Origin of the sequence: Paenibacillus lentimorbus NRRL B-30488 (genome assembly GCF_000411595.1) — a bacterium.
GTDB classification, from domain to species: Bacteria; Bacillota; Bacilli; order Bacillales; family Bacillaceae; genus Bacillus; species Bacillus velezensis.
In genome coordinates this window covers 1-57,189 of record NZ_ANAT01000024.1, presented here as the reverse complement: position 1 = coordinate 57,189, position 57,189 = coordinate 1, and the positions used below count along the sequence as shown (strand labels likewise).

General features: G+C 45.2%; 56 protein-coding genes and 19 pseudogenes (1 of these 75 only partly in view). 23 read left to right on the top strand and 52 right to left on the bottom strand.

Annotated elements, in window-relative coordinates; genetic code table 11:
- Window positions 1–1,404, bottom strand: partial view of a 6-phospho-beta-glucosidase BglA gene (gene bglA, locus D368_RS13765; RefSeq protein WP_003153708.1) — the 5' portion only. It extends 39 nt beyond the left edge of the window; 1,404 of the gene's 1,443 nt are visible here — the first part of the coding sequence; it begins with the start codon at window positions 1,402–1,404; its stop codon lies off the left edge, out of view.
- Between the two features lie 248 nt (window positions 1,405–1,652).
- Between bglA and D368_RS13760 the strand changes: the two are divergent.
- Window positions 1,653–2,377 (top strand): annotated as a pseudogene (locus D368_RS13760) (GntR family transcriptional regulator).
- 59 nt (window positions 2,378–2,436) lie between these two features.
- Here the strand turns inward: D368_RS13760 and ctpA are convergent.
- Window positions 2,437–3,838 (bottom strand): annotated as a pseudogene (ctpA, locus tag D368_RS13755) (carboxy-terminal processing protease CtpA).
- 146 nt (window positions 3,839–3,984) lie between these two features.
- On the opposite strand from ctpA, the gene D368_RS13750 reads away from it, so the two are divergent.
- Window positions 3,985–4,686, top strand: a complete 702-nt coding sequence (locus tag D368_RS13750) for a class I SAM-dependent methyltransferase (protein ID WP_007407947.1) — start codon at window positions 3,985–3,987, stop codon at window positions 4,684–4,686.
- Between the two features lie 92 nt (window positions 4,687–4,778).
- The gene (locus D368_RS13745; protein ID WP_003153704.1) at window positions 4,779–5,033 is read left to right on the top strand and encodes a hypothetical protein; all 255 of its coding nucleotides are present in this window, start codon (window positions 4,779–4,781) and stop codon (window positions 5,031–5,033) included.
- Window positions 5,034–5,076: 43 nt separating this feature from the next.
- Here the strand turns inward: D368_RS13745 and D368_RS13740 are convergent.
- Both D368_RS13740 and deoD read right to left on the bottom strand, forming a co-directional pair.
- Window positions 5,077–5,894 (bottom strand): annotated as a pseudogene (locus D368_RS13740) (M15 family metallopeptidase).
- An 83-nt stretch (window positions 5,895–5,977) separates the two neighbouring features.
- A pseudogene (deoD, locus tag D368_RS13735) lies at window positions 5,978–6,677 on the bottom strand (purine-nucleoside phosphorylase).
- Between the two features lie 135 nt (window positions 6,678–6,812).
- On the opposite strand from deoD, the gene D368_RS13730 reads away from it, so the two are divergent.
- Window positions 6,813–6,938, top strand: coding sequence for a hypothetical protein (locus D368_RS13730; protein WP_003153701.1), 126 nt, complete (start codon window positions 6,813–6,815; stop codon window positions 6,936–6,938).
- Between the two features lie 54 nt (window positions 6,939–6,992).
- Here D368_RS13730 and D368_RS13725 read toward each other — a convergent pair whose 3' ends face one another.
- From D368_RS13725 to D368_RS13715, 3 genes and pseudogenes are all read right to left on the bottom strand, one after another.
- Window positions 6,993–7,265, bottom strand: a complete 273-nt coding sequence (locus D368_RS13725) for a YodL domain-containing protein (RefSeq protein ID WP_015240027.1) — start codon at window positions 7,263–7,265, stop codon at window positions 6,993–6,995.
- A gap of 106 nt (window positions 7,266–7,371) precedes the next feature.
- Window positions 7,372–7,980 (bottom strand): annotated as a pseudogene (locus D368_RS13720) (phosphatase PAP2 family protein).
- 73 nt (window positions 7,981–8,053) lie between these two features.
- Entirely contained in the window at window positions 8,054–8,227 is a 174-nt protein-coding gene (locus tag D368_RS13715; protein WP_003153696.1) for a YozD family protein, read from the bottom strand.
- A gap of 117 nt (window positions 8,228–8,344) precedes the next feature.
- On the opposite strand from D368_RS13715, the gene D368_RS20220 reads away from it, so the two are divergent.
- On the top strand, window positions 8,345–8,488 hold the full coding sequence (locus D368_RS20220; RefSeq protein ID WP_012117771.1) for a hypothetical protein: 144 nt from the start codon (window positions 8,345–8,347) through the stop codon (window positions 8,486–8,488).
- Here the strand turns inward: D368_RS20220 and D368_RS13710 are convergent.
- From D368_RS13710 to cgeC, 15 genes and pseudogenes are all read right to left on the bottom strand, one after another.
- On the bottom strand, window positions 8,485–9,165 hold the full coding sequence (locus tag D368_RS13710) for a hypothetical protein (protein WP_003153690.1): 681 nt from the start codon (window positions 9,163–9,165) through the stop codon (window positions 8,485–8,487). The genes D368_RS20220 and D368_RS13710 overlap by 4 nt on opposite strands.
- A 141-nt stretch (window positions 9,166–9,306) precedes the next feature.
- Complete coding sequence (locus D368_RS13705) at window positions 9,307–9,594, bottom strand: VOC family protein (protein WP_486129261.1); 288 nt, start codon at window positions 9,592–9,594, stop codon at window positions 9,307–9,309.
- A 326-nt stretch (window positions 9,595–9,920) separates the two neighbouring features.
- Complete coding sequence (locus tag D368_RS13700; protein ID WP_003153684.1) at window positions 9,921–10,145, bottom strand: YozE family protein; 225 nt, start codon at window positions 10,143–10,145, stop codon at window positions 9,921–9,923.
- Window positions 10,146–10,219: 74 nt separating this feature from the next.
- Entirely contained in the window at window positions 10,220–10,498 is a 279-nt protein-coding gene (locus D368_RS13695) for a YokU family protein (protein WP_053573288.1), read from the bottom strand.
- Window positions 10,495–11,916, bottom strand: a complete 1,422-nt coding sequence (gene kamA / locus D368_RS13690) for a lysine 2,3-aminomutase (RefSeq protein ID WP_031379013.1) — start codon at window positions 11,914–11,916, stop codon at window positions 10,495–10,497. The genes D368_RS13695 and kamA overlap by 4 nt, the downstream gene beginning before the upstream one ends.
- Window positions 11,913–12,784, bottom strand: a pseudogene (gene ablB, locus D368_RS13685) (putative beta-lysine N-acetyltransferase). Before ablB ends, kamA begins: the two are co-directional and overlap by 4 nt.
- Window positions 12,747–14,048: a peptidase gene (locus tag D368_RS13680; RefSeq protein ID WP_003153675.1), complete on the bottom strand. Its 1,302-nt coding sequence runs from the start codon at window positions 14,046–14,048 to the stop codon at window positions 12,747–12,749. Before D368_RS13680 ends, ablB begins: the two are co-directional and overlap by 38 nt.
- Complete coding sequence (locus D368_RS13675) at window positions 14,020–14,715, bottom strand: 3-oxoacid CoA-transferase subunit B (protein WP_025852465.1); 696 nt, start codon at window positions 14,713–14,715, stop codon at window positions 14,020–14,022. The genes D368_RS13680 and D368_RS13675 overlap by 29 nt, the downstream gene beginning before the upstream one ends.
- A complete protein-coding gene (locus D368_RS13670) occupies window positions 14,700–15,389 on the bottom strand; it encodes a CoA transferase subunit A (protein WP_003153673.1) in 690 nt (229 codons plus the stop codon). Before D368_RS13670 ends, D368_RS13675 begins: the two co-directional genes overlap by 16 nt.
- 6 nt (window positions 15,390–15,395) lie before the next feature.
- Window positions 15,396–16,727, bottom strand: a complete 1,332-nt coding sequence (locus D368_RS13665; RefSeq protein WP_128574888.1) for an aspartate aminotransferase family protein — start codon at window positions 16,725–16,727, stop codon at window positions 15,396–15,398.
- A gap of 267 nt (window positions 16,728–16,994) precedes the next feature.
- A complete protein-coding gene (locus tag D368_RS13655; protein WP_043867216.1) occupies window positions 16,995–17,441 on the bottom strand; it encodes an AraC family transcriptional regulator in 447 nt (148 codons plus the stop codon).
- Window positions 17,442–17,578: 137 nt separating this feature from the next.
- Complete coding sequence (locus D368_RS13650) at window positions 17,579–17,725, bottom strand: YjcZ family sporulation protein (protein WP_014418145.1); 147 nt, start codon at window positions 17,723–17,725, stop codon at window positions 17,579–17,581.
- A gap of 78 nt (window positions 17,726–17,803) precedes the next feature.
- Window positions 17,804–18,583, bottom strand: coding sequence for a GNAT family N-acetyltransferase (locus tag D368_RS13645; protein WP_128574887.1), 780 nt, complete (start codon window positions 18,581–18,583; stop codon window positions 17,804–17,806).
- A 38-nt stretch (window positions 18,584–18,621) separates the two neighbouring features.
- The gene (locus D368_RS13640; protein ID WP_031379007.1) at window positions 18,622–19,893 is read right to left on the bottom strand and encodes a glycosyltransferase family 2 protein; all 1,272 of its coding nucleotides are present in this window, start codon (window positions 19,891–19,893) and stop codon (window positions 18,622–18,624) included.
- Window positions 19,894–19,957: 64 nt separating this feature from the next.
- Window positions 19,958–20,257, bottom strand: a complete 300-nt coding sequence (gene cgeC / locus D368_RS13635) for a spore maturation protein CgeC (protein WP_007407929.1) — start codon at window positions 20,255–20,257, stop codon at window positions 19,958–19,960.
- A 210-nt stretch (window positions 20,258–20,467) separates the two neighbouring features.
- Here cgeC and D368_RS13630 point away from each other — a divergent pair, with 210 nt between their 5' ends.
- Window positions 20,468–20,899 (top strand): hypothetical protein, encoded by a 432-nt coding sequence (locus D368_RS13630; protein ID WP_031379006.1) that lies wholly within the window; start codon window positions 20,468–20,470, stop codon window positions 20,897–20,899.
- Between the two features lie 6 nt (window positions 20,900–20,905).
- Window positions 20,906–21,862: a CgeB family protein gene (locus D368_RS13625; RefSeq protein ID WP_128574886.1), complete on the top strand. Its 957-nt coding sequence runs from the start codon at window positions 20,906–20,908 to the stop codon at window positions 21,860–21,862.
- A gap of 49 nt (window positions 21,863–21,911) precedes the next feature.
- Here D368_RS13625 and phyC read toward each other — a convergent pair whose 3' ends face one another.
- Entirely contained in the window at window positions 21,912–23,063 is a 1,152-nt protein-coding gene (phyC, locus tag D368_RS13620) for a 3-phytase (RefSeq protein WP_128574885.1), read from the bottom strand.
- A 314-nt stretch (window positions 23,064–23,377) separates the two neighbouring features.
- Here phyC and D368_RS13615 point away from each other — a divergent pair, with 314 nt between their 5' ends.
- Window positions 23,378–24,403, top strand: coding sequence for an SDR family NAD(P)-dependent oxidoreductase (locus tag D368_RS13615; RefSeq protein WP_128574884.1), 1,026 nt, complete (start codon window positions 23,378–23,380; stop codon window positions 24,401–24,403).
- A 40-nt stretch (window positions 24,404–24,443) separates the two neighbouring features.
- Here the strand turns inward: D368_RS13615 and msrB are convergent, their stop codons facing one another.
- Together msrB and msrA are read right to left on the bottom strand one after the other, a co-directional pair.
- Window positions 24,444–24,878 carry a peptide-methionine (R)-S-oxide reductase MsrB gene (gene msrB, locus D368_RS13610; RefSeq protein WP_007409536.1) on the bottom strand — a complete coding sequence of 145 codons (435 nt, stop codon included), beginning with the start codon at window positions 24,876–24,878 and terminating at the stop codon, window positions 24,444–24,446.
- 1 nt (window position 24,879) lies between these two features.
- Window positions 24,880–25,434, bottom strand: a complete 555-nt coding sequence (gene msrA, locus D368_RS13605) for a peptide-methionine (S)-S-oxide reductase MsrA (protein WP_128574883.1) — start codon at window positions 25,432–25,434, stop codon at window positions 24,880–24,882.
- 106 nt (window positions 25,435–25,540) lie between these two features.
- Between msrA and D368_RS13600 the strand changes: the two are divergent.
- Window positions 25,541–25,964, top strand: a pseudogene (locus D368_RS13600) (MarR family transcriptional regulator).
- Between the two features lie 49 nt (window positions 25,965–26,013).
- Here D368_RS13600 and D368_RS13595 read toward each other — a convergent pair.
- The 5 genes and pseudogenes from D368_RS13595 to ilvA all read right to left on the bottom strand — a co-directional run bounded on the left by D368_RS13595 (window position 26,014) and on the right by ilvA (window position 29,709).
- Entirely contained in the window at window positions 26,014–26,577 is a 564-nt protein-coding gene (locus D368_RS13595; RefSeq protein WP_128574882.1) for a YpmS family protein, read from the bottom strand.
- A 9-nt stretch (window positions 26,578–26,586) separates the two neighbouring features.
- On the bottom strand, window positions 26,587–27,342 hold the full coding sequence (locus D368_RS13590; protein ID WP_128574881.1) for an SGNH/GDSL hydrolase family protein: 756 nt from the start codon (window positions 27,340–27,342) through the stop codon (window positions 26,587–26,589).
- A gap of 77 nt (window positions 27,343–27,419) precedes the next feature.
- Window positions 27,420–28,000, bottom strand: a pseudogene (locus tag D368_RS13585) (SCO family protein).
- 98 nt (window positions 28,001–28,098) lie between these two features.
- The gene (locus tag D368_RS13580; protein ID WP_007409532.1) at window positions 28,099–28,350 is read right to left on the bottom strand and encodes a DUF2535 family protein; all 252 of its coding nucleotides are present in this window, start codon (window positions 28,348–28,350) and stop codon (window positions 28,099–28,101) included.
- Between the two features lie 92 nt (window positions 28,351–28,442).
- Window positions 28,443–29,709 (bottom strand): annotated as a pseudogene (gene ilvA, locus D368_RS13575) (threonine ammonia-lyase IlvA).
- Between the two features lie 184 nt (window positions 29,710–29,893).
- Here ilvA and D368_RS13570 point away from each other — a divergent pair.
- Window positions 29,894–30,885, top strand: a pseudogene (locus tag D368_RS13570) (sigma-54-dependent transcriptional regulator).
- Between the two features lie 16 nt (window positions 30,886–30,901).
- Window positions 30,902–31,539 (top strand): annotated as a pseudogene (trhA, locus tag D368_RS13565) (PAQR family membrane homeostasis protein TrhA).
- A gap of 41 nt (window positions 31,540–31,580) precedes the next feature.
- Here the strand turns inward: trhA and D368_RS13560 are convergent.
- From D368_RS13560 to D368_RS13515, 10 genes and pseudogenes are all read right to left on the bottom strand, one after another.
- Window positions 31,581–32,204 (bottom strand): lysophospholipid acyltransferase family protein, encoded by a 624-nt coding sequence (locus D368_RS13560; protein ID WP_015417675.1) that lies wholly within the window; start codon window positions 32,202–32,204, stop codon window positions 31,581–31,583.
- A 15-nt stretch (window positions 32,205–32,219) separates the two neighbouring features.
- Window positions 32,220–32,706, bottom strand: a pseudogene (locus tag D368_RS13555) (dihydrofolate reductase).
- Window positions 32,703–33,496 (bottom strand): annotated as a pseudogene (locus D368_RS13550) (thymidylate synthase). Before D368_RS13550 ends, D368_RS13555 begins: the two co-directional pseudogenes overlap by 4 nt.
- Window positions 33,497–33,594: 98 nt before the next feature.
- Window positions 33,595–34,203 (bottom strand): YpjP family protein, encoded by a 609-nt coding sequence (locus D368_RS13545; RefSeq protein ID WP_031378998.1) that lies wholly within the window; start codon window positions 34,201–34,203, stop codon window positions 33,595–33,597.
- 262 nt (window positions 34,204–34,465) lie between these two features.
- Window positions 34,466–35,236, bottom strand: a complete 771-nt coding sequence (locus D368_RS13540) for a class I SAM-dependent methyltransferase (protein ID WP_031378997.1) — start codon at window positions 35,234–35,236, stop codon at window positions 34,466–34,468.
- A 39-nt stretch (window positions 35,237–35,275) separates the two neighbouring features.
- On the bottom strand, window positions 35,276–35,710 hold the full coding sequence (locus D368_RS13535) for a BrxA/BrxB family bacilliredoxin (RefSeq protein ID WP_003153619.1): 435 nt from the start codon (window positions 35,708–35,710) through the stop codon (window positions 35,276–35,278).
- 81 nt (window positions 35,711–35,791) lie between these two features.
- The gene (gene ilvD / locus D368_RS13530) at window positions 35,792–37,468 is read right to left on the bottom strand and encodes a dihydroxy-acid dehydratase (RefSeq protein WP_007409524.1); all 1,677 of its coding nucleotides are present in this window, start codon (window positions 37,466–37,468) and stop codon (window positions 35,792–35,794) included.
- 268 nt (window positions 37,469–37,736) lie between these two features.
- Window positions 37,737–38,858 (bottom strand): annotated as a pseudogene (locus tag D368_RS13525) (conserved virulence factor C family protein); the annotation flags it as partial.
- A gap of 68 nt (window positions 38,859–38,926) precedes the next feature.
- Window positions 38,927–39,535, bottom strand: coding sequence for an HD domain-containing protein (locus D368_RS13520; protein WP_071391713.1), 609 nt, complete (start codon window positions 39,533–39,535; stop codon window positions 38,927–38,929).
- A gap of 11 nt (window positions 39,536–39,546) precedes the next feature.
- Window positions 39,547–40,029, bottom strand: coding sequence for a glutathione peroxidase (locus D368_RS13515; protein WP_128574880.1), 483 nt, complete (start codon window positions 40,027–40,029; stop codon window positions 39,547–39,549).
- 283 nt (window positions 40,030–40,312) lie between these two features.
- Between D368_RS13515 and metA the strand changes: the two genes are divergently transcribed.
- From metA to cspD, 4 genes and pseudogenes are all read left to right on the top strand, one after another.
- A complete protein-coding gene (metA, locus tag D368_RS13510; RefSeq protein WP_003153608.1) occupies window positions 40,313–41,218 on the top strand; it encodes a homoserine O-acetyltransferase MetA in 906 nt (301 codons plus the stop codon).
- 224 nt (window positions 41,219–41,442) lie between these two features.
- Window positions 41,443–42,585, top strand: a complete 1,143-nt coding sequence (locus tag D368_RS13505) for a diglucosyl diacylglycerol synthase (RefSeq protein ID WP_007409520.1) — start codon at window positions 41,443–41,445, stop codon at window positions 42,583–42,585.
- A 93-nt stretch (window positions 42,586–42,678) separates the two neighbouring features.
- Window positions 42,679–42,789 (top strand): annotated as a pseudogene (locus D368_RS20215) (hypothetical protein); the annotation flags it as partial.
- 15 nt (window positions 42,790–42,804) lie between these two features.
- Window positions 42,805–43,005: a cold-shock protein CspD gene (gene cspD, locus D368_RS13500; protein WP_003153604.1), complete on the top strand. Its 201-nt coding sequence runs from the start codon at window positions 42,805–42,807 to the stop codon at window positions 43,003–43,005.
- Between the two features lie 51 nt (window positions 43,006–43,056).
- On the opposite strand, the gene D368_RS13495 is transcribed toward cspD, so the two are convergent.
- A complete protein-coding gene (locus tag D368_RS13495) occupies window positions 43,057–43,239 on the bottom strand; it encodes a hypothetical protein (RefSeq protein WP_012117812.1) in 183 nt (60 codons plus the stop codon).
- Window positions 43,240–43,400: 161 nt separating this feature from the next.
- Here D368_RS13495 and D368_RS13490 point away from each other — a divergent pair, with 161 nt between their 5' ends.
- Window positions 43,401–43,658: a DUF2564 family protein gene (locus tag D368_RS13490; protein ID WP_007409519.1), complete on the top strand. Its 258-nt coding sequence runs from the start codon at window positions 43,401–43,403 to the stop codon at window positions 43,656–43,658.
- Window positions 43,659–43,684: 26 nt separating this feature from the next.
- On the opposite strand, the gene D368_RS13485 is transcribed toward D368_RS13490, so the two are convergent.
- Both D368_RS13485 and D368_RS13480 read right to left on the bottom strand, forming a co-directional pair.
- Entirely contained in the window at window positions 43,685–43,852 is a 168-nt protein-coding gene (locus D368_RS13485) for a zinc-finger domain-containing protein (RefSeq protein WP_486129262.1), read from the bottom strand.
- Between the two features lie 16 nt (window positions 43,853–43,868).
- Complete coding sequence (locus D368_RS13480; protein WP_014418166.1) at window positions 43,869–44,540, bottom strand: ribonuclease H family protein; 672 nt, start codon at window positions 44,538–44,540, stop codon at window positions 43,869–43,871.
- Window positions 44,541–44,621: 81 nt separating this feature from the next.
- On the opposite strand from D368_RS13480, the pseudogene D368_RS13475 reads away from it, so the two are divergent.
- The 3 genes and pseudogenes from D368_RS13475 to sspL all read left to right on the top strand — a co-directional run bounded on the left by D368_RS13475 (window position 44,622) and on the right by sspL (window position 45,880).
- A pseudogene (locus D368_RS13475) lies at window positions 44,622–45,301 on the top strand (queuosine precursor transporter).
- A gap of 6 nt (window positions 45,302–45,307) precedes the next feature.
- Entirely contained in the window at window positions 45,308–45,700 is a 393-nt protein-coding gene (locus D368_RS13470) for a reverse transcriptase-like protein (RefSeq protein ID WP_031378992.1), read from the top strand.
- A gap of 51 nt (window positions 45,701–45,751) precedes the next feature.
- Entirely contained in the window at window positions 45,752–45,880 is a 129-nt protein-coding gene (gene sspL, locus D368_RS13465) for a small, acid-soluble spore protein L (RefSeq protein WP_003153575.1), read from the top strand.
- 5 nt (window positions 45,881–45,885) lie between these two features.
- On the opposite strand, the gene D368_RS13460 is transcribed toward sspL, so the two are convergent.
- The 7 genes and pseudogenes from D368_RS13460 to D368_RS13430 all read right to left on the bottom strand — a co-directional run bounded on the left by D368_RS13460 (window position 45,886) and on the right by D368_RS13430 (window position 52,951).
- Window positions 45,886–46,773 carry a 5'-3' exonuclease gene (locus tag D368_RS13460; RefSeq protein WP_031378991.1) on the bottom strand — a complete coding sequence of 296 codons (888 nt, stop codon included), beginning with the start codon at window positions 46,771–46,773 and terminating at the stop codon, window positions 45,886–45,888.
- Window positions 46,774–46,868: 95 nt separating this feature from the next.
- Window positions 46,869–47,011 (bottom strand): annotated as a pseudogene (locus D368_RS13455) (hypothetical protein).
- A gap of 76 nt (window positions 47,012–47,087) precedes the next feature.
- On the bottom strand, window positions 47,088–47,345 hold the full coding sequence (locus D368_RS13450) for a YpbS family protein (RefSeq protein ID WP_102422242.1): 258 nt from the start codon (window positions 47,343–47,345) through the stop codon (window positions 47,088–47,090).
- Between the two features lie 67 nt (window positions 47,346–47,412).
- Window positions 47,413–50,992: pseudogene (dynA, locus tag D368_RS13445) on the bottom strand (dynamin GTPase).
- Between the two features lie 184 nt (window positions 50,993–51,176).
- Window positions 51,177–51,272: a Fur-regulated basic protein FbpC gene (fbpC, locus tag D368_RS13440; protein ID WP_025284905.1), complete on the bottom strand. Its 96-nt coding sequence runs from the start codon at window positions 51,270–51,272 to the stop codon at window positions 51,177–51,179.
- A gap of 72 nt (window positions 51,273–51,344) precedes the next feature.
- Window positions 51,345–51,851: an isoprenylcysteine carboxyl methyltransferase family protein gene (locus tag D368_RS13435; RefSeq protein ID WP_031378989.1), complete on the bottom strand. Its 507-nt coding sequence runs from the start codon at window positions 51,849–51,851 to the stop codon at window positions 51,345–51,347.
- On the bottom strand, window positions 51,851–52,951 hold the full coding sequence (locus D368_RS13430; RefSeq protein WP_101562189.1) for a type III polyketide synthase: 1,101 nt from the start codon (window positions 52,949–52,951) through the stop codon (window positions 51,851–51,853). Before D368_RS13430 ends, D368_RS13435 begins: the two co-directional genes overlap by 1 nt.
- A gap of 165 nt (window positions 52,952–53,116) precedes the next feature.
- Between D368_RS13430 and D368_RS13425 the strand changes: the two genes are divergently transcribed.
- The gene (locus D368_RS13425; RefSeq protein WP_128574879.1) at window positions 53,117–53,725 is read left to right on the top strand and encodes a GNAT family N-acetyltransferase; all 609 of its coding nucleotides are present in this window, start codon (window positions 53,117–53,119) and stop codon (window positions 53,723–53,725) included.
- Window positions 53,726–53,754: 29 nt separating this feature from the next.
- Here the strand turns inward: D368_RS13425 and D368_RS13420 are convergent, their stop codons facing one another.
- Window positions 53,755–54,063, bottom strand: a complete 309-nt coding sequence (locus D368_RS13420; RefSeq protein ID WP_014305272.1) for an MGMT family protein — start codon at window positions 54,061–54,063, stop codon at window positions 53,755–53,757.
- A gap of 222 nt (window positions 54,064–54,285) precedes the next feature.
- Between D368_RS13420 and D368_RS13415 the strand changes: the two genes are divergently transcribed.
- Window positions 54,286–54,549 (top strand): hypothetical protein, encoded by a 264-nt coding sequence (locus tag D368_RS13415; RefSeq protein WP_031378986.1) that lies wholly within the window; start codon window positions 54,286–54,288, stop codon window positions 54,547–54,549.
- Window positions 54,550–54,893: 344 nt separating this feature from the next.
- A pseudogene (locus D368_RS13410) lies at window positions 54,894–55,476 on the top strand (DUF421 domain-containing protein).
- Window positions 55,477–55,680: 204 nt separating this feature from the next.
- Here D368_RS13410 and D368_RS13405 read toward each other — a convergent pair.
- Window positions 55,681–56,247 carry a cysteine hydrolase family protein gene (locus D368_RS13405; protein ID WP_101562191.1) on the bottom strand — a complete coding sequence of 189 codons (567 nt, stop codon included), beginning with the start codon at window positions 56,245–56,247 and terminating at the stop codon, window positions 55,681–55,683.
- 338 nt (window positions 56,248–56,585) lie between these two features.
- Here D368_RS13405 and D368_RS13400 point away from each other — a divergent pair, with 338 nt between their 5' ends.
- On the top strand, window positions 56,586–56,855 hold the full coding sequence (locus D368_RS13400; protein ID WP_128574890.1) for a hypothetical protein: 270 nt from the start codon (window positions 56,586–56,588) through the stop codon (window positions 56,853–56,855).
- Window positions 56,856–57,189: the final 334 nt, after the last annotated feature.

Genomic DNA, 57,189 nt, shown 5'->3' with positions numbered 1-57,189 from the left:
ATACCATTCAAATGAGTCTTTCTTAAGCCGCTTCATTGAACCGTTGCCTTCATTATCCCGATCAACATAAATCATGCCGTAGCGTTTTTTCATTTCTCCGGTTGTAAATGACACGATATCAATAATTCCCCATGGTGTATAGCCCATTACATCCACGCCATCATATGTGACTGCTTTTTCCAAAGCTTTTATATGTGACGATAAATATTCAATTCTTGAAGCGTCATGAATTGAACCGTCCTCTTCTAATGTGTCAATGGCGCCGAATCCGTTTTCCACGATAAATAATGGAATCTGGTAGCGGTCGTATAAGCGGTTTAATGTGTACCGTAAACCGGTCGGGTCAATCGCCCAGCCCCAATCACTCGCTGTAATATAAGGATTTTCCACGCCGTTTGGCAATCCTCCGTTTACGACATCCCCGGTATTATCGTTTATCACGTCACTTTTTACGGTAGTGGACATGTAATAGCTGAATCCGAGGTAGTCCACTCGGCCGTTTTTCAAAATCTCTTCATCACCGTCTTCAAAGTGTATCTGATAGCCTTCTCTTTCAAACTCTTTTAACGCATAGCTTGGATAATATCCGCGAACCTGCACGTCCGGGAAGAAAAAACGCTGTCTCATCGTTTCTTCAGCCAGCATCACATCATCGGGGTGAGATGAGTACGGGTAAATCGGGACATGTGATACCATCGCGCCGATCCTGAACTCGGGATTGATTTCTCTTCCCTTCGAAACTGCCAATGCGCTTGCCAGCAGTTCGTGATGGCCGGCCTGATACATGACTTCTTTTGCGTTTTCGTTTTCTTTAACGGCGACGCCCGAGTTCGTCCATAAAAAGATCGGATTATTCACATCCATCTTATTGTTGATTTCGTTAAACGTCATCCAATATTTCACCTTATGTTTATAACGTTCAAAACACACTTCAGCGAATTTCACAAAAAACCCGACTGTTTTTCTGTTTCTGAAACCGCCGTATTCCCTCGCCAAATGCAGCGGCATCTCAAAATGTGACAAGGTGATTACCGGTTCAATCCCATGTTTCAGCAATTCATCAAACACCCGGTCGTAAAAAGCCAATCCTTCCTCATTGGGCTCGGCTTCATCACCTTTAGGAAAAATTCTGCTCCAGCCGATGGACGTTCTTAAACATTTCAGGCCCAACTCGCTGAATAATGCGATGTCCTCTTTATAACGATGATAAAAATCGATCGCTTCATGATTCGGATAAAATTCCCGCTCTTCAATTGTATCTGTTATTTTCCGGGGCACACCATGCGCGCCTGCCGTCATGACGTCCACTACACTCGGCCCCTTGCCGCCTTTATTCCATCCCCCTTCAAATTGGTGGGCGGCCAGAGCGCCTCCCCATAAAAAATCTTTTGGCAATGTCCCCATCGTTTATATCCTCCTTTATTTGACTGCCGCTTGCATGCCGAATAAATGCACTGCAGCAGCTTCAAGCACCGCTTCGCAAGTGTAGAAGAATTCCTGCCTTCATTTTCATATTATACATTTACATTATAATTGTACCGGTATAATTTATCAATACATAAACAATTATAGTTAATTTACGAAATGGCTTTTAAAAACGATTATGCTATAATTCTGAAAGAAGCGGGACAATAAATGAATGAGGAATGTATATGTTAAAATACCAGCAAATCGCGTTAGATATTGAAAAATACATAGAAGAACATCAGCTGCAGCAAGGGGATAAACTGCCTGTGCTGCAAACCTTAATGACCCGGTTTAACGTGAGCAAAAGCACGATCACCAAGTCCTTAGATTTATTAGAAAAAAGGGGATTGTGTTTCAAGTGAGGGGAAGCGGCATTTTTGTCAGACGGAATAAAAGAAAAGGGTATATCAGCCTGCTTTCTAATCAGGGATTTAAAGAATCACTTGAAGATTTTAATGTCACTTCCAAATTATTAGCGCTGGAAGTGAGAAAACCCACGCCTGAGGCTGCCCAAAATCTGAATATGCCGCCTGACGGCGACGTGTATTATGTCAAGCGAATCCGATATATTGACGGGCTGACATTGTGTATCGAAGAGTCATTTTACAACAAATCGATTATTACGTATTTGAATAAAGAGATCGTGGCAGAATCAATATTTGATTATATTAGAGAAGGTCTCGGGTTAAAGCGCGGTTTTTCAGATTTATATCTGTACGCGGGGATGTTAAATGAGGAAGAAGCGGAGTACTTAGGTCTGTTTACAGGAGCGCCTAAGCTTTGCGTTGAAACGATTTTTCATTTAACCAACGGCCAGCCGTTTGACTTCTCAAAAGTCACCTATCACTATGAGCAATCACAGTTTTTCATTCAGGCGAACAGCCACCTTTTTGAACAGGAAACGACATAAGGCGGGCTTTTCGCAAACAAAAACACCCCATGCGCGAGCGACGCATCGGGTGTTTTTTACTATTTCATATTCTTATTTAATGTTTCAACGGCTTTTTTCATTTGTGTATCGTTGTCCGCAAGCTGTTTTTGCAGATCCGTCATCAATTTTGCCGTTGTGTCTCCTGTTAAAATGCCTGTTTGTTTCAGTTTCTCTTTTGCTTGGAATTGTTTGACTGCTTGTTCAAATGCTTTATCATATGTGCCGTTTACATTCACGCTGTACCCCAGCGCTTTCAGCATTTTTTGGGCATTGGTGACGGTCGTTCCGGAATCCCCGTATTTGTATGTTTTTTCGCATCTAAATACGGCAGGTTCGCATATTCAGGAAGCTTAACCTGATATTGCGGTTTGATTCCTTTTTATGAATCCACTCTCCGTCCGCTGTCAGCCATTTTGCGATTGTCAGTTTAACGGTAGAACCGTCGCTGTAATCTTTTGCCGTCTGCACGGTTCCTTTTCCGAACGTTTTCTCGCCGATCAGCGGAATTCCGGATGATTCATGCAGCGCAGCCGACATGATTTCCGCGGCGCTCGCGGTGCCGTCATTGACGAGGACGACTGTCGGTTTTGTCACTTTGCGCTCTTTCGTCGCTTTCATGACTTCTTTCGTGCCGTCTTTGTATTCGACCTGCATGATATTTTTCCCTTTATCGATAAACATGTTGCTCATTTTGATGGCTTCATCCATCAGGCCGCCCGGGTTGCCCCTTAAATCGAGAATGTATCCTTTCGCTCCTTGTTTTTCGAGGCTGTCAATGGCTGAATTCAGCTCTTTTGCCGTCGATTCGGAGAAGGATGTGATTTGGATTTCGCCGATGTCTCCTTTTTTCATTTCAGAGTACACCGTTTCAACCGGGATGGTGTCACGTTTGATCGACAGGTTCAGATCGCCGACACCCGCTCTGTGCAGCACAAGCTTGACGTTTGTTCCCTTTTTGCCGCGGATTAATGCGACGGCTTCGTTTACATTAAGGCCTTTAACGCTTTTGCCGTTGACCTTCAAGATCTGGTCATTCGGTTTAACCCCCGCTTTTTCCGCGGGTGACCCTTTAATCGGCGATACGATCAGGATGCTGCCGTCCTTTTCTTCCACTTGTGCGCCGATGCCTTCAAACGAAGCGGAAATTGTTTCTTCAAACGACTTTCCTTCCTGAGGATCCATATAAGAAGAATACGGATCATCCAGGGAACTGATCATGCCTTTTATCGCTCCGTCTACTAATTTGCTGTCATCTGTTTTTTGATAGTAATCACTTTTAATCTGCTCATAGGCTTTATTGAATTTCTCAAATTTGCTGTTCGTCAAAGCAGCCGAGCCTTGTCCGAAAATGGTCGTATTGCCCGTGATAAACAGCGTAAGCGCCGAGGCTGCGACCGCAGTGATCAATATAATAAAAAACAGTTTAAATTGCCGCTTCAAGAAAACACCACCTTTTTATTCTTACATTATTATCATAGACGAACGCTCATTCGTCAACTTCAAACGTGAGGCGCCCTTCTTTCCCATTTACCCAAACCTATGCTTTTCTCTCAACATATGCTGAGGAAAAAAGGAGGATTCGGCCTTTGAGCAAATATTTAGAAATGCTGTCCTTATTCGGAGTCGGAGGGGCTCACCCGGGCGGGCTCGCTTTTTCCAAAGCCGTTCTCACAAAAGCGGCTCCTCCTCCTGGCGAACCGATTCTTGACGCCGGCTGCGGAACGGGACAGACGGCTGCTTATCTCGGCCACCTGCTGTATCCCGTCACCTGTGTGGATAAGGATCCCCTTATGCTTGAAAAAGCAGCAAAACGATTTGCCGCTGAAGGCTTAACCATTCCGGGCTATTTGGCGGAGCTTGAGCGGCTTCCGTTTGCTGAAAATCAATTTTCCGCCGTTCTTTCCGAATCAGTTCTCACCTTTTCAAATCTTGATTCATCGCTGTCTGAAATCCTGCGGGTCCTTAAACCCGGGGGCATGCTGATCGGCATTGAAGCTGCTTTACAAAAGCCCATGCCGGAAAACGCCATCACGCAGATAAAAGACTTCTACGGTTTTACCGTATTGCAGGATGAAACGGCATGGAAACAGAGATTGCTTCAGCAAGGCTTTCAGAAAGCGGATTTCATTCCCGCTGTCTATGAAAACAATGCGCAGGAGCCGACTACAGAAATGGATTTATCGCCCGTTATTCAGCCGGTTCACTACGATACGCTGACGGCTCATTACGAGCTTATGCAGACGTACCGTGAATATATGGGACACTGCGCTTTTGTCGCTTACAAGTAAAACGGCAATTGTCCTCCTGTTTTCGTCCAACCTTTTTACCGCACTCTATCATAAGCTGACATAGAAAGATAGGTTGGATAGGAGGAGAAAAGATGCAAAACTATTATCATCTTTGCCGGCAGCACCAAGGAAAAGTAGCAAGAATTACAGAACGAAACGGCAGAGTCCACGTCGGAAGAATCGTACGGGTGACTAACAGCAAAGTGTATATCACCCCTGTCGGCGGCCGTCACAGAGGGTACGGATTCGGTTATTGGGGAGGAGGCTGGGGAGGCTGGGGAGCAGCCTACGGTATCGGCCTTGGTTTCATTACCGGATTTGCGCTTGGAGGTCTGCTCTTCTGGTAATAAAGAAAGCCCGCTTTCTATTTTTCAAGCGGGCTTCTTCTCATTACACTTTCTTTACTTCATTAAAATATTCTTCAAGCGTTAATTGATGGTCATGGATGGCTTTTGCCGCTTTTTTGCCTACATAGCGTAAATGCCATGGTTCATACTCATACTTTGTAACATTTTCTTTGCCTTTAGGATAGCGGATGATAAAGCCGTATTCATACGCATGGTCTTTCACCCATTTGCCGTCCGCCGTGTTTCCGAACGCTTCATTCAGCTCATATCCGTTGCTTTTGCTGGAGATGTCCATGGCAAGCCCCGTCTGGTGTTCGCTTTGCCCCGGATATGCGACGGCTTCTTTCGCCTTTTTTTCACCTTTCAGACTGACTTCATTATCGAAAATAACTTTCTGTCTGTCATAAGAGCGGTATCCTGAAACAGCAACCAGGTCATAACCTTCTTTTTCCCGGCGCTGAATAGTTCCGCCAAAGCATCGGCGGCAGGTTTGCGGATATATCGTTTCTCGATCTTCTCAGTAAAAGAAAATTCGACTTTCGGGATCACGAGATCATTCGGTTTATAATCTCCCGGCAGCGTATATGTCTTATTTACGAGCGCAAGTGTATTTGTCGGGTTTTGAATGGTCTCAAGCCCGTTCACTTCTTTAATATCATTAAAATATTTGCTCTCCAATACAAAATCGCTGTTTTCTGTCTTCGTTGTCTTTTTGCTTGATGTGTCATCTGATTGTTTTGTTTCAGCTGCTGTTTTTGTGTCCTTATGGCTGTCGCCGCCTGAAATGCTGCAGCCGGTGCCCACGATTGCGGTTACGCTGAGAGCGGCAGCGAGCGAGAACCATTTAGTGGATTTCTTCATTTTACCCTTACCTTTCTTTTTTTGAATCAGGGCGATGCATAAAGAAGAGGGCTGCTTTAATCAGCATAACCCTCATCTCAAGTTTACGATACAGTATGCAGCGCCAGTTTAATCATATCATGAAAAGTCGTTTGACGCTCTTCTGCCGTTGTTTCTTCTCCCGTTAATACGTGATCGCTTACAGTCAGGATAGACAGCGCTTTTTTTGCCGTATTTAGCGGCAAGCGTATATAAAGCAGTCGTTTCCATCTCTACGCCGAGGACGCCGTATCTGGCAAGCTTTTCGATTTGGGAGTCTTCATTGTAAAACTGATCGGCGGTGAAGACGCTTCCGACCGCTACGGGAAGATTGTTTTTTTGCGCTTCCTGGTACGCTTTATGAAGCAGTTCGAAGTCTGCGCAAGGAGCATAATCTACACTGCCGAAGGCGACACGGTTCATCTGTGAATCTGTTGAAGACGTCATCGCCAAAATCACGTCACGCACCTTCACGTCATTACGGATGGCTCCGCATGAGCCGACTCTGATTAAGTTTTGAACATCATAGCTTTGAATCAGTTCATTCACATAAATAGAGATAGACGGAACACCCATGCCGGTGCCTTGGACTGATACTTTTTTGCCGTTATATGTACCCGTAAATCCGTACATTCCTCTGACTTCATTATAGCATTCCACATTTTCAAGATACGTTTCCGCAATAAATTTCGCTCGGAGCGGATCTCCCGGCAAAAGCACTGTATCCGCAATTTGGCCTTTTTCTGCGTTTATATGTACACTCATTTCCTTTTCCTCCTGCCTATTCAAACTCCCACCCATTGTACACTGAATAACGGTAAGAGACAATCATCAGCATGATCAGGGCGATCTTGGGCAGAATATGCGGGATGACAGCCTAAAGAAAAAGGAGTGAACATAATGGGCAAAAAACAGCGCAACCGGGTGACCGGCCAGAAAAAGAACAATCACGTGCCCGTTTCAGACGTCATTGCAGCTGATGAAGCGCATGGAAAAGAGCATTCCGCCGCTAAACGGAAGCCTTAACACTGTCTTTCCCAGACAATACGGAAGCCGGCTGAAGATTCAGCCGGCCCCGTCTTACCTCGGCTGGACGAGCAGCCGGTTAATTTTGCTCCATCCCGCAGGGTTAAGCCTGTAATAGGTCTTTCCTTTTCTTCCTTCGTCTATGAGTATGACGTCTCCGGTCGCTATGAATCTGGCTTGATAGTCGTTTGGGACCGTATCAGGCACATTAAAAACAGAAAATGCCCTTTCCAGTGCGTCTTGATGATTGTCAGCGGCCAGCTCTGTCCGATAGACGACCCTGTATCCCTTTTTCTCGCCGTAGCGGGGTGTTTGAAAAATCGTCACATCATAGGCACAAGTCTTTTTTTAAACACGGGCAGCGATAACAGCATCAAGATCCCTCCCTCTTATTTCTTAATAGTATTAGCGTTTTTTCTCAATTTTCCTGTCTCTATTTTTGTCGAAACGGATGATACTTTTCGTCAAAGAGCGCAAAAAGCGAAACGAGACAAAGTCCGAGACTGAATCCGGCAAGGACATCCGTCGGAAAATGCGCGCCCAAATAAATTCTGCTGAATCCGATCAGAATGACGAGAACTCCGGTAAAGACGGTGACGGCCCTCTTTCTTTTCGTGAAAAACGGAACATGCTTGATCAAAAAGTAAGCGATGACGGGATACATCACTGCCGAATTCATGGAGTGGCCGCTCGGAAAACTGTATGAGGTTTCATGGACGAGCGGTTCAAAAGCGGGTCTGGCTCTTTCAATCAATTCTTTTATTTTATGTTTACAATCCGTTCAATGAGAAAGAGAAACGGCAAAAAACAACATCCGGCGTTTTTTGTACATATACAGAGCTGCGCCTGTCAAAAGAAGAAGCGGCAAAAGCACCGCGGTCGTGCCGAGCTCCGTTATCCATAACATCAATTCATTCAGCCAGACAGACCTGATCCTGACAGCCGCTTCTATCACACGCTCATCAAAAGCCCGGACGGCTTCTATCCGGATTGCTGCTGCGAGCAGAATAAACAATGCGAAAAGACTTGCTGGCTTGTACAACGTTTTCCCCCCATGTTTCATTCTCCCGAGCTGATTGAAAAAACCGAAGCTTTTTCACTTCGGTTCCGCAGTTTCAGTCTTCATCAAGCTCTTCGTCTATCATACATTTTTCTAATAAATAATCAAAGGTGATGTCGGCTATTTCGAAGATTTCCTCTTCACTCGGTATGTACCCGCGCATAGCAAGCTGACTGTAAAAATAATCAGCTATTTCTTCTGTGTCAATCACAAGATCTATTTCTTTCATGCAAACACCGCCTCCTTTTTTATGTTTTATGAAAAAACCGTTCAAATTATACCCGAAAGTTCTAAACGTTTTGTCCGCTCATATACTTTTAAAAAACAAGCCCCGGAGGGAGAAAAGATGATGACGAAAATGATGGCTTTATTGGACGGAGATGGATTTGATATCGTATTGGAAAAAGTGCTGAAAGGAATGTCGTTTGTCATCTTTGCCGGCTGTCTGCCCTGGTTTTTATATGTCACCGTCCGTTTTTTTGCCGGCTAGCTGAAATGCTCCCGCAGGCTTTCCAGCACAAAATTCATCATATCTTTATATTCTTCGTCACCGAACAAATGATAAAGAATCTTATAATCGTTATAAATATCAAGCAGCTCATCTACAATCGATACCGCCAGCACATGCAGGGCATCGGGATCATCAGCATCGCCTTCAAACTGAAGAAGAGCAGACGCGACGGTATCCTCGCCGATCTCATGAGATGCTTCCCCAACATAGTGGACAAACAGCAGCTGATGCACAAACTGATCCATTTCATATTTTCTCAGAACCAGCGTGAGATCCTCTTCCTCCGTTTCAAGCCACTCTCCGTCTTTCAGCCGAGTCAGCTCATAAATAATATCCTCCCAGCCATCCTCTAAATATCTCCAAATTTCAGTTCTGTGACCGATAACTCGGAATAATTCCTTTCCGTAGTCCTTTACATATACGACATCGCCGATCAAAAATTCATATTCAATATCCAATTTTTCCATATCGACGATCACGCCCTCATAATCTTTATAAAGCTGGATGGACGATTCAAAATAAAGCACTTCATTATGATTGACTTCATAAAGATAATGTTTATCAATTTGATGAACCTTCGTAATGGTGCCGACGGTTCCGTACATCACGACGACCACGATGTCTCCCACTTGAAATTTCGGTTTATCTGGCTTCATGCTGTCTCCCCCTTGCCGCGGACTGTCATACGCTATCGTATGCCGGCCGCCATCATTTCGCATGGGCATGAAAACCACAGGAAATATCTATTTCTGCACCTGTTCAAAATGTCAAAAACCGCAACATGCTTGTGCGTTTTTTCACTTACCGTAACAGAAGCGTCTGATGGCATTGCGCTCTCGATCGAATGAGCAGTAACAATGACGAGACAAAAAGCGCCTATTTTGAATGAGTTTTTGTTTATTTCTCCATGACGCAAAGGTAAATACCCGGCCCGAAGGCATGTTGACAATATCACCGCCGTGATGTTCAAAATTTGCCGTGAAACACATCATTGAAGGTGTATGGAGATCCAATTCCGGCTGCATATTCGTAATGGCTTGTTTATCATGAAGAACCAAACTCGTTTCGGCTTTCAATGAAGCCACAACTTCAACCCGCTTCAACCTTGTCACATAAAATCCCCTTTTCCGTCCAAACGTCAGTGCTTCACCATAGATCATTTGATTCCTCTCACTTCATTTAAATGTTTGATGATTTCTCCGTGAAAAGAGCTCCTTACCCGGGCCCCCTCCGGCAGCAGGCCTGCTCCGGTGAACTCTGCAGCTATACATTCTATTGCCTTATGATCCGTGCCGTCAGGAAGATTTGTTTACGTGCTGATCAAAACGGACGGCATTGCGGGATTTGATCATACGGCACCTCATAAGCGAGTGATTTCAACAGAAAAAACCGCACAATGTGCGGTTTTTCGTCAGGCGTGATGCACCTCGGTCTCATATTTTTCCCAAGCTTCATCAAATGTCGCCATCGTTTCTAAATAGTCGGCGCTCAGTTCTAAATAAGAACTGAGCTCGTGATAATCGCTTGACGTTTTCGGAAAGCCGTGATCTTCGTATGCCTGATTCGCAAACCGGCTGATTGCGTCCTGCGGTTTGGGATGCCTGTATTTCATCAAATAGTGATAAAAGGATTTCATGGGTTTCCCCTCCTGATGACTGTCTTTTGTTGTACTATTATACAATTCAAGTGTGAAATTACAACAAAAGAAGACTAGGAGAAGTCAAAATAATTCCGTTTTAAGATCCGTTCTGTCCCCATCAGCTCTTGATATGTGAGTGTTTCCGGTAATTTTTTTGCATTGACTAAAAAAAGCTGATTTTCGATTTCCGCTATGACCGCTTCCTCCTGATACGTCATGCCGCAGGAGGAACAGGCGAATGCGGGTGTTTCTGTAATTTCTATGGCTCTCGTACCGTCAGGAAGCTCCCAGTACACAGCCGCCTGACAAGCTGACGCCTTCTGATTGCCGCACCACTCGCATGGCTTCACGGCGACTCACCTCCGACTTCCGATCCTGCTTTTTGCTCTTTCTTTTGCTGTGCAATAAATTTCTTTTCTTTCAATTCATCTCTCTTTTCCCTGCGGTCTTTCAGCGTTTCATGATCAGGGTTTGATGTAAACGTTTTCCTTCTGTCAATCCTCGATACATTTTCCGGTGTGAACGAAACCTCTTTGTCCGCGAAAATGGCGCTCAGTCCGACCGGCTCGCGTTTGGCCATTGTTCCCGGAAAAACAGATTCAAAATAGTCGTCGGCTTGATTCGGGATATAGTTTTCCGGCTCGGGATAAGATGTAATCACCCCTTCGAAGTTTCTGATCACTACTTTCTCCGGACTTTGGGAGAGCAAGTAGTTCGGCTGCAGGGCGATTTTACCGCCTCCGCCCGGGGCGTCGACGACAAAGGTCGGCACGGCAAAGCCTGTTGTGTGGCCTCTCAGCCCTTCAATGATTTCCAATCCTTTTGAAACAGGCGCTCTGAAATGGCCGATTCCCTCTGACAAATCACATTGATAAATATAGTACGGACGCACGCGGATTTTCACTAAATCATGCATGAGTTTTTTCATAATCGGCACCGAATCGTTAATACCTGCTAAAATAACGGCCTGGTTACCGACCGGAACACCTGCGTTAACGAGCTTTTCACACGCCGCAACCGATTCTTCCGTCAGTTCGATGCTCGTATTAAAATGAGTGTTCAGCCAGACCGGATGATATTTTTTCAAAATCTGACAAAGGTTATCCGTTATCCGCTGCGGAAATACGACGGGCGCTCTCGTTCCGATCCTGATAATTTCAAGGTGGGGGATGTCACGCAGGTTTTTCAAAATATATTCCAGAATCTGATCGTTGATTAAAAGCCCGTCTCCGCCGGAAATCAGGCAGTCACGGATTTCCGGCGTTTCCCGGATGTAAGCGATTGCCGCATCGAGCTGTTTTTTCGGCACTCCCATTCCGATCTGTCCGGAAAAACGCCTTCTGGTGCAGTATCGGCAATACATCGAGCATTGATTTGTCACCAGAAAAAGAACGCGGTCGGGATAGCGGTGCGTAAGACCGGGAACCGGTGAATCTTCATCTTCAAACAGCGGATCTTCAAGGTCATATTTCGTTTTATGCATCTCTTCTGACAGCGGCACGGACTGCATGCGGATCGGACATCTCGGGTTATCGGGATCCATTAAAGAAGCATAATAAGGCGTAATGTTCAGGGGAATGGTTTTTACAGACATCCTGACGCCTTCTTCTTCCTCTTCGGTCAAATGAATGACTTTTTTCAGGTCATCGACGGTTCTTACAGTATGGGTGAGCTGCCACAGCCAATCATTCCACTTGTCTTCCGGCACATCTTTCCACAATTCAATCTCCTTCCAATGACGCTTCGGCTGAAACCATTTGTTTGTCAAACGAATTCCTCCTTATGAATGGCCAAACGTAAAGTCTTGCACCATATATTCATATTTTCGAGCCCTTCTGAAATGCGGCAGTTGTTCACAAGCCTGCCTCTGTAGCCGTATCCCGCATGATACAAAACGGCATTCATCCCGTAAGACGCTGCACGGGCCAAGGAAAAAGATGAATGATTCCCCGGCCAGCGAGTTCCTGCTCCAACGCTTTAAACAAGTGTGCCGTTACGGAGTTCCCCCTGTAATCTGACAGAACCGCGCAATCGGTCATTTCAGCGTGCCCCAAAACCGGATTGATATCTGCGCTTGCCGCCCCAATGAGACGATCCTGATCGAATGCGGCATAATAGATGGTGTTTTCTTTCATTGTTTTTTTAATATAAAGGGGATTAAAGACAGGAGTCGGATAGGTAAGAAAAACATGTTTATATAAGTGCGATAAGCAGTCTGCATCATCTTCGTCCGCTTTTCTGAACATCAGCGTGCTTTCTGTTTGAGTCAGTCCCCGCCGCGGTGTCTCATATAAACAGTCAACAGTCGAATCTTCTGATACATATGGATCTGACCGTCTCCGTTCCTCTGATAAATAGCGCACCATCACAACAGCCTCATGCCCGTTGTAATACCCGTCTATGACACCCTCAACAATAAAAAGATGCTTGACAAATTCCGGCTCATCGCCGCGCTTGGCAAAGAAAATCACCTTTTGGGCTCCTTCTTGCTTTGCTTCTGCCAAAACGGCCGGTATAAGCGCCGTGATCTGTCCGTCATAACGAATGACTCTGAGCCGCTCATTGAAACGGTCTGCATCAATCTCGGCCGCTCCGCTTTCAGCCCTCAGTTCCTTTATCAGCTCCGTCACCCCCATCTGCCACCCCGCACCATTCCATGATAAAAAGAGAAATGATTTTGACGGCATCGATTAATGCCCGGACTTCAATGTATTCATTCGCCTGATGCGCCGCCTTGACTTCCCCCGGACCGAAGACGATGACCGGCGTCTGTCCCGCGTGCTGCAAAAGCCCTCCGTCCGTTCCCCACGGGGACGCTTCACGAACCGGTTTTGCCCCTTTCATTTTCTCAAAAGAAGATTCCAGAGCGGAAATCAGCGGATGCTCATCCGGGAGATCATTCGGAAGCCACTGAGCCCCAAACCATTCTATTTCCGCGGGGTGGTGTTTAAACCATTCATCCCGGTACTCCAAATCTTTCAGCCAGCTTGCCAGCTCTTCTTTTACTGCTTCGGGCGTTTCATCCGGCGCTATTCCGCACCTGCCTTCTATCACCACACGGTCAGCTACCGATGATGGCCACGTTCCCCCTTGGACGGTGCCGATATTAATGGGAACCGGAATCGGAACGTCCCGATAAAGCGGGTCTGTGATACGGGCGTTGCGGACGTGTTCAAGCTCTTTAAGGGCTGTGATGACATGCAGGCTTTTTTCAATGGCGCTCACCCCTTCATAGCGGGTGCCGCCGTGTGCGGACAATCCCCTTACCGTAATGCGGAACCACATAGACCCTTGCTGCTTAACAAACAGCTTTAAATTAGTCGGTTCGGGAATAAGCGCCCCGTCAGCCTTGTAGCCCCTCATAACAGCCGCCAGTGTTCCCGCGCCGCCGCACTCTTCATCTACGACACTTTGAAACAGAACATCTCCTTTTAACGTAATCCCGCAGGCTTCAAGCGCTTCTAACGCAAACAAGAGGGCTGTATTGCCGCCCTTCATATCCGTTGAACCGCGTCCGTAAACTTTGCCGTCCTTTTCAACAGCGGTAAACGGTTCATACGTCCATGCGGCGGGATTTCCTTCCGGGACAACATCAATATGTCCGTTCAGTATCAGTGATCTTCCGCCCCCGGCCCCTTTCTTTACGGCTGTGATATTCGGGCTTTCATGGAAGTCTTCGCGTTCCGATACAAAATAAGGATGCTCTTTCAACTGTTTGACACTCGGCTCCCAGACATCAATATCCATGTCAAACTGTCTCAGTTTTTCTAAAACGACTGCCTGTGCGTTAAATTCATGGCCGAACGTGCTTTTTTCCCCGATCAGCCGTTTCAGCAGGCTTACCGCTTTTGCTGTGTTTTCTTCCGCCCACTCAGTGACTTTCTTTTCTAATTGATCCATGGACAGACCCCCTTTTAAGAAAACATTCTCCCAATCTGATTTCGGCATCCGTTGTTTGAATGACATCGTCTATGGTCGTGCCATTCAGCAGTTCCTCAAGAACAAAAGCTCCCTCATCTATGCTGATGACGGCTTTCTCTGTAATGATGAGATCTGCACAGCCCGCTGCTGTAAGCGGCAATGAACAGCTTTCGACCAGCTTCGGCCGGCCTTTCTGATCGGTGTGGCTCATGACGACAACCACTTTTTTCGCGCCTTGGGCAAGCTCCATCGCCCCGCCCATTCCGGGCACTTTTTTCCCCGGCACGAGCCAATTGGCGAGATCACCTGTCCTGCTGACTTGGAGCGCGCCTAAAATGGTAATATCTATCAGCCCTTTTCTGATCATGGCAAAAGACAGAGCTGAATCAAAATAGGAAGCACCCTTAACTGTACTGACAGGAAATCCGGCTGCATTGCATAAAAGCTCATCCTCCTCTCCGCGCTCCGGACTACCGCCGATCCCGAGGACGCCGTTTTCCGCCTGCAGCATTACCTCCATGCCGGCCGGCAGAAAGTTCGGCACTAAAGAAGGAATGCCGATCCCCAGGTTGACAATCATACCTGAGGTAATTTCACTGGCGGCCCGCCTCGCGATACTCTCTCTTTCCGCTATTCCCAAGCCCATCTCCACTTCACCCCTTCACTTTGCACGACACCCTCCACGAAAACGCCCGGCGTTACAATATGCTCGCTGTCAAGTTCGCCGGCAGGCACAATCTCTGCCGCCTCAGCAAATGTTCTTTCGGCCGCAGCAGCCATCAGCGGGTTCATGTTGCGCGCCGTTTTGTCAAACGTCAGATTTCCGAATTCATCAGCAATATGTGCGGACACAAAAGCGAAATCAGCCGTCAGCGCTTTTTCAACTAAATAGGACTTTCCGTCAATCGTTACGGTTTCTTTGTTTTCACAAACGGTTGCGTTATCAATGCCGATATCAGTTAAAATACCGCCTAGCCCCGCTCCGCCTGCGCGAATCCGTTCAGCAAGCGTCCCTTGCGGCGAAAATTCCACCTCAAGCGCTCCGTCAGTCATTTGTCTGCCTGCGACAGGATTTGAGCCGATATGGGAAGCGATCAGCCTTTTTACCCGCTTATGAACGATAAGCGGGCCGATACCGATTTCCGGAAATCCGGCATCATTGCAGATGACGGTCAATTCTTTAACGCCGCTTTCCAAAATCGCTTCGATTAATGACGGAGGTGAACCCACTCCCCCAAAACCGCCGAACATGATGACAGATTCGTCCTTGACATCGGCAATTGCTTCATGAATATCGATTTTTTTATGAAAAATAGACATATCAGCTCAATCCTTCTTCATCATTTTTTCAGCTTCTTCTGCGGACTGGGAAAATAGATTCGACAGCTCATCCAGCTCAGCATATGAAATCGTGAATGGCGGGGCGATGATGACGGCGTCTCCTTCTCCGCTGTCTATACCGGGCTTTGCTGGGTAAATAAGCAGGCCCCGTTTTTTTGCCGCTTTAATGATTTTTTCGGTGAAGGCCTGTTTTTTCGAAAAAACGTCCTTCGTCGTTTTATCCTTAACGAATTCAACCCCGATCAGGAGGCCTTTACCGCGGACATCCCCGATCACCCCGCTGCGGTCTTTGATTTCTTCTAATTTCCGCTTCAGCATTACGCCTTTTTCCTCTGACTGCCGAAGCAGCTCGTGTTTCTTGACATAGCGAAGCACTTCAAGCGCCGCTCTTGCACAGTATGGGTTGGCACTGTACGTATGTCCGCTCATAATGACCCCGGAGCCCCGCTTGATCGTTTCAATGATGTCATCAGACGCAACAGCTGCCGCAATCGGAGCGTAACCGGCGCCTAACCCTTTTCCGAGCACCGCGATATCAGGGGCGATCGCCCAATGCTCAGAAGCAAGCATCCGCCCTGTTCTCCCGAGCCCCGTCATGACTTCATCCGCAATAAACAAAATACCGTGCCTGCGGCAGACAACCTCAAGCGCTTCATAATAACCTGCCGGCGGAGTGATGGCCGCCCCGGCTGCTCCGACAATCGGCTCTGCGACAAAACCCGCGATAAATGAGGAACCGATCCGCTGAACAGCCGTTTCCAGTTCAGCCGCCGCAGCTTTCACAAATTCCTCTCCCTTCAGCTCTGAACGATACATATTAGGCGCTGAAACGGCCGGAAACCGTTCAAGCAGCTGGGTGAAGCGGTATCTCCGTTCGTAGAACCCCGATAATGAAAGCGCTCCCAAAGTAATGCCGTGGTAACTGCCCCATCTTGATAGAAAGACGGATTTTTGGTATTGCCCTTTTTCCTGCCAATATTGAACGGCTATTTTCATCGCTGTTTCGACTGCCTCTGAGCCGCTGTTTACAAAAAATGACCAATTCAGCCCGCCCGGCAGATGATCGGCCAGAAATAAAGCCAGTTCTTCTGCCGGAGTACTGGTGAATTGCGAGCGATACACAAACGAAACGGAGTCAAGCTGCTCTTTTAAAGCTTGTATAATATCCTCCGTGCCGTGACCGATATTGCAAGTGACCGCCCCCGATGCTCCGTCAAGATACTTGTTCCCCTCCTGATCATACACATATGATCCCTTTCCATGACTGACTGACGGATAATTTGCGTCAAGCTCCGGTTTGATTAAATAGCTCCCCATATCTTTCCACCTCGAAAACCCATTTGCTTCATTGTATGAACAGATGAATAACCGCATTCTTTCCTTCAAAAAGTTTTTTGCAGAAAATACCTTTCTGTAAAACAGGCTGCCGGAGATGTCCCGACAGCCTGAAGAGCGTTCTGGAAATTCTATTACTACTGTTGATTTTATTCTTTCTTCGGTTCTGCTATTTATCTGCTCAGCTCATCATCACATCATTTTTGATCTGAACCTGTATAAGCAGAAGGCGGAAAATTCCCGTCTTCTTTACTGTATGGGAATCAATATTTCACACAAATGATGATTCACCTTTTGTAAAGTATACCTTTCGATAATGGGCTGTTCTCTGATTGATAAATTATTTTTTTCGATCTCAGAAAAAACAGTGTTCCAAAATCCGCTGACTGCCTCTTTTGTATGATCAAGCAAGAAAACAGCGTACTTCCCTCCGGAAAATGTACCGATCCGGGCTGGTTCAGGCACATGGTCTTGATTGATAACAAGACAAACATCATAGCGGCATTTCTCTTTAGGAGTACGATTCGGATGATCTTGCGGAATTCCTAAAATGACAGAATGATCAAGCAGGCCATTCAATTGCGCCCAGTTTTTAAATGACTCCATCAGTTCTTTGTTTTGCTTTCCGCCATACTCTCCGACGTTTCGGAAATAAGCAATTCTGGATTCGGGTAATTCTTCAATCGTTATGTTCACATTTTCTCCCCCTTCTCCAGAAAGGTAATATGTATTAAAATGTTTTTCAAGCTGATTTTTCAGCATGGAAATAACAAAAAGCCTGCAGAAAGTGATGTTCTCTGCAGGCTGATTTTCATTATAGGATTTTTTTCAGTCTAACAAATAAAAGCCGCACCGACGATGATTAATAAAATAAACAATACAACGATCAGCACAAAAGTGCTGGTTCCGCCTCCGCAGCCGCCGTGCCCGTAACCATAGCCAAAACTGCCGCAACCGTAGCCATATCCGTATCCGTACATACGCAAATCATCCTTTCTTCTTACGATATACGGCATTGTATGCGGGCCAACTCCCAATTGGTTTATGCGAATGCCCAACTATGTAAGAAAATAATGAAAAATTGTATGCACGCGCCGAAATCTTTTGAAACCGAGTTTTTCATAAAAGCGGTTTACACCGTCCATCCCGGACGTCACAAGGTATACGGTTTCCATGCCGTTCAGCTTTGCCGCCGCCATCAGCTCATTCATCAATATCGATCCGTAGCCTTTTCGTTGGAATTGATCCAGAATTGCGACTTCTTCTATTTTTGCGGTTTTATCTGCTTTGTTGATGAAAAGCTCTCCGCAGCCGATCGGAATCGTTTGCGAGGCGTCGCTGTAGCACACGACAAGCATAACCGTTCCGTCCTTATACAAAGGATATTTCCGCTCAAGCTTTTGTTCGGCCGCCGCCTCGCCAATGTAAAGGGCATCATAGATGTTCATAATAGACGACCCGTCGGCGAGGCTTTTTTCCGTCCCCCAAGCAGTGAGCGGGTGTCCGGCCTGCAGGTCCCCATTTGCCAGTTTCCTTGCAAAAAACAGCTCATCTTCCACTACGCAGCCCTGTTTTACCAGAGTTTGTTTCAGAAGAAGCGGAAACGTGTGCTCCGGAGCCGCTTTCACATGAATATAATTGGCTTGAAGCATGCCCGGAACGGACGAAAAAAACGGCAGCAGTTTGTCTAACGGAAATGTACGGTGCAGCTGAACAAAGTTATGCGAAAAAATCTGCGGCAAAAAAGGGTCCGTATATACACTGAAATGCTCGAACCTCTGAATGCCGGAAGTAAGCTCTATATACTGCTTCTCGGTTTTATCAAATTGATCGGTCATAAAAGCTCTCCTTTTCCTTACACATCCGACTGCATCTCTCAACCTTTTGTTATATTGAGATTTCTCATAATTTCATCGTACACCGGATAGAACGGCATTCCAATTGGTAATTGTTTAATTTGCTGAAAGGAAATGGGTATCGCCTTCTGATTCGCAAAAAAGCGTTTCGCTACGTCATGACTGATCGGATGGAGAACCCCTCTCAAATAAACATAAAATTCCCGTTCAATGCGAAACAGCATTCTCCCGGGCAGATGTTGAATACAGCCCGATGTCCCCCGGCTGATCGGCGGACCGTCCGGAAACGCTTGTATTTCGTCCCGTTCTAAAGCCGGGATGTCATGCCGTTTAAATCGGTAAAAGCGAAATGCGCTATGATCAACCAGCCTTTTCTCCCCGTCTTCTATAAAATAAACATGAAACTGATCCCTGACGAGCTGAAAATTCGGAATACTGGCGGAGTCCTCTTCCTCATATTGAAATAAAAACGGATCCGGAATGACGACGGTTCGGCCTTCATATAACGTATGCCAGCGCTCGTTTACAGGCTTCCTTTTATTTCGGTCAAGCTGATATACTTTCTGATCCGTCCCCTTTACAAAGGATCCGTCGATCAGGACAGACGGAAGCGATTGATACGTGTTCTGAAATGAGTGGGGTGTTTTATAGGTCGTATCCAACACTTCTTTTATCGGCAGAAATGATGTAAATGTGTTGAGCCTGCTCCAAAAAACAGAGTCTCCGTGATTCCAATGAATAACATCTTCGTCCCAAAAGCTGCCGAACTTCTCTTTCACACGCTCAAGCAATGATCTCCGGTGCATCACTGAACAGTGATCAACGAGAAAAGCGGCCTGATCAAGCACCTCTTCAGCAAAACGATAGAAGTGGAATTGTTCTGTTCCGCGCCCGTTTACATGTATCACCTTCTGGCTGGAATAGACGGCATCAAACCCGCTGCATTGATTAAGAACTTCCGCCATGCGGCTGAGCCTATCCGGATGAAATACGGTGTCGTCTGTCAAATAAGTGATGTATTCGCCTTTAGCCCGTGAAAGCGCATCATTAATCAAAACGGCATACCGGGTCGACTTCAGCCGTTCGGCAGGATTGATAAAACTGTTGTCATAATATATGCGAGGATCTTTTATATACGTACTGATGGCAGCCGAAGTTTCTTCATTTGAATGATCATCCATCACAAACAGCTCCCAATTGCTGTAGGTCTGATGCAAAACACTTTCAATCGCCTGTTTCACAAGATCCGGTTTGTTGTAACTCGTTAAGATAATTGAGATCTTCTTTTCCATCCCATCACCCCTTCTGTAAAACGTAAAAAACGGCTCCGAAAGAGACAGAGCCTGATATCCGTTATTAAAAAGCACCCCAGCTGACGATGCTTGAAATCGCGACGTTTGATCTCGTATTATTGAGCGGATTTTGAAAAACGGCCAAATCTGACAGCACTTCTTTGACAATTACGTTTTGCAGTGTGCTGCCGTTAATCAGATTGACGCGTGATACAGGAACCCCAAGCTCTTTTGCCATTACAAGCTGACGCCGCAAATCTGAATGATCTCCGGACGGCTGACGGGATAACAAAAGAAGAAGAAGCAGTACGAGCTGAAATTCCTCCTCAAAACCCCCGTGTTTTACAGTTTCTTCTGAATCCAAAGTATTCCTCTCCTTCATTTTTTAATCTATACAATGTATGTCATACTCTTACAATCCGCATAGGTAAACAAAGCCTGATTCGAAAATTCAGCTGTTTGATTAAATATTGAAAAAAACACAAGCAAAACGGCATTCGACTTATACCAATCTCTTCAATCAGGAATATGAATAAACGTGAGGTTGAAATTGTTAAAGGAGGTGTATGTTCGCATGAGCGAGGATCGTTTGGAGCTTAAAAAGGCGTTATTGAAAACTCTTTTAGCCCCTGTATTTGACAACAGCGCTTTATCTGGCGGCACAGATGGAGGAGATAATGTGGAAAACAAAGTAAAAGATTTATTGGAATCGGCAATTGATGCAAAAGTAGATGAAGCAGCGGCGAAAGACAGTCTCAGCGCACAATCTGTATTGGGAAGCGGTATTTCATTAGCGGCGAGATGGATTTTTGCAAGAATTCAGCCCGGCACTGTCATCAGCATTGTGATGGATTCAGGAGACATGATCGGCCCGGTTCAATTTGTTGCCTTTGACGAAATTCACGGAATCGTTTTTGTTACGCAGGAAAATTCCGTTACACCGGCAGGCTCTGCTACAACATTGCTTGACGTCGACAAAGTTGAAAGTGTCACGTTCACTTCGTAACAGCATATGAACGTTTTATATATCCGTTCAGGATATAAAGGCATATACACGTATTTTGACCGCTGGATCGAGGAAGGCTTTTTACAGTCTTCCGTCCGCTTTTTTTCTGTTTCTGAGTTTGAGGAAGATACCATCCGCAGTATACGGGCATTCAAACCAGACATCAGTCTGATGATGACGGGAGACCGTATTCCGTCTGAATGGCTTCAATGGCTGAAGACAGAACAGATTCCCGTTTATCTATGGATGACGGAGGATCCTTTTTATTTCGATGTGAGCATGACAATCGCCCCTTTCGCCGATGCCGTTTTGACGATAGAACAAAACGCGCTTGATGCTTACCGGCAAATGGGCTTACAGCACGTATATTATGTCCCGATCCCCGTTAATCAGCGGCTTTTTAAGAAACAACCTGCTGAAGCCTCTCTTCACACAAATCTGCTTCTGATCGGATACCCTTACCCGAACCGCGTTGAACTGGTGAAAGCAGCGGCGAAGCTTCCGTATACGCTTCGTATTATCGGGAAGGGATGGCGCAGACATCTGCCTAAAAAAATCGCCAGGCAGCAAAATGTGCTCGTAATGGATGAATGGATTGAACCCGAACATGCCGCATTATATTACAACAGCGCAGACGTGGTCTTAAACCCTCACCGTTCTTATCGGTTTGCGCTCAATCAGAACGGACGCGGCATCGAAAATATCAGTTTAAATACGAGAAGCTTAGACATTGCGGCTTGTCAGGCCTTTCAGCTGACAGACCTTTCTCCCGCGCCCCCGTTTTCATCCTTTGTTTCTTACAGCGGGTTTGCGGATTTTGCGGATAAGATCCATTTTTATATGACAAACCCGGGTGAACGTAAACAAATCGCGGCGCTTAATTATCAAGAGACAGTACCGGCGTACACGTATGACCGGCTGCCGGCTGTGCTTACGGCTATCCGTTCCAGGACTTTCTCATGAAACGCTCTTCACATCAAAAAGCAGCTTTGATAAGCTGCTTTTTTCATGTTTATTTTCCGCTTCTGTCAGTCAGTTTTCTCGGGTCAACCTGTTTATTGACCTGCGGGTGAAAGCCGATTTTATCAGCGATTCTTTCCCATGGCACCATTTTAAAATTTTGATTGGCCTTTTGACCGTGATCTATATTCTCTCCGTCCTGTGCGACAAAAAGACCGAACGGATACTCAGGCCCCAGCCCGAAACCCAGAACGTCAATTCCGTCTGTATCGCTTGTGCCGTCTGTTTCAGGCCCGTCTGTTATCTGAAAGTCCGCAACATATTTGTTCTGTCCCTGTCTTTCATAAATCGCGTAGCTGCTGTTACCCTGGCTTGATGCAAGCAGATAACCTTTCCCGTCAGCAGCATAGTAAATCGTCAGTCCTTCAATATCAGGGGTTAAATGCCTGCCGTCGGCACGATCGATAACCGTTCCGTTACTGCCGCCGTCCGGCTCAGCACTGAACTTCCAGATGGCCTCATCTTCTTCTGCGATATAAAGACTGCCGTATTCATCGTCTGCTGCCATTCCTTCTGTCTGAGAATTCATTTTAAACGCCCTTACCTTTTTGCCGGATATGTATCCATTTTTATCCGCATTTAATTCGTATTGTTCAAATTCGCCTTCTTTCCCTGTCACCATCGCGTAATATTTTCCTGTTTTTTGACTGTGGTACAAGCTGAAACCGTATACTTCATCAATTGCTGATGCAATCGGGCGGTCTGGATCCGTAATGCTTTGTAATGTGCCGTTTTTCCCGTCAATGGCGTAAATCTCAATGGTATTCTTTCCTTCAGACCGATTGGATGCCGCCGCAATATCGACTTTTTTTCCGTTCAACGGAAAATCATAGCGGATATCAACATTGTTCAGCTTCCCGGTATGATAGGAATGAAGCATCTTTCCCTCTAGGCTGTACACGATTAAGCCTGATTTTTTATTGGTTGTGATCAATTTGCTGTTCTGAGGATTCTTGGGGTCCAGCCAAATCGCAGGATCATCAGCTGCATCACCGGCTGTATCAACCGGCTCCGTTTCCGCCGCCGCATTCACGGTAAAATGATAAGGATTAGACAGCTTATGTTTGGCCTGGGAAGAAACCGCACCGCATGTGAGCATCAATCCGGCTGCCGCGGTTAACAAAAGTGTTTTTGAATGATTCATTTTCCATCCTCCTTTTATGAACGTGCACTTTAATTGTAAAATACATACAGGAAGTTCAGTGTTAAGTTTTTGTGAAGATTGTCCGCATGTGAGATTTATGGAGAGAAAAAATTGACGTGGACAAATATTTAAAATGAATATTTAGTACAATGTTTTATTTGTGATTTCTTTTCTATTAATCGGGTAACGCGATATGAAAGCGCATCAGATTAATGTTTTTCTCTAATTTTTGATTTATTGGTTTCTTTCATTAACTCGCTGAAATTGTTCAACATATGATGCATGGTAGAGAAACGAGAGTTGGAGGATAAGCCATGCCTAAACAGCAAGCAGTAGAGCTACAACCGTTTTTTCACGATAAAACTGTTCTCGTTACAGGCGGAACAGGATCAATCGGAAGCCAAATAGTAAAACGCCTTTTGCTCTTAACCCCTAAAGAAGTCATTGTGTTCAGCAAAGATGACAGCAAACAATATGTGATGAAACAAAAATACGCGGATGAACAAAGACTGTCGTTTGTGCTCGGCGATGTTCGTGACTACAGAAGAGTCAACCAAGTGATGAAAGGTGTTGATATTGTCTTTCACACAGCTGCGCTGAAGCAGGTTCCGACATGTGAGGATAATCCCTTTGAAGCCATTCAAACCAACCTTATCGGCGGACAAAATGTCGCAGAAGCCGCTTTGCTGCAAGAAGTGACGCATGTGATTAATATCAGTACCGATAAAGCCGTTTCCCCGGTAAACACAATGGGGGCTACGAAGCTGTTGTCCGAGAAGCTGTTTCATCAGGCAAATCATCATGTTCAAAACCGCGGTACGGTGTTTTGTTCGGTCCGCTTCGGCAATGTGCTCGGTTCACGCGGTTCCGTTATTCCTATTTTATTTGAGCAGTTGATGGCAGGCGGTCCGCTCACCATTACGGATAAAAACATGACGAGGTTTTTTATGTCGATCGATGACGCCGCAACGCTCACTCTGCAATCTGCGGCGATTACAAAGGGCGGAGAAACGTTTATTTTTAAAATGGAGTCCCTGAGGCTTGAAGAACTGCTTCACGGGTTTGAAGAATATGCGTTCCGGCACGGACTGCCGCGGCCAGCCGCTGTTGAAGTGGGAAAACGCCCCGGTGAGAAGCTTCATGAAGAACTGACCTCTCCTCATGAGACGGAATCTTTATATGAATGGGGCAATCTTTACGCGATATTGCCGGATCCCGCCAAACATCCGGAATTTCGGAAGGTCAATCTCCCCAGATATCAATCCGATCAGGCGCCGCTCATCACAAAAGACACAATCGTAAAGATTATTGAACGATTACATGAAGAAAAAAAAACATAGAAAAAAGGCCTGTCTGATAGGCAGGCCTTATTGCTGAGCTCTATTTTTCAAATAAATGCAGGCAGGCTTCATAGCCCTCTTCCTTCAGCTTGTCTTTCGGAATAAACCGGAGTGCCGCAGAGTTAATGCAATAACGGAGACCGCTTGGCCCCGGGCCGTCATTAAATACGTGGCCTAAGTGGGAGTCCGCTGTTTTGCTTCTCACTTCCGTCCGGATCATCCCGTGGCTTGTGTCCAGTTTTTCGTCAACCTCTTCTTCCTCAATCGGTTTTGTAAAGCTGGGCCAGCCGCAATGAGAATCGAATTTATCCAGAGATGTAAACAAGGGCTTTCCTGATACGATATCAACATACAGCCCCTCTTCTTTGTGATCCCAGAATTCATTTTGAAACGGCGGCTCCGTTCCGTTATTTTGCGTGACTTCATATTGCATGCGGTTTAATGATTTGATTTTTTCTTCTTTATTAAAAGCCATCTTATCTGTCCCTCCAATGCTCATCCAGAAAGCCTTGACGTCCGGAACCTACACGGTAGCGCCCGTAGTGATCAGGATTTTTCTTATAAAAGTGCTGATGATAGCCTTCCGCTTCATAAAAAGGCTCAGCCTTTAAAATGTCTGTGACGATCGGCTTTTTAAATATGCCGCTTTCTTCAAGCTGTTTTTTTGAGGCTTCAGCGATTTGTTTTTGTTCATCATTATGGTAATATATCGCCGCCCGATATGAACTTCCGCGGTCTGCAAACTGGCCGCCTGCATCAGTCGGGTCGATCTGCTGCCAAAACAGCTCGACAAGCTTATCATACGGATAAATGTCAGGTTGAAATGTGATTTGAACGGCTTCTCTGTGTCCGGTCGTTTCACTGCACACTTCTTCGTAAGTCGGATTCTCAGTATGGCCTCCTGTATAGCCGGACACCACCTTTTCAATCCCGGGCTGTTCGTCAAACGGCTTCACCATGCACCAAAAACAGCCGCCTGCAAATGTGGCGATTTCTTTTTTTCTGACATACGGGTGCCCTCCTTTGTTCATACGTGGTATTATTATATTATAGCATGTATAAACAGAATAAAAATAATTCTGCTTTCAGGGGAAGCTGAACGAATGCCACGCTGACTACATATTGGAGGTTCATGATTTGAAAGTAAGGACACAAATGATGTATGATATGGAAGCTTTGCTTCGAAAAGTGTTTAAACAAATCAGAAATGAAGTTAATGAAATTCTAGATAAAGAGCTGTCCAGGAATGAATTTATCATTTTGCGGATTCTCAGTGAACAAGGACCTAAAAAAGTAACGGAATTCGCCCCCATTCTTGAGGTCTCCGCAAGCCACATTACCGCAGTGACCGACGCTTTAGTAGAAAAGGAATGGATCACCCGCATCCGTTCCAAAGAGGACAGACGAATTATCAGAATCCATATTACGGAAGCCGGGGAGAAAATTGTCGATCATTTCAACCAGAAAAAACAGAATACTTTTTAAACGGTTTGACTGCTACTCTGATGAAGAGCTCGCAACGTTAATCAAACTGTTCAGCAAGCTGGATAAAAAACGCTGACACGAAAAAACACAAATCCCTGAAAGGATCTGTGTTTTTTTATGAAAACTTATTGTTTCGGATGGTAATAGGAAAATTCAATTTCATCCGTGTCGAGATTGATTTTATCCGCTTTTACATACATGCCGTTGTCTAAAGGCATTTCCGACAGACGGATCTTGATGCTTTTATCCCCGGAATGAACGTGCACAAATGACGGGAGTTCATAAAAGCTGTCCATATAATTCAGCACAAAGCTGATCGGCAGGCTTAATTCGCCTAAGGAAAACTTCGTCACTTTCAAAACCACATCTCCATTCTCCTGTACGGACGGTACAAATGTGACGACCGCGTTAATGGAGGTTGAGAATGCTTTGATTTTACCTGCCACGTGCACATCGTTATTGATGTCCACTTTGTAGTCAAGCTGATTCGATGCCTTCTCTTTTAAGTATGCATTCACAAACCTGGCAAGAGATTCTTTCGAGCTCGTGATATGAAAGCCGTACTCACTTTTTGTCTGATCTTGTATTTTCGCCTGCTCTCCCGGCATAACCAATAATGTCACAATTACCGCGGCGGCAATCACATTGAGTGCGAGAAGAACAAAAAACAGCGATTTCCACTTTTTCATCATTTCACCCTATTCTGCTGGTAACCCTTGTTTTTCAATGATGCCGTATAATCGATCGGCGATGAGTGCATATCCTTTTGCGTTCGGATGAAAATCATCATCCTTTGAAATCCGTCTGCTGCCGCTTTTTTGACTGAACAAGTCTTCAACATTCACCGCAGCGGCGTGGGGATCTTTTTCCAGCTCTTTTGCGGCGATCTTGTTCCAATCCGTTACAACCCCATTAATTTCTTTTAATTCAGGCAGCGTAAACGTGAATGGATTATACATGCTGACATACACCAGCTCTGCGTTTTCATTATATTTGCGGATTTTTGAAACGATCGCCTTGAACCGTTTTTCAAAAGGTTGCTCTTCCTTTTGGAACGGCTGAACCGTCAGCTGCATCATATTCTGGCGGAGCACCTTCATTAAGTCATTACCGCCGATGGTAAAAAAGATATAGTCGGCGCTCTTTAATGATTTCTGCACTTTTTTATTATCAAGCTTTTCCAGCAGGTCAGACGTTTTGTCACCCTGCACCGCATAATTTTTAATATCAACCGTTTTCACATGTCCCTTTTTCTTAAGAGACTCCGCTGCCCTGCCGACGTATCCTGAACCGCCAGGATCTCCTACTCCTTCAGTCAATGAATCACCGACCGCAGCTATGACAATATGATCTTTCGTTTTCGGTTCTTCAGCGTCAGAACCGGTGCGCTGGACAGAACAAGCTGATAAAAGCAAAGCCAGTCCGGCGATCAATGAGAACATTCGCAGCTTCAATCTGGTTGCTCCTTCCCCGTCTACTAGTGGAAAGTGTAACATGTTTTTTCAGATTTGAAAATGTCTAATCTGCCAGTTTACTTGAGCTCCTCAGCCGCTCTGACATCTGAGAGGATGTCATCATACGGAACCTTCTGCACGCCGTCATAATCTTTAAGCACCTTGCCGTCAGGTCCGACTAAATAAAAAGAGGTTTGATGTATGACCTGGTCCTCTCCCTCCGGCTTTTTGACGATTGCTTTAAAGCTGTTCAGCGCAAAATCTTCAATGTCCTTTTGGCTGTAACCGGTCAGAAAATCCCAGTTGCGAAGCGAAAGCGGATATTTGGCAGCAAATGCTTTCAGCTGTTTCGGCGTATCCTTTTCAGGATCTACACTGAACGACACAATCCGCACGTCCAGATTCTCAGCCTTCAGTTTTTTTGCAGTTCGGTCATGTGGGCCGTCATCGGCGGACAGACCGTATTACAATTTGTAAACATAAAGTCGGCAATCCAGACATGCCCCTTCAAGCTTTTCAGTGACACTGTTTTCCCGTCTTGGTTCTGGTATGAAAACGGTTCAATCTGATAGTTCAGCGGGTCTTTTATCGTTTTCCCCCCGCAGGCGCACAAGAGCAGCAAACAAAAGACGGCAGCGAAGCTTTTCATTTTTTTCATTTCCATTCCCCCCATGGATAAAACGCTTACAGCATTCATCATAAAAAAATTCCCGCACCCTCCCTTATCAAAAGGAAGGCGCTAAGGAATATGCACCGTTATGCGTTATGTTTTAAAATCTCTTGGTTGAAAACGGCCTCGTAATCTTTCCACTTCATACGGCGCTTGACATATTGTCGGAATGAATACACTGTTCTCACACTTTGTGAAGCAAAAACCTCTCTCAAATAAAGCTCAAGGTGCTGATGAATTTGAAAAAAATAATGTTCACCTTCCGTGACAACCGGTATTTCTGTCACTTTTACCTGAATCCCGTCCTGTCGTTTGAACTCTAGGCTTTTGAGTAACAAGATATCAATCCTTCTTTTTCGATTGTTTTCTTTTTATTATATACAATCTGAGAAAGCGTGTCTGTCATTTTGCGCGGCCGTTCTAAAAAAAGTCAGATTAACAGGTGGAACAGATCCTGATCTTTATTCACCTCTACGTAATGAAATCCTTTTTGATTCATCCGGGCAATGAGCGCGCCGTAATCTTCCCGATGCTTGAGCTCAATGCCGACCAATGCGGGGCCGCTGCTTTTGTTATTTTTTTCGTGTATTCAAACCGGGTGATGTCATCATCAGGCCCAAGCACTTCATCTAGGTATTCGCGAAGCGCTCCCGCCCTTTGCGGGAAATTAACGATAAAATAATGTTGCAGCCCCTCATAAATCATGGAGCGCTCCTTCATCTCCTGCATTCTGCCGATGTCGTTATTCCCTCCGCTGACCATGCAGATGACGTTTTTCCCTTTAATCTCTTCCTTGTACAGATCAAGTGCTGACACGGACAATGCCCCCGCCGGCTCCGCTACGATGGCGCATTGATTATATAATTCGAGAATCGTGCTGCACACTTTTCCTTCCGGGACAAGCACAACGTCATCGACGACGGTTTCGAGCGTTTGAAAGGTATCGGCGCCGATTTTTTTACGGCCGCCCCATCGACAAATTTATCAATTTTCTCAAGTTCAACCACTTGTCCGGCTTTTTTCGATTCAAAATAGGAGGCTGCGCCCTTCGGCTCTACCGCTATGATTTTTGTATCCGGCGAGATGTTTTTCATGTACGTGCCGAGCCCGGACAGGAGTCCTCCTCCCCCTACGCTTGCAAAAAGAAAATGCGGTTCAACGTCAATGTCATTTAAAATTTCGATGGCAGCCGTTCCCTGTCCGGCCATGACATCGGGATCGTCAAACGGATGAATAAACGTGCGGTTTTCTTTTTCACAGCATTCCGCAGAACTCTTATACGCATCATCGAAAGTGTCACCCGTCAATATGATTTCTACAAATTCTTTTCCGAACAGTTCCACTTGGGATACTTTCTGTCTCGGTGTGGTTGACGGCATAAAAATCTTGCCGTGAATGCCGAGGTGTTTGCATGAAAACGCAACCCCCTGCGCATGGTTTCCCGCACTTGCGCATACAATTCCGTTTTCAGTCTGCTCTTTTGAGAGCTGCCTCATTTTATTATAAGCCCCTCTGAGCTTAAATGATCTGACCACCTGCAGGTCTTCCCTTTTCAAATAGATGTTGCAGCCATACCTCTCAGAAAGTCTGTCATTCCTCTGCAAAGGCGTATGTATCACAACGTCCTTTACATTTTGGTGCGCTTTTAAAATGTCTTTTACCTGGATGAGAGAGTCTTCTTTAAGCAACGGTTTCATTTACAGAGTCCTTTCTTATTTAAATCCCTATTTAATATGCCATTATAACATGAATATTCAAATAATAAGACAATTATTTTAATTTTGTAAATAAAATTAAATGAACCGATACAAGAGAAAAAGATATTTTCGATCGCATAAACGTGTTATACTTAAACCAATTAGAACCAAAAGGAGCCAATTCATGAGTGTAATTGAACAAACTGATCCTTTTTATCAGCTGGCCGGCGAACATCACACCTTTTCAGAAGCGAAACGATTGGCCTCGCAATTTGCCTTATCTGATTTGCCGGTCTTCATAACAGGTGAAGTCGGAACCGGAAAAAACAAATGGCCAGAGCGATCCACCATAAATCCCGCAGAAACAGCGAACTATTTATTACCGTTCACTGCAGCCAAAGCGAAGAGCGGCTCGAATATGAACTGTTCGGCGCTGAAGGTGCATTAAACAGAGCCCGCCGCGGAACATTATTCTTATATGAAATCGGAGACATGCCGCTCTCGGTACAGGCCCGCCTTCTTTCCGAGCTGGACGCCGGGCTTTCCGCCCGCATCATTGCAAGCAGCACGGCGAATCTTGGCGATACCGGCGCGGAAAACACGTTCAGCATAGATTTATTTTACAGGCTTCACGTGTTATGCCTTCCGCTCCCTGCTTTATCTGAACGAAAGAGCGATATACCGCTTCTTCTGCAGCATATGCTGACAGCCTCGGGGCAGCATATTCATATCGATCCGTCCGTTTATCCGCTGTTTGAGCGGCACACCTTTAACGGCAACATCAGAGAACTTGAAAATGCGGCGCACTATATGGCCGCGGCAGCATCCGGCAGCACGATTTATCCCGAGCATGTCCCGCCGTATATCAAAAACAGCCAGAAAGCGAAAACCGCTAAGAAAAAAGAAAAACGGCTGACATTGATGGAGAAAGAAGAGTTTTTGTTTATTTTGGAATCAATTAAAGACTTAAATACAAAGGGCGAACCCGCCAGCAGACGGAGCATATCCGAATTAAGCGAAAACAGCACAATGACATTAACGCCCCAGCAAGTCAGAAACAGGCTTGATTACTTAGAAAAGATGAACTATGTGACAAAAGGCCGGGGACGCGCAGGAACAAAAATCACATTAGAAGGGTTGACCTTTTTGCAGTCACTGCAAAAACAAATCCTTTAAAAAGGAGGACATTTGATTGTTCACAATAAAAGAAGAAATCGCAAATGCCGTCACACACGGAATCGGTGTATTGCTGTCGATTCCGGCGCTTATTTTTCTCATTATCTTCGCGGTGAAATACGGCTCGCCGACAGACATCGTCAGCTTTTCAATCTTCGGCGCTTCAATGCTCCTGCTGTATCTCAGCTCGACTCTTTTGCACAGCATTCAGCATAAAAAACGAAGGACATTCTTGAGATTGTGGATCATTCCGCGATATACGTATTAATAGCCGGAACATATACGCCATTTTTATTAGGACCCCTTAAAGGGGCGCTCGGTCTGACCCTTTTAATTATTGTTTGGTCGCTTGCCATCGGAGGCATCGTGTTTAAAATCTTTTTCGTGAAGCGGTTTATCATTTTTTCAACGCTTGTCTATTTAATGATGGGCTGGCTGATCATCATCGCCATTAAACCGCTGTACGCTTCGCTGTCAGGCCCCGGTTTCGGTCTTCTTCTTTTCGGCGGCTTATTGTATTCCGCCGGCACAATATTTTATATTTGGAGAAAAGTTCCGTATCATCACGCCATTTGGCACAGTTTTGTTTTAGGCGGCAGCGCCTCGATGTTTTTCTGTATTTTGTTTTATTGCGTCAAAGTTCCCTTTATCTGAAATAAAAAAGCACAGCCTCTCGTATAGAGACTGTGCTTTTTTTATGCACGGAGCCGTTTCTGACCGGCCGGATAATAAGCGGGCTTTATATGTAATTCAATGTCAGCCGGTTTCAGCCGTTTCAGTAATCTGCCCCGCAGCAGCCGGTCTGTTCCCGAAGTGCTGACGGGCACAATCGGGAGATCGAAACGTAGGGCCAGTTCCTCCGGATTGATTTTGCCGTCTTCGGACAGAATCAGACTTTGCCCTTTTTGCAGACGGACTTCCGCCTCCTGAAGCACTGCATCCCGGCTGTCTCCGCCACAAATGACACCCATCAGACGCAGCCAATTTCCGAGAAACGGCATCCGGAAAGCTTTCTCGCCAGCGATAAAACCAGCCGGCTCTTCAAGATGTCCCGCGAGCAGCAGAAGATCAGCCGGGCGCAATTTGGGATGCACATACAATACGGGGCCGTCCGGGATCGGCTGATCATGATGAATGCCGATTGTCGATCCCGAGACGTCAATACAGCCTCTCATAAAGGCTTTCGGCCGCTCATACACCAGCCTCATCTGTTTTTGAAAAGAAAGCCGCGGGTCAAGCTCTTTTTGATTGATATATTCCTGAATATTTTTCATGAACATAAATACAACGTACATCACAAGGCAGCCGTAACGAATCAATTCTTGTCCCCCTGCTTAATTCTTTTTCTCGTATACAAGGTACTCATAATCGTAAGGATTTTTTTCATTTTTTACTCCCTGTTTGCGGGAGGTCAATTCCCATTCAGCTTCATTAAATTCCGGAAAAAAAACGGTCTCCTTCAAAGACATGGTGAATTTTTGTCATGTAGAGTCTGTCCGCATAAGGAAAGAGCGCACTGTACAGCTGGGCGCCGCCGATTACAAAGCATTCTTCATCCGCCGGGATCAGCTTGAGCACTTCCTCAGCCGAGTGGGCGGCAATACAGCCCGGGAATGAAGATTCGTCCCGTGAGGTTACAACGATGTTACGCCGGTTCGGAAGCGGGCGTCCGATTGATTCAAACGTTTTCCGCCCCATTACAATGGTGTGACCCGTCGTCACTTTTTTGAAATACGCGAGATCATCGGGAAGGTGCCAAGGCAGATCGTTATCTTTTCCGATCAGCCGGTTTTCATCCATCGCAAAAATAAACGAAATCATACGCTGACAGCTCCTTTTATGTGCGGATGCGGGTCATAATCCTCAATGATAAAGTCTTCAAACGTAAAATCAAAAATAGAATCAACATTTCGCGCAAACCGCAGTTTCGGCAGCGGACGGACATCCCTTGTCAGCTGCAAATTCACCTGCTCCACATGGTTTTGGTAAATGTGGACGTCTCCGAATGTATGAACAAACTCACCCGGTTCAAGCCCCGTCACATGCGCGATCATCATTGTTAAAAGCGCATAAGACGCAATATTAAACGGCACGCCGAGAAAGACATCCGCTGAGCGCTGATAAAGCTGACACGACAGTTTTCCGTCCGCGACATAAAACTGAAACAGGCAGTGGCAAGGCGGAAGCGCCATATGATCAATTTCGCCGACATTCCAAGCGCTGACGATTAAACGTCTGGAATTCGGGTTTGTCTTGATGTCATGAATCAGCCGGGAGATTTGATCAATGGTCTCGCCGTCCGCTCCGCGCCACGAACGCCATTGAGAGCCGTAAACCGGTCCGAGTTCTCCGTTTTCATCCGCCCATTCGTTCCAGATGCGGACTCCGTTTTCCTGAAGGTAGCGGACATTCGTATCTCCTTTTAAAAACCAAAGCAGCTCATGCGCGATGGATTTAAAATGGAGCTTTTTCGTCGTAAGCATCGGGAAACCTTCCTGAAGGTTAAACCGCATTTGGTAGCCGAACGTGCTGATCGTACCCGTTCCCGTACGGTCTCCTTTTTTTCTCCGTTTTCTAACACATGACGGCACAAATCTTTATATTGTTTCATTTTTTCATCCTTTTAAAGTAGTCTTTTAGTAGTGTAACACAATAAAAAATCATTTCTGCAAAATTTCTCAGAAATGATTTTTTTATTTCTTCTCGCTATTACACGCTCATCCAGTCAGGCGGCGTATTGCGGTCCCAGTAAATGCTGCCGAGCTCATGATGTGATTGAAATCCGTCTTCAGCGGTATGGTAATGAAAATTAAACCAGTAGCCGTCTTGCGGAGGATGATCCCGGCGGACGTGGAACCTTAAAAGATCTTCACCTGTCAGCCTGTTATACACATGAAAAATTTTTTCGGTTTTTCCGGCCGACGGTTTACTGGAAATAACCACATCCTGATACGCTTCATCATCTTGAAACTTGGCTAAATGTCCTGTGATCACATCTTCGATTTTCGGCAGAATTTCACTTCTGTAATCATCTTCAATGACCGGAGAGATTTTGCTGCCGAATTTTAAAAATGATTGATTTTCAGCATCACCGAGAAGCTGCTGCTGATACGATTGAAACAGTAATTCAGGCTCCCGCCCTGCCTTCGCTTCTCCCGGCAGGGCGTGTTCATCATAAAAAGCGGTGTAATCATTCTGCTCAAGACTGCTCGACTGTCCTGAAGGCTTGTCTGTCATCAAAGCAGCCGGAGGAGACACGAGTCCGAACGTTACAATGGTAAACAGAACCACAAGGGTCTTTTTCATCCACAATTTCATGATAGATTGTTCCCCTCTGTTTTATTGTCCTCTTTTCCTTTATTTTAGCATAGATTAAAGCACGGCGTCATGCCCGGCAGCGTATTATCATGCAATATGGGAAATTGGTAACTGTGACCGAGCGGATAAACCGCTTACAATAAGAAGGAGAAAAAGGAGGGGATGAGATGATTAACGCTTTATTTGCGACTGTATCACTTCTCACGCTGCTTTATTTTGTCGTTATGGAAATCACTGATTAACGAAAAAGAAGCCCATGATATCATGAGCTTACATGGATGACACCGAAGTGGAAAAGCGCCGTCTTTCTTTTCAGCACCTTGAAGCCGTGTCGTTCAAACCGCGGGCTTTTCCAATGGTCTTTAAGCACTACGCATTTTTTCGCCGCCCGGACGGCTTGCGTGATGCACTCTTCGTTAAAACCCTCTTCTGCCAGCGCGCGGAGCGGTGCAATGCCGTCTGACGTTTCAACAGGTTCGTGAAACATCGGGTCAAAATAAATGACATCCACCGATGAATCAGGAAGCTCCCGCAAATAATCGGCGCAGTCGGCATGTTTAACCTGAATGCGTTTCATGGCGGTTTGGAGCGGCTCCATTCCGGTTTCCCACGTTTGAAGTCCTGTTTCTACAAGCAATGAGACAAGCTTGTTTTTCTCCAGGCCGATGACTTGTCCGCTTTTTCCGACTGCCAGACTTGCCAAAATCGCATCGGATGCCAGGCCGAGCGTACAATCTAAAAAGGAATCCCCCTCGCGTAATCCGGCTGCTTTTAACAACGGCTCGGCTTCCCCTCTCAAAAACCGCTTTGCGCGGAACATCGCTGTATTCGGGTGAAAAAAGAACTTCTCCCCTTGCTTCGTGTAAAGTTCGAACCGTTCCTTTCCGATGACTAAAAGATCGCTAGCGGCTCGTTCCAGCATTTTTTCAATGGGCTGTTTATTGCGGCTGCAGTAAGTGTCACCCAGCCTGACACTGAGTGACTGCGCTGTGTGTATCGTATATTCGCTTGGTCTGTAACTCGTTGTAATCATCTTTTTCTCCAAAAAGAAAATGCCCGGAATTCGGGCATTTCAGCAGTGCGCATCGAAGGCATCCGTCAGATTTTTCATAATTTCCTCCATGTCATGCCCTTCGATTTCGTGGCGGGGAATAAAATGAACGACCTCTTTCCCTTTTAACAGTGCCATTGATGGCGAGGAAGGTTCCTGCCCCGTAAAATATTCACGCATTTTTGCAGTTGCGTCTTTATCTTGACCGGCAAATACGGTAACCGTATGATCAGGCGCTTTTTCATGCTGTAAAACAGCCTGAGTCGCAGCCGGACGGGCGAGACCTGCAGCACAGCCGCACACGGAGTTGACAACGACCAATGTCGTTCCCTCTGCCTGTTCCATAAAGCTTTCTACTTCTTCAGCAGTCGTTAATTCCTGAAAACCCGCACCCGTCAGCTCACGGCGCATCGGCACGACCAGCTGGCGCATATATTCTTCATAAGCCATTGACATAAAAAAGCCCCCTCTAAAATCCTTATATGAAGTCAAGGATACTATAGAGGGGGCCGGAATTCAATTGTTCAGGCCTCTGTTTTATATTTTCATGATTCCGCCTGTATTGGCGCTTGTTACGAGTTTGGAATACCGGGCTAGATATCCTGTTTTTACTTTCGGCTCGAAGCCTTTCCATTCGGCCTTGCGTTTTTCCCATTCTTCTTCAGGCACTTGTACGTCCAAAATCCGTTTTTCTATGTCAACGATGACATGGTCGCCGTTTTCTACGAATGCGAGCGGGCCGCCTTCAGCCGCTTCAGGTGATACGTGCCCGATTGAAAGACCCCGGGACGCTCCTGAAAAACGGCCGTCTGTAATAAGCGCCACTTTCGGGCCAAGCCCCATTCCGACAATCTGAGACGTCGGAGCAAGCATCTCCGGCATGCCCGGTCCGCCCTTTGGCCCTTCATAACGGATAATGACAACATCTCCTTCTTTTACTTTGCGGTTTATAATGCCTTCAAGCGCGGCATCCTGAGAATCAAAGACGACAGCGGGACCTTCATGTCTTGTAATCCCGTCCTGTACGCCGCCTGTTTTGATAATGGCGCCGTCCGGAGCCAGATTCCCAAACAGGACGGCCAAACCGCCTTTTTCGGTAAACGGATTGTCAAGCGGATGAATCACGTCATAATCCTTTACTTCATGACCCGCAATTGTTTCTCCGAGTGTGCGGCCTGTTACAGTCAGCGCGTCAAGATGAAGCGCCCCTTCTTTTTTCGCCAATTCATTAAGGGCCGCCGAGACTCCGCCCGCTTCGTGCAGATCTTCAATGAAGACGTCCGAGGCCGGCGCCAATTTCGATAAGTGAGGCACTCGTTCAGCCACTTCGTTAATGCGTTCTAAAGAGTACTCAACCCCAGCTTCATTGGCAAGCGCAAGCGTATGCAGCACTGTGTTGGTTGAGCCGCCGAGAGCCATGTCTAACGCAAACGCGTTGTCAATCGCTTTTTCGGTGACAATATCACGCGGCTTAATGTCTTTTTTGATGGTCTCCATCAATTGGGCCGCTGATTTTCTCACAAACTCTCTTCTCTCCGGTGAAGTTGCCAGAATTGTTCCGTTTCCCGGAAGCGCCAGACCGAGCGCTTCAGACAGACAGTTCATGGAGTTTGCCGTAAACATGCCTGAACAAGATCCGCACGTCGGACAGCCGAACTGTTCCAGCTCCTGCAGGTCGCTTTCACCGATTTTCCCGGCTTGATATGCGCCGACGCCTTCAAATACTGAAGAAAGCGAAATTTTGCGGCCATCGCTTGTACGGCCGGCTGCCATCGGCCCCCCGCTGACAAAAATGGTCGGAATATTAATCCGCATAGCCGCCATCAGCATTCCCGGCGTAATTTTGTCGCAGTTCGGAATGCAGACCATTCCGTCAAACCAGTGCGCCGAGACGACCGTTTCAACTGAATCGGCAATGATTTCACGGCTCGGCAGCGAATATCTCATGCCGATATGTCCCATCGCGATTCCGTCATCTACTCCGATCGTATTAAATTCAAAAGGCACACCGCCCGCTTCCCTGATTGCTTCTTTTACGATTTTTCCAAATTCCTGCAGGTGAACATGCCCGGGAACGATATCGATGTATGAATTACAGACCGCGATAAACGGCTTGCCGAAGTCTTCTTCTTTTACGCCGGCAGCGCGAAGAAGGCTGCGGTGCGGCGCTCTGTCAATTCCCTGTGTGATCATGTTGCTGCGTAATTCTGCCATGGTGATCCCCCTACTGTTTTTAGACTGTGCATTATTTTAAAATTTTCAGTTTATTCTAGGGCGCGTTCTGCAAATTACCTGTTTACAGTGTCTTTGCCCTGTCTCGCTTTTCTATTCTTTCTGTATTTCGATAAAAACCCTCCAACAATTAATATTGTACTTACTATATAGAGTTTTGAATGATTTTTCAACAATATTCTAAATAATTTTTATAAAAAGTGAATTCAAATAAAAAAGGTGCATGGCGCACCTTTTTGTTATAACTGTTCTTTTTTCTGCTTTCAGTCATCTGTTTCCAGACTGAACCTTTCGCCTCTTCTCCGTGCTCAATCCGTTCAATCGCCATTTTGACTTGCAGGCTGACTTCGAATTCCGGATCGTCTTCCGCCGCTTTTAATGCTTCCAGCGCGCTTTCATCGCCGACTTCATATAAAAACATGGCCGCGCGCCAGCGCACGAGCTTGCTTGAGTCACTGAGCGATTTTATCATTGCCGGGATGGCGCTCGCATCGCCGAGATCCGACAGACAGTCACCCGCCGTCCTTCTGACCGTCACCGTTTTGTCTTCAAGCGCTTTGTATAACAGCGGAAGCACAGACGGCTTTTCGATCATTCCCAAATAAACGACGGCTTGTCTTCTGATCGAAGTCTTCGGATCATGCAGTGCCTTTTCCAATACTGGTAAATCGTCTTCATCCGGATCCATTTGCTCAAGATGGGCATAGCGCTGTTTCCAGTCTTCATCATCGAGCATTTCCAAAGTCACTTTATAAGCTTTCCGCTGCACTGCCGGTTTGGCCTCACCCTTTTGCTGTACGGCTGCTTCTGTCAGGCGTTTGAGCCGCTCATCACTGTAGGCGGCCTGAAGCTCTTCTGTGACATCGTGTCCGATTTCGGTAAAATCCCCGAAGCGCACGCCTTGTTCTTTCCAAGCCCGCTCAAATACAACATTTGAAGCTTCGGAACGCAGCTTTAAGATGGCTTCTTGGAAACGTTCCGGAAGGCCGAAGCGCTCTTCACGTTCGCCGTCCGTCAATTTGACCTGCATCGGGATTCCGCTGAACATTTGTACGAAAACCTTCACTTCACCGAACGATTCCTGTTCAGAACGGCTCTCAGACTGCTCCGTATGTTCCATTCCGAAAGCGGAACGGACCTGAGGCAGAATGTCCTTCCAGTCAAAACGGGCGTTTCTCTCCACAGCCAGGAAATCGGCAACGTGATAAACGCCCTTTACTCCTTCAATGTTTAAAATATCACGTACGACGGCCGGAGCATCATCTGCCTGATCGGGCTTGTAATTGTTGCTTTTCCCTGCCGGAAGCTCTTCAGTCAAAATCACTTTCATCGTGTTCGGACTCGGCGTCGGTTCTATTGATTTAATCTTCATATTGGTCCTCCTATGCGCAATCTGACACTTATTCTAACATAGTCGGCACAAGCGTTCTATTGCGCCGCTTAGCTTTTGCCGATGCCGGCCTCTTTTTGGATACGGGCGGCGAACTGCAAAAGAAATTGATGCCGCTCCTCTGCTAAACCGGCTCCCGCTTTTGTATTCATTAAGCCTTTAAGCTTGATTAATTTATCCTCTATATGGGCCAGCACACTTGTTTGAGTTCCGTACATCGGGTGACCCTTCGCGCCGGCAAACATAAAAGCCCTGCCGATGCCCGCTGCGCCGATCGCATCAAGCATGTCTGCATCCTGAACAACTTTCCCCTCCAATGAAAGCGGCCGCTTTATCAGCAGTTCCCTGTGTCTGAATGACATTCTCGTGATGATATCCGCGATCTCCTCAATGGAGCCAGCCGCAATGTTGAAAGCAGCCAGCCGTTCTGTCACTTCGCCTGCCGTCAGCCTTTCGCTTTTTTCGAGCTTGGCGTCAATCAGATCATGAACCAGCGCGGCCGTCTCAGTGATAAATAAGTCGGCGCCTTCTTCTTTTGCCATATAAACAGAAAGTGCTGCGACCCGGGAAATATGAAGCCAGTCATGGCCCGTACGTTCATTGATAAGCTTTTCTCTGACCCAATTCCTGACGCTTTCCAGCTGCTCTTTTTCGTTCACCGTATCACCTCTTATCGGGCCAAAAGCCTCTGCACCGTATCTTCAAGCTCTTTTGGGTTGACGTTCGGTGAAAAACGCCCGGTGACTTCACCGTTTCGGTCCACGATAAACTTAGTGAAATTCCATTTGACCGCTTTTGTGCCGAGCATCCCCTTCGCCTGCTCCGTCAGATATGTGAAGAGAGGATGAGCGTCTGCTCCATTGACATCAACTTTCGCAAACATCGGGAATGTGACTCCGTAGTTTTTCACACAGAACTCTTGAATTTCCGCTTCGTTTCCAGGTTCTTGGTTCAGGAATTGGTTGCAGGGAAATCCCAATATTTCAAGACCTTCCTCCCGATATGTATCATAGAGCTCCTGAAGCTGCTTGAGCTGGGATGTAAACCCGCATTTGCTTGCTGTATTCACAATGATCATCACCTTGCCTCTGTAAGCCGATAGCGTCATGTCTTCGCCTGTTATGGTCCGTACGTTTATATCGTAAATTGTCATCTGCGGCCCTCCTTTTTACATTCTTCATTTATTTTACCTGTTTTACACTGCAAAACAAACGGTAACCGCTTTTTCCTTCCACTTAACGGAAAACGTATTTTTCGAGGAACCAAACGGCTCTTTACCCGTCATAATAAAGAGCCGCTCCGAATTTATGTCCATTTACCGCTTTTATCCCTGTCATTATGCGTTAAATGCGGTTTATTACGCCAGGATGGATTGAAAAATGGCTTAAAAATTTCTATAATGAAGAAAATTAACGGGGAATAACGGAGGTGGCATGTTGCCTATTAATATACCAAATCACCTGCCCGCTAAGCAGGTGCTTGAAAGTGAACACATCTTTGTAATGGATGAAAGCCGGGCTTTTCATCAGGATATCCGGCCGCAGAAGATCGTGATTTTAAATCTGATGCCGAAAAAAATCCAAACGGAAACCCAGCTCCTCAGGATGCTTGGGAATTCACCTTTACAAGTTCACTTTACGTTCTTAATTCCGAGCACACATACTCCAAAAAATACGGCAAGGCAGCATCTAGATGAATTTTATACGGATTTTTCCAGCATCCGCCACAAACGGTTTGACGGAATGATTATTACCGGGGCTCCGATTGAGCACCTGCCGTTTGAAGATGTTTCTTACTGGGAAGAATTGAAGGAAATCATGGAATGGAGCAAAACGAACGTCACTTCAACACTCCATATCTGCTGGGGCGCTCAAGCCGGTTTATACTATCATTACGGCATTGAGAAAGTGGAGCTGCCGAAAAAAATCTTCGGTGTGTTTGAGCATACCGTTCTTAAAAAACATGAGAGATTGGTAAGAGGATTTGACGAGCTATACTATGTGCCCCACTCACGGCATACAGATATTAATACAGAGCAGCTGCAATCGGCTTCGGATCTGGATGTGCTCAGCGTTTCAGAGGAAGCGGGGGTCTGTTTAATCGTTTCAAAAGACGAAAAACAGATTTTCTTAACGGGTCATCCGGAATATGATACCGATACGCTGCTTCAGGAGTATGAGAGAGACATAGAGAGAAATCTTTCAAACGTAGAAGCTCCTAAGCACTATTTTGCGCCCGGCGGGAAAGAACCTGTTAACCGCTGGAAAGCTCATGCAACGTTATTGTTTATGAATTGGCTGAATTATTACGTATATCAGGAAACCCCGTATGAATGGGATTAATTTTTGTTTTGAGTGATACGGTGACAAAAATATGATAAAATACTCTTGATTCAGTATGCGTATAACAAAACTTTAAAATAATGGAACATATCAATTAAATTTAGTTTAAATATGTTGCCGCGCTTATTATAAAATGATGCACTTGTGTTATGTTTATCTATAGACAATAACTCCTTACGATGCATGAAGCTTGCTTGTTGTTGATTACATTGAGGTGAATTTACTTGAATACCAATAAAAAAGTATTAATTTTGACTGCAAATTACGGAAACGGGCATGTTCAAGTGGCCAAAACGCTCTACGAACAATGTCTGCGTCTCGGCTTAGATGTGACGGTTTCCAATTTGTATCAAGAGTCAAATCCGATTGTTTCAGAGGTTACTCAATACCTTTATTTAAAAAGCTTCTCAATCGGGAAACAGTTTTATCGTTTGTTTTATTACGGAGTTGACAAAATCTATAATAAACGCAAATTCAATATTTATTTTAAAATGGGAAATAAACGTTTAGGCCAGCTCGTCGAAGAGCATAAGCCGGACATTATTATCAATACATTTCCGATGATTGTCGTACCGGAATACAGACGGAGAACCGGAAAAGTGATCCCGACGTTCAACGTTATGACCGATTTCTGCCTTCACAAAATCTGGGTTCATGAAAATGTTGATAAATATTATGTCGCCACAGATTACGTGAAGGAAAAACTGATTGAAATCGGCACTCACCCGAACAACGTAAAGATCACGGGCATTCCCATCAGGCCTCAATTCGAGGAATCGATGCCGAAAGAGCCGATTTATAAAAAATACAATCTCTCTCCCGACAAAAAAGTTCTTCTTATTATGGCGGGAGCGCATGGTGTGCTGAAAAACGTAAAAGAACTGTGCGAAAATCTCGTTCATGACGATCAGGTGCAGGTTGTGGTGGTATGCGGCAAAAACAGCTCGCTGAAAGAATCCCTCAGCAGCTTGGAAGGTGACAATGCCGACCGGCTGAAAGTGCTGGGCTATGTAGAAAGAATTGACGAGCTGTTCCGTATTACGGACTGCATGATCACAAAACCAGGCGGCATCACACTGACGGAAGCGACGGCGATTGGAGTACCCGTTATTTTGTACAAACCGGTTCCCGGACAGGAAAAAGAAAACGCCATTTTCTTTGAAGATCGCGGTGCGGCTGTCGTGGTCAACCGCCACGAAGAAATTTTAGAGTCTGTCACCTCCCTTCTTGCGGATGAGGAGAAGCTGAACCGGATGAAGGACAATATTAAAAGCCTTCACCTCCCCAACTCTTCTGAAGTCATTTTGCAGGACATTATAAAAGAATCTGAAATGATGGCCGGGAAGGCGGATATGGCATTATCGTAAAAGAAAAGCACACGAACGATTCGTGTGCTTTTTGTTTTTTCCGGTTAAGCTTTGTTACTGGAAAAATAAAGATAAAAAATAGGGAGCGGCCGCTTGACGCCCGCTCCCATATGGTGTATAGTTGAACCATCATTTAACAACGTTTACATACGTACGGTTGGATGATGACAAAATTTTTTTAGCACGAAGGTGCTACAGTACTAGGAGGAATTAAGCAATATGCAAAACGGTAAAGTAAAATGGTTCAATAACGAAAAAGGATTCGGCTTCATCGAAGTTGAAGGCGGAGACGACGTATTTGTTCACTTCACTGCTATCGAAGGAGAAGGATACAAATCATTAGAAGAAGGACAAGAAGTTTCTTTTGAAATTGTCGAAGGTAATCGTGGACCTCAAGCTTCTAATGTTGTAAAACTCTAAACTCAATACATGTTGATCAGATGACAAATAGAGGAGAGGCGTATGCCTCTCCTATTTGATTGCCGTCTGAATCTCAATGGCGACAAGATTCTGCTTGCAGCGCTGCTCGATTTCTTCAATTTGTTTCTCCATTGACGGCATTCCTTTTTTTGCCATTTCCGCTAAACTTCCCAAATCACCGTATATTTCTTTAAATGTCTGCTGAAGGATTGTTTTTAAATCTTTATCATTCACGGCTGGTTTTTCCCTTCTCTCCCAAGATACCCTGAATAATAGTAAATAAGCCCTAATTAATCAGGTTCAATAGTTATATCGGCTTATTTTCTATATTTTTTTCTATTTTCCGTACATATTTCTAAAAAAAATCTCCAAACTATTTGCGGAGGTGTTTTTTAATGGACTCTGAATTTTTTCCAAACGGACTGACGGATAAACGCCAGCTTGAATTAGCAGTGGAAACTGCCCAGAAAACAACGGGAGCGGCTACCCGGGGCCAAAATTCAACTTTGGTGGAATCTGCTTACCAAGCGATTCAGGATGCCAGAACGATGTCACAATCCAGTGAACTGCAAGCTCTCGACCAGGATTTTTTGCAAAAGCAGCGAATGCTTCTCGACGATTGCCAGCATCAGCTTGATGAATTCGAAAAATAAAACCGCAGAAGCTGCGGTTTTATTTTTTATTGATTTGTCAGCACCTTGCCGTAGGCTTTCAGCTTCTCCCCCACCGTGCATTGGTTGATGCAGAAAGAATGAGCGTGCGTTTTTCCAAACTCTTTGCGGAAATGCTTTTTTACGAAACAGTCTTTGCAATATTCATCCTGAAGCTCTGTCAATTCTTTATAAATGCTTTTTTATCCAATATCAGTCATCTCCGTTACCTTCTAATGTTATGCGGCTTTCAATCTGCCGGTCCGAGAGAATTTTTCTGGCAAGGTCATCCGCTTCTTGATTTTCCTTTCTGTTTACGGCTTCATATGTCGGTGTCAGCTTTAAGGATTCGAGCAGCGCTTCAATTTTATCCAGCCATTCGTTTTGCGTTTCATCATAACACGGCCAGCTGCCGTCAAGCTGATGTAAAACGACGAGGGAATCCCCTCTTATCGTGATTGAATTTCTGCTTGCGCCAAGTTCCTGCACTTCCTTAAGCGCTTCGTACAAAGCGGCATATTCCGCCTCATTGTTCGTCTGAAGCGTTAAGCTTTTGTTTTTCCGTATGCGGTGCCGCTTGCCGCCGAGAGAATAATACACGACAATTCCGAGTCCGGCGCGTCCGCTTGTTTTGTCAAAGCCGCCGTCGAAATACACTGTAATGTCGTCAGGTTCGTGCGCAAGTTCTTCAGTAAGCTTTTCTAATTCTTTAAGCGTCCAGCTCGCGCCTTTTTCATCCTCAAAATAAATGTCTTTTATATAAGGAAAGCGGCTGACTTCTCTTGCAAGCATGCGCGCTTTCGGAACGGTCAGCCAATCTTCGGAAAAAAACGCGACGGGGCCTGTTCCTTTTGCTTCTATTTCGATATACGGCTTAAGATTCATTGAAATCACCTTACCATTCATTAGTTGACGGGCGTATGCTATAATCAAACCATTCTCAAATTGAAAGGAAGTCAGCAGGTTTTGTTTAACGATGTGTTATGGATCTTATTTGCGGTCATTCATTTTATCATTGTTCTTCTGTTTTATAAAGGATTTGGCAAAATGGGCCTATTCGTATGGATCGGTTTCGCCACGGTGTGCGCCAACTTGCAGGTTGTCAAAACAGTTGAGCTGTTCGGGCTCACGGCAACACTGGGAAATATCATGTACGGCACCGTTTTCTTCGCAACGGATGTGCTGAACGAAAATACGGTCCCCGGGAAGCGCGCAAAGCCGTCTGGCTCGGCTTTTCCACTTTGCTCGCTTTGACATGCGCCATGCAGGGGGCTCTTTTATATAAACCGGCTGCGTCAGATATCGCGCAGCCTGCCCTTGAGACGATTTTCGGTTTTCTGCCGCGTGTTGCGCTCGGAAGCCTCTTGGCTTTTATTTTCAGCCAAACGATAGATGTTTATGTATATTCAGCCATTCGGAGAATCTTTCCTTCAGACAGGCTTCTCTGGCTCAGAAACAGCGGAAGCACGGCGCTCAGCCAGCTGCTGGATACATTTATCTTCACTGCCGTGGCCTTTATCGGTGTTTATTCCGCGGGCGTATGGTTCAGCATCTTTATTTCGACTTATCTGATTAAATTTGCGGTATCACTCATTTCTGTCCCTTATGCGTATGCGGCAAAACGAATGACACCGAAGGGAGAGTGACGGATGATGCCCGCTGAAATTTACGTGGACGGCGCAAGTGCCGGAAACCCGGGCCCGTCCGGTATCGGTATTTTTATTAAACATGACGGGAAAACAGAATCTTTCTCAATTCCGATCGGCGACCATTCAAATCAGGAAGCTGAATTTCTCGCTTTAATTGAAGGAATGAAGCTGTGTGCCGCCCGCGGATTTGAGTCCGTGTCATTCCGGACGGATTCGGATATCGTGGAGCGGGCCGCGGATCTTGAAGCGGTTAAAAACAAGGCTTTCCAGCCGTTTGTGGATGAAATCGTCCGATTAAAGGCCGGGTTTCCATTGTTTTTTATTAAGTGGATTCCCGGCAGACAAAACCAAACAGCCGATCAGCTCGCAAAAAAAGCGATTCGGCTGAATAAATAACCGGAATGAAATTGCGTCTCACTGTTCATCCTACAAATGAGGTGAACAGCTATGAGAAAAGAAAATAAAGGCCGGCTGACCGGGGGCGTGAATCCTCAGGGAAATATGGAAGGAAATGCGCATAAAGACCCGAAATCAGCCCTTGAAAACAACGCAAAAAAAAGCAATACAAAACGCTAGAGGGATCAGCTGATCTCTCTGGCGTTCAGCTTTTCGAGCATTCTTTCAATTCCTTTTATCTGATGGCGTCTGAGCATTAAAGATGCTTCCTCCATCTTCAATGAAAAAAGTGCTTCTTCAAGCGTACAGACTAACGGCACCTCGCAATGTATTTCAGCAAGCTGCCTTGACAGCTCCAATTCTTTCAAGCTTTGCTGAATTTTCGTTTGCTGGCCCTTCGGCAAGAGAGCGAGGCTTTCTAATAACCGTTCTATGTTTTCGTATTCACGGATCAGCTTGTAAGCCGTTTTTTCCCCGATCCCTTTAACGCCGGGATAGTTATCGCTTGTGTCTCCCATCAGCGCCTTAATGTCAATCAGCGCTTTTGGCGGAACTCTCGTTTCTTCTCTGAATATCTCATCTGTATATACCTTATAATTGCCGATACCCTTTTGCAGCAGCGCTACTTGAACTTGTTCATTCAGCAATTGAAGCAGATCTTTATCACCCGTTACAATCGTAATTTCCGCTTCCCCGGCAAATAGGGCAGAAAGCGTACCGATACAGTCATCCGCCTCATAGCCTTTTATGCCGATGTTTAAAAACCCGAGCTCTCGCGCTGCTTCTTTCGCTAAATCAAATTGCGGAATCAGCTCAAGCGGCGGTTCGCTTCTGTTGGCCTTATAATCTTGAAACAAATCATTGCGGTACGTTTTGCTTCCCATATCCCAGCAGCAGACGACATGTGTGGGCTGAAACGTATCAACCGCTGTGATGAGATGCTTTAAAAAACCGTTGACGCCGTTTGTCGGGATTCCGTTTTCATTTATCATAAAATTGCGATGAACGGCCGTCGCGAAAAACGAGCGGAACAAAAGCGCCATGCCGTCAACGAGCAGTAATTTGTTATTCATATATCGAAACTCCTTTTTTTATTCAATGTTCCTATTTTACCAAAGAAGGCGGTAAAAAAACAGCATCCCCCCATTTGGAAGATGCTGCCGTCACGTTACTCACCGTGTCTTTTATTGCTTGCCATCAGCTTTTCAGCTTCACGGCCGGCATAAGAATCAAATTTCTGTCCGAAGCCGTTTTCTTTTTGGCATTGTTATTCTGCTGAGCATTTCTGTTTCCCAGTTTTGTTCTGCCCATGGTCATATCCCCCTTTAGAGAAGATACGGATAGTATGTACAGCAAGCGCTGATGACACACGCGGCAGGTTCATCCATTACTGTCTGCTGACGAATTCTTTCACCATCTCTTCACTTACGAATCGTCTTTGCGGCACGATGCCCTTTTTCGCCAGCTGGTTCATTTTTGCGGTGATGCCATTAATGGCATCTGTCGTGAACTGTTCATTCTGTCTGCATTTTACAATGGCTTCTTCAATGGCCTGTTCACGCTCATAGTCAAGCTGTACAAATGTTTTGACGTGCTGATGCTGTTTTGCGGAATGTGCTGAAATTGCTTTATGGACTTCTGACATAAAAGGTTTCATCTCGCTTTTTTCATTTTAGTCTACCACGACTGTTATCTGCCCGCCAACCGGATTTTTAAATTTTCAGCATTTCATCTTTCTTTTTCCATGCTTTTTCGGCTTCGTAAAGGTGTTCAATTTCCCTTGCACTCGTATTTTCCGCAAGACCTTGTAAATAAGTGTCCCGCTGCTCGCGGATCTGGGACAGGCTTTTATCCGCCATGTCTTCTTGCAGACGGCGCACCTGCTCAGTATATCGCTCTGAAAGGCTTTCTTTCTCCTGCTCAAGCCACTTTTCTGTCACTTTTTGCAGGCTGAGCCTGAGCCCTTCCACAAACGCTGCTTTTCCGTTCTGTTCAAAAAACTGCTTCGGCGATTTAACTTCTTTTATGTGATGTGTGAATGCCGAGACGTCAATGACCGGAGCGACCTCTTTCAGCTGAACGGCAAATTCGTTTTCGGCGCTCACATAAATAGAGAAATCTCCGTCTTCCATAAGCTTCTTCTGACAGTTTTCCATCCATTCCTCAGTCATATGACGCTCAATAAAACCGGTCATCCGGATATCGAGCGTTTTCAGCTCTTGAATATATTCAAAACGGAATTCCTTGAGCGCTTCATTCAGCGCCGCTGATATATTTTGTTTCCAATAACCGTTTTGAAGACCCGGATGGAAGGCGGTTTTCAGCATATCATTCGCATAAAACGTCAGGCGATGTTTAATGTGATAGAGCTGCTCTTCCGTATCTTTCATCACTTTTCGAATGATGACCTCAGACGTACGGCGCTTTGAAATGTCAGCGAGAGCTTTTTCATATGAAGACTCCAGACGCTGTTTCTTTTTCTCTTTTTCTTCTGCCGACTGGTGAAGAGATTCGTGAAGCTGTTCCACCATATCGCACAATTTGTCGGCCTCTGTTTTCAGCTGGTGGCAGCTTGCCCTCATTACATCTTCCTCAATAAAGTGCTCAAGCCCGGTTCTTACATCAGAGAACCTGTTATAAAAAGCTGCTTTTTTACCCGCAAGCTCTTCTTTACTTGAGACATGATATAATTTCGGCCGGTTAATTCCCTCTTTTGAGAGTTCTGAGCGGACATAGTCTTTGACGGTTTCCAGCTCGCTTTCGGTTTTGGCCAGATCTGCGGCGTTAATGACAAAAAACATTTTATCCATGCCGAATGATTCTTTGACGAGGCCGAGTTTCTTCAGAAAAGACCTGTCTCCTTTTGAAAAAGAATGCTGATAGTACGTCATATAAAAGAACGCGTCAGCATCTTTTATATATTGAAAGGCAAGTTCCGTATGGCGCTTGTTTATACTGCTTGCTCCCGGCGTATCAACAATGGTGATGCCTTTTTGCGTGAGAGGCGAATCATAATACACGGTGACTTCTTTTACGCAGCAGGCCGTTTTTTCTTCCGCTGCATACGGTTTTAAATCTTCAACCGGCACCGTCAGTGTCAGCCTTTGACGGATCTGTTCTTCATACGTATCAAACGCCTGCAGCATCGTCTGAATCACCGGGATAAGTTCATCCGGAACTTTTCCCTTTTTAATGGCATAATTCCATCTCTCTTTCAGTGAACGTCCCTTTACATCAGCGTCTTTCAGCTCAGTGAGCTGAAGCATTTCAGCGTCCAGCTCCTCCTCCGTTTTAAAAACGATCTCCGCAGATTTATGCGGTTTGCCGTCTTGCGGTTTCGTTATTTTGTTGATCGTAGCCGTTGTGGGCGTCGGTGATGACGGAAGCACGTATTCACCGACAAGCGCATTTGCAAATGATGATTTACCGGAACTGAATCCGCCGAATAACGCCAAGGTAAACTGGCGGTTTTCAAGCCGCTCAATCCTGCTTCGAAAGGCTTCTGCCTGTTTTTCTAATATGCTCGAGGATTCAAGAATCCCGGCAAGCTCATAGAACCGATCAGTCTGCTCTTTTATAGGAAGTTCCTTCATCGCATTTTTTTCGGGCTTGTTTACTTCATACTGTACAGTCTCTTTTGGTTTCTCTATTTGGACGGGCGCTTTTGCAAGGCGTTTTTTCGCGTATACCAGTCGCCGCTTCCCGTATCACAGGTCAATTCTTCTTCCCACAAAGCGCGGACTCGGGCTGCTTTTTCCAAGGCAGTGCGTTCTTCTTTTGCCGATTGCGCGAGCTCATCCCTTATCTTCTTTTCTTTTTCGAGCCGGTTTTTCAAGTTGTCAATGAGCGGTTCGTTTTTTGCCTGAACATAAGCGGTCAGCTCCTCAATGAGTTCCGCTGTTTGTCTTTTGGCTTCCCTTCTGATCATCTCAGCGAGGTCTTTCGTATAAGTTAATACGTATTCAGATGAAAAGGCCGCTCCCTGCTTAATGGCCTGAGCGGTAATATCATCAGAAAGCGGTGTGCGGTACGCCTGGATTTTCTTGATCAGTTCGTCCGAATCCGCTTCATACCGCTTGGCCGCTTTCGTAAATGTGTCGATAATATGCCAATCCGCTTCCCCTTCCGTTCTTTTTTAATATCGGCAAAAAATTCAGCATGCCTTCTCTCTTTCTCCTGAGCCGTTTTCGCTTTTGAAAAGAATAATCCGGTTTTAAATGAGGGCTGCTGTGATTCAATATAAGCAGATGCAAGCTCCCTCATCTCAAAAGGTGTCAGATTAGCGTTCTGCAATATGTTCTGCACGTCTTTTCTGATGTCTTTCTCTGCTGTTTCAGCCTGTTGAACGGCTTTTTTAAGCTCATCTTCAACAGAACGGACAAGTGCTTCTTGTTTGTCAAACTGCTCTCCGCTTCCGTTTTTATCATCTTTTACGAGCATCTCTGTATGCTCTTTGACTAAGTGTGCGACTTTTCTCTCCGTTAAGGACCATAAATTTGTTTTTGCCTGCTGTTTCAGCTTCTGCAGATGTTTTTTCAGCTGTTCCATGCCGTTTAAAGGATGGTCAGGCTCAGTGACAGACGTAAAGAAAAGCGATTCTTTCGGTATTCCCGCGCCTTCAAGCATATCTTCCACCTGCCTGCGGTACTCTTCAAACTTCGTTTCGGTTTCATCATGCCTGTCAATTTGGTTGACGATCAGAAACAAATTCGGAATACGGTCTTTGATGGAGCTGAGAAACAGCATATTTTCTTCTGAATGAACGTGATTATAATGAACGACGTAAAATAAAGCGTCAGCCTGATGGAGAACCGAAGCGGCAGATAAAAAATGCGCTTCGTCCGTCGAATCAATTCCCGGTGTGTCAATGTAGGCCGCATAAGGCTCTGACTCCTTAAAGCCGGCATAGACTTCCACCGTTTCAATTTGCTCACCGTCTTTACAGAATTGCTGCACTTGTTTTTTATCGTAACTTCCTTTAATTTCTGCATAAGCCCCGTCCGTCGTATGTAGCACGACTTTATCTTCACCGTGCCGGATGACAACGAGGTTGGCGCTTGTGGGAATCGGGCTTGTCGGCAGTATGTCTTCACCGAGCAATGTGTTTAATAAAGAGGACTTTCCGGCCGAATAATGCCCGGTAAACGCGATATAAACCTCTTCATCAGCCGCTTTTTTCATAATGGCTGCGAGCTGATCGGCCCGTTTTTCATCCTGATGATCTAAAAATTGTGCGTATAAGGCACCCGTTCTGCTGAAAATCTCCCTGTTATGGCGTTCTTCTTCTGTCATGTGTCTTTACCCCTTTGTGTCTGTCGCATCAAATGACGTTTTCATTTTTTAGAAAGCTCTGAAAAAAAACCTCTCCCCCATTTTACACAAGAATGGCCCACTTTTCTTCAGGAAACGTAAAAAAGCCGCCGATATCGGCAGCTGATAAAGAAAAAACACCCGCGGCATTAAAAACCGCAGATGTTTAAGAAGACATCGATTTATTCGAAACTTTTTTCAATACGAAACCAATTAAAACACTGTATGTACAAACGGCTGCAAATAAAAATAACATTGTCATTTTCGGCACCACCTTGAATGAGAATCATTTTCATATTTACATCTTATCATGAGTGAGAATGATTTTCAATCTCTATTTTGCGGTGTTTTCTTCTAGCGCTTTCTCTTCGGCGCGAATCCTCACAGTGAGCATGCAGGCATTGAGAATCGAAAAGAGAAACAGTGTCCAATACGCTCCGTATAACAGCGGCAGAAAAATAAATTCTAAGATGACGACCATGTAGTTCGGGTGTTTCATCCACCTGTACGGCCCCTTTCTGACAAGCTCCGCATCCGGCACGACAAGAATTTTCGTATTCCAATACCGCCCTAATGATAATAAAGCCCAATACCTGATCCCCTGTACAAATAAAATAATACATATAATGGCGGCCCACCTTGGAGAAAGCGTTTTTTGAAACGCCGCCACCTCAGCTGTAAGAGAGACAAAGAAGAGCACGTGCATCAGGACGAGAAAGGGATAATGTCCTTCTCCGTATTCGACTGCGCCTTGCTTTTTCACCTTCTGTTCATTGCGCCGGGCCACGATCATCTCCGCAATCCGCTGGGCCGCAAGCAGCATGATAAACAGCCAAAACATTAAGAAGCCCCCTTTTCCCAGCTGAACAGCAAAAGCTCAGACGAAAATCCCGGCCCGAGAGCGCCGATCAGCCCTTTTTCGTTTTCTTTCTGCCGGCCGCGGAGCAACTGTTCTTTTATCACATGAAAAATAGTTGCGGAAGACATGTTCCCGTGTTTTTGCAGCACCTTCCGAGATGCCGCAAGCTGACCAGTGTCCATTGAAAGACTCGTTAAATAGGCGTCAATGACCTTTTTCCCGCCTGGATGGGCAAGAAAGGTTTTAATGTCGTGAGGACCGACACCATATTCTAATAAAAATTCATCAACATTGTCCTTCAGCCACTGTGAAACCAGGGTGGGAATATCTCTTGAAAAAATGACTTGAAAACCGCTGTCGGTGAATTCCCAGCCCATCACATCTTCCGCATCCGGCATCATCACCGATTGAGTGGCAAATATCCGCGGAAGAAGCGGCTGTTTGACGTCGTTTCGGTTCGCCTTTTCCCCTCCGATTAGTACTGCGGCAATTCCGTCCGCAAACAGGGAAGTTCCGATCAAGTTGCTTTTTGACTTGTCGTTCGGCTGAAACGTTAAGCTGCAGAGTTCAGCCGCGATGACAAGCACGTATGCTTCAGGATATGCGCGGCAGTATTCGTACGCCCTGGACAGGCCGGCCGCTCCGCCCGCGCATCCTAAGCCCCAGATCGGTATCCGTTTTGTTTTCGCAGAAAACGGCAGCTGATTCATCACTTTCGCTTCAATGCTGGGTGTCGAAAGCCCGGTGCTGGAAATAAAAAAGATCGCATCCACTTTTTCATATGGGAAGGGATTTGTTAAACAATCCGGGTTTGTTAAACAATCAAGCGCCGCATCCGCACTATGCTTAACGGTTTCTTCCGTATACAGCCGGTTCTTTTCTGAAAAACCCCGCGCCGTTTTATACCATTCAATCGGCCGGACAAACTGCCTTGATTCAATTTCGCCGTTTTGAAAGGCTTTTAACAGCCGATCAATATCCTTAAATGAATCGGCAAACATCCCTCTCGCAAAATCCGCCGCCGTTTCTTGCGAGACATGATACTTCGGAATGCTCGTTCCGACCGACAACACATATGCCATGCCCATCACCTCTTCACATAAAGGTTTCCGCTTTTTTCCTGAATGTATGCATAAGTTTGAATCGAGGATTTCACTGACATGCCATTTTAATTTAAAATTGGCCCTTTTGAATGATAAACCGTTCGACTATACTTGACCCATTCATAAAAAAAGGTTGTGATAAGCATGCTGAAACCCGTCATTCTTAAAGGGTCACTCGTTCAGTTAGAGCCGATGACGATTGATCACTCTCAGGCACTTTGTGAAGCTGCTTCAGAAAATAGGACGACTTACGCTTACACCCATGTTCCTGACGGAATCGAAGCAACAAAGCGTTATATTGAACGTGCGCTTTCCGATTATGAAAAAGGACTTGTATTGCCATTTGCAGTACGGAGTCTTGAAACAGAGCGAATCGTCGGAAGCACGCGGTTTATGGATGCGGAAGTGTTTACGCGGCCGGCGGATGCAGCCCCGGAAGTGTGTGAGATCGGCAGCACATGGTATGCCTCTGCCGTACAGCGGACCGGTGTCAATACGGAATGTAAACTTCTGTTGCTGACCCATGCGTTTGATGCGTGGCAAGCTGTCAGGGTGACGCTGAAAACCGATGTTCGCAACCAGCGCTCACGAACTGCGATTTTGCGGATCGGTGCCCAATTTGAAGGAATCCGCCGCGCGCATATTCCGGCTGTCGACGGCGGCCTCAGAGATACCGCCTACTACTCCATCCTTCGGGAGGAATGGCCTTATATCCGGCAAAACCTTTCTGGCCGGCTCGCAGCATATAACTGAAAAACCTGCCGATATATACGGCAGGTTTTTTACATATTCGGATCATGGACGTATAAATTGAGATCGATCCGTCCGTCTGACGTGACCGCTACCCCCTCAGCTTCAAGAGACAGCTTCTGTACAGAAAACATCTCTTCATCTCTTAATCCGATTTCACCCTTTGCATTGATGACCCTGTGCCAAGGAAGACGATGCTTTTTACTCATGGAGTGAAGAATCCGCACAACCTGCCTTGCTCCCCGCGGACTTCCCGCAAGACCGGCAATTTGACCGTACGTCATCACTTTTCCTTCAGGAATCTGTTTGATAATGGCTACCGCCCGTTCCGTAAATGTCATGTAACTCCTCATTTCGCAAGAGCAGATGATTTTCGAGAAAATCAGCCACTTCCTGATCTTATTTTTATAGATGATAATTGCTTCATCATCATACTTATTACATCTCTGCGTTTAAATAGATTATCTGTTTGTTCACAAAAAATTAACAAAGATAGGTATGTACATGTTTAACATAATATGTAATAATACAATTGTATTAAAAAAAGAAAAGGAGTGTTTGCAATGAAAATGAAAAAAGCTTTAGCCGGCTCAGCCCTATCACTCGCTTTACTCTGTTCTGCCGCCCCTGCTTTTGCCGCAGGTCCTGCTGATACACCTTCTGCAGAAAGCAAAACGAAGGAAGTATCTGCTTTGGCGACGTTCATACTTAATGGTTCTGGCCCTGATTATCCTACTTCAATTTACCAGAATGGAATCACCTATTATTTAGACAACATCACCTTCCATGGTGCTGATGGCACTTGGACAGCCGTCTACAAAAGCTGATTTTTCATGACGGCGGAATGATTGTCTTAAGTAACAACTAAAAGCTGCTAATATAAGGGGGCTTTGCCCCTTTTTTAGTTTCACTGCCTTTTATAATTGATCCAGCATATAGCACCTAGGTGCGTAATTTCATTTCACCCGATGATCATTATCAGTCGTACTGTTTTCTGCTTTTAGACGCAAAAACACATAATCTAAAATTCTCTCCCGCGTGTCTATCCAAAAGCCGAGTCTCAACTCTATCAATCCGGAACATTTTATCGACGCCTGAGTTCCCCAGCTAACGTTAAGAAACCTCTTACTTGCTCTTTTATTTTTGATAAAACACCATCCAGGGTGATAACATGAGATTTGCTTGGGAAGAATTAATTATAATTGCATTCGGAATGATTTTACTGAGAATTTCAGGGAGAAAATCCATTGCACAAATGACCATCGCACAGACAATGGTGATGATTTCAATCGGTACGATTATCGTTCATCCCATTTTAGAAACTAGTTTATTGAAAACATTAATCGCTGCGTCTATCCTTTTTAGTGCTTTGATTTTGATGGAATGGTTTCAAGTAAAAGTAAACTGGATTGAATTTTTTTAACCGGAAAATCTAAATTCGTTATAGAAGACGGCCAACTCAATATAGAAAACTTAAAGAAGCTGAGACTGACAGCAGATCAACTCGAAATGCGTTTAAGGCTTCTTGGCATTTCAAAAATAAACACAATTAAATATGCCACTTTAGAAGCTAATGGACAATTAGCTAGGAATTAAAAGATGACTGTAAGCCTTTAACCATCAAAGATCTTAAAAATGTGACCGACCCAAAATGTCTTAACAAAGAGCCTCAGCCACAAAAAGATGATCAAGCCAATCTATTCGAGGAAATCAAAAGACACCAGACTCAGCACAAGCCAAAAAATCTTGAATAATTCGCTGATTAGTAAAGCCTTTTGTTATTCAAAACCGAAGCCGAATCAGACCGTTAACCGTGCCGATCATTTTTTACAAACCCGTTTTACAAGAAACAAAAAAGCATCTGAAGCAGATGCCTTTTTTCCGACGAGGTCCTTGTATGCGCCCGAATATGCTTTTCAGCCGCCTATACCCACCGTCGGCCTTAGCCATAATGTTAATCAGTTTGTTTTTATAAAATCATTGATTAATTGATCAGTCGTTAATATTGTGGCAAATTCATCATGCAACGTAGCCAGAGATATATTGTGAATAGTCTCTGCATCATAATATGTATCATTTTGGTCTCTCATCCCGAAGGCTGCTGTTGCATCTGAAATCAGGTAGGTATCAAATCCTAAATTACCGCTCATTCTTGTAGTTGTTGAAACACAATGGGGCGTAGTCAAACCAGTTATTACGACAGTTGTTATATCATTTGATTTTAAAATCTCTTCTAGATTAGTCCCGATAAAGCTGCTGTTTACTTTCTTGGTTATAATGACTTCTTTATCCATAGGTTTAACGATTTCCTTTATAGCAACCCCCTCATTTTTTGGATAAAATAAAGAACCAGGTTTATCAGAAATATGTTGTATGTATATAACTGTCCATCCTTTTTCTCTCCATAATTTCAGTATTTTACTAATGTTTTCTTCCGCTTTTACGTTATTTCGTTCTCCCCATTTTTTATCATCGAAAGCTTTTTGTACATCCACAATGATTAAAGCTTTTTTCTTTTCTGCCACCAGATAACCTCCTATATTGAAAATTAGTATTTATAACATTTTAAATAAAGTTTTTACTTTTGTACAATTGTTTCAGTTTTAAATTTCATATCACACCTTTCCCGTGGGAAAAGCGCTGGAATAGCTAAAGCAAACACTCACTCAAAGGCTGCAGCTCACCAGAGGCCAGCAATAATCAACTCTTTTTCTCTATATACTTATCAGTATCCCTTTTGCCATCCACTCCCCTAACAAAATTCACGCTACGCTCACAAAATATTAACAAAAACCCCTTGGTTATTTTTGTATTTCATGTAATAATACAAGTGTATCAAAAACAAAGGAGTGTTTAAAATGAAATTAAAAAAGTTTTAACTGGTTCTGCCTTGTCTCTCGCTTTACTCGTTTCCGCTTCCCCTGCTTTTGCATCCAGCCCTGGCAATACAAATAGCGACTCAACTCAAACAAAATTTTCGACACAAGCGACCAAAGATTCTTTTACAATGGATTACCTTCATAGATGGGATATCCCAAATACAACTGTTAAAAATGGTGTTACTTATTACCTTAAGAAAGTAGAGATAATCGAAGGGTTCTATCGCGCAACTTTTGAAGGATGGATTAATTAGAAGAAGGGGCTTTCCCTTCTTTTACTCTCTTTTGTAAGGATCGGTGCACAAGACACTCCCCCTCAGTGCCCATCCTGCAGTTTCATTTCGGCATCAGGCATTTCATTGCATGTCTAAGCCAGTTTCGTGTCATCACCGTCCGAACAATGATATTCGTTTATGATATAATCCCCCATTCTCCTTTTTTTCTTACATTTAGTCATATGTTCACGTACATATAGTTCGGGACGGTTTTTCGGCGAAATAAGGCGGATGCCGCATCACTCAATTTGTTTCTTTTCAAACAATGAAACCTAATAAAAAAGAGGATGCCTCACAAAAAAGTTCAGAAAAC

Coding starts and splice junctions, on each gene's coding strand:
- D368_RS13745 (WP_003153704.1), top strand. CDS start 4,779: ATGCAAAACTATTATCATCTTTGCCGGCAGCACCAAGGAAAAGTAGCA.
- D368_RS13730 (WP_003153701.1), top strand. CDS start 6,813: ATGGGCAAAAAACAGCGCAACCGGGTGACCGGCCAGAAAAAGAACAAT.
- D368_RS13715 (WP_003153696.1), bottom strand. CDS start 8,227: ATGAAAGAAATAGATCTTGTGATTGACACAGAAGAAATAGCTGATTAT.
- D368_RS20220 (WP_012117771.1), top strand. CDS start 8,345: ATGATGACGAAAATGATGGCTTTATTGGACGGAGATGGATTTGATATC.
- D368_RS13710 (WP_003153690.1), bottom strand. CDS start 9,165: ATGAAGCCAGATAAACCGAAATTTCAAGTGGGAGACATCGTGGTCGTC.
- D368_RS13700 (WP_003153684.1), bottom strand. CDS start 10,145: ATGAAATCCTTTTATCACTATTTGATGAAATACAGGCATCCCAAACCG.
- D368_RS13680 (WP_003153675.1), bottom strand. CDS start 14,048: ATGGATCAATTAGAAAAGAAAGTCACTGAGTGGGCGGAAGAAAACACA.
- D368_RS13675 (WP_025852465.1), bottom strand. CDS start 14,715: ATGGGCTTGGGAATAGCGGAAAGAGAGAGTATCGCGAGGCGGGCCGCC.
- D368_RS13670 (WP_003153673.1), bottom strand. CDS start 15,389: ATGTCTATTTTTCATAAAAAAATCGATATTCATGAAGCAATTGCCGAT.
- D368_RS13665 (WP_128574888.1), bottom strand. CDS start 16,727: ATGGGGAGCTATTTAATCAAACCGGAGCTTGACGCAAATTATCCGTCA.
- D368_RS13650 (WP_014418145.1), bottom strand. CDS start 17,725: ATGTACGGATACGGATATGGCTACGGTTGCGGCAGTTTTGGCTATGGT.
- D368_RS13645 (WP_128574887.1), bottom strand. CDS start 18,583: ATGACCGATCAATTTGATAAAACCGAGAAGCAGTATATAGAGCTTACT.
- D368_RS13640 (WP_031379007.1), bottom strand. CDS start 19,893: ATGGAAAAGAAGATCTCAATTATCTTAACGAGTTACAACAAACCGGAT.
- D368_RS13630 (WP_031379006.1), top strand. CDS start 20,468: ATGAGCGAGGATCGTTTGGAGCTTAAAAAGGCGTTATTGAAAACTCTT.
- D368_RS13625 (WP_128574886.1), top strand. CDS start 20,906: ATGAACGTTTTATATATCCGTTCAGGATATAAAGGCATATACACGTAT.
- phyC (WP_128574885.1), bottom strand. CDS start 23,063: ATGAATCATTCAAAAACACTTTTGTTAACCGCGGCAGCCGGATTGATG.
- D368_RS13615 (WP_128574884.1), top strand. CDS start 23,378: ATGCCTAAACAGCAAGCAGTAGAGCTACAACCGTTTTTTCACGATAAA.
- msrB (WP_007409536.1), bottom strand. CDS start 24,878: ATGGCTTTTAATAAAGAAGAAAAAATCAAATCATTAAACCGCATGCAA.
- msrA (WP_128574883.1), bottom strand. CDS start 25,434: ATGAACAAAGGAGGGCACCCGTATGTCAGAAAAAAAGAAATCGCCACA.
- D368_RS13595 (WP_128574882.1), bottom strand. CDS start 26,577: ATGAAAAAGTGGAAATCGCTGTTTTTTGTTCTTCTCGCACTCAATGTG.
- D368_RS13545 (WP_031378998.1), bottom strand. CDS start 34,203: ATGAAATTGTGGATGAAAAAGACCCTTGTGGTTCTGTTTACCATTGTA.
- D368_RS13540 (WP_031378997.1), bottom strand. CDS start 35,236: ATGATTACAACGAGTTACAGACCAAGCGAATATACGATACACACAGCG.
- D368_RS13535 (WP_003153619.1), bottom strand. CDS start 35,710: ATGTCAATGGCTTATGAAGAATATATGCGCCAGCTGGTCGTGCCGATG.
- ilvD (WP_007409524.1), bottom strand. CDS start 37,468: ATGGCAGAATTACGCAGCAACATGATCACACAGGGAATTGACAGAGCG.
- D368_RS13515 (WP_128574880.1), bottom strand. CDS start 40,029: ATGACAATTTACGATATAAACGTACGGACCATAACAGGCGAAGACATG.
- cspD (WP_003153604.1), top strand. CDS start 42,805: ATGCAAAACGGTAAAGTAAAATGGTTCAATAACGAAAAAGGATTCGGC.
- D368_RS13490 (WP_007409519.1), top strand. CDS start 43,401: ATGGACTCTGAATTTTTTCCAAACGGACTGACGGATAAACGCCAGCTT.
- D368_RS13480 (WP_014418166.1), bottom strand. CDS start 44,540: ATGAATCTTAAGCCGTATATCGAAATAGAAGCAAAAGGAACAGGCCCC.
- D368_RS13470 (WP_031378992.1), top strand. CDS start 45,308: ATGCCCGCTGAAATTTACGTGGACGGCGCAAGTGCCGGAAACCCGGGC.
- sspL (WP_003153575.1), top strand. CDS start 45,752: ATGAGAAAAGAAAATAAAGGCCGGCTGACCGGGGGCGTGAATCCTCAG.
- D368_RS13460 (WP_031378991.1), bottom strand. CDS start 46,773: ATGAATAACAAATTACTGCTCGTTGACGGCATGGCGCTTTTGTTCCGC.
- D368_RS13450 (WP_102422242.1), bottom strand. CDS start 47,345: ATGTCAGAAGTCCATAAAGCAATTTCAGCACATTCCGCAAAACAGCAT.
- fbpC (WP_025284905.1), bottom strand. CDS start 51,272: ATGACAATGTTATTTTTATTTGCAGCCGTTTGTACATACAGTGTTTTA.
- D368_RS13435 (WP_031378989.1), bottom strand. CDS start 51,851: ATGTTTTGGCTGTTTATCATGCTGCTTGCGGCCCAGCGGATTGCGGAG.
- D368_RS13430 (WP_101562189.1), bottom strand. CDS start 52,951: ATGGCATATGTGTTGTCGGTCGGAACGAGCATTCCGAAGTATCATGTC.
- D368_RS13425 (WP_128574879.1), top strand. CDS start 53,117: ATGCTGAAACCCGTCATTCTTAAAGGGTCACTCGTTCAGTTAGAGCCG.
- D368_RS13420 (WP_014305272.1), bottom strand. CDS start 54,063: ATGACATTTACGGAACGGGCGGTAGCCATTATCAAACAGATTCCTGAA.
- D368_RS13415 (WP_031378986.1), top strand. CDS start 54,286: ATGAAAATGAAAAAAGCTTTAGCCGGCTCAGCCCTATCACTCGCTTTA.